This window comes from Williamsia sp. SKLECPSW1 (assembly GCF_054332755.1).
This window is the reverse complement of sequence record NZ_JBTGLI010000002.1, coordinates 459,713-516,329: the sequence shown is the minus strand read 5'-3', so window position 1 is coordinate 516,329 and position 56,617 is coordinate 459,713. Positions and strand designations below refer to the sequence as shown.

The 56,617-nt window shown below is 71.3% G+C and carries 52 protein-coding genes (2 of these 52 cut by a window edge); 25 read left to right on the top strand and 27 right to left on the bottom strand.

What is annotated here, in order from left to right:
* The 3 genes in view from ACXVUM_RS18260 to ACXVUM_RS18250 are tightly spaced (each overlapping or abutting the next) and all read right to left on the bottom strand, a layout consistent with a single transcriptional unit that may run on beyond the window.
* Positions 1-620, bottom strand: the 5' portion of a protein-coding gene (locus ACXVUM_RS18260; RefSeq protein WP_458523328.1) for an amino acid ABC transporter permease. The gene continues 64 nt to the left of window position 1, outside the view; 620 of the gene's 684 nt are visible here — the first part of the coding sequence; the start codon lies at positions 618-620; its stop codon lies off the left edge, out of view.
* The gene (locus ACXVUM_RS18255; protein ID WP_458523327.1) at positions 617-1,645 is read right to left on the bottom strand and encodes a glutamate ABC transporter substrate-binding protein; all 1,029 of its coding nucleotides are present in this window, start codon (positions 1,643-1,645) and stop codon (positions 617-619) included. The genes ACXVUM_RS18260 and ACXVUM_RS18255 overlap by 4 nt, the downstream gene beginning before the upstream one ends.
* Positions 1,645-2,373, bottom strand: a complete 729-nt coding sequence (locus ACXVUM_RS18250; protein WP_458523561.1) for an amino acid ABC transporter ATP-binding protein — start codon at positions 2,371-2,373, stop codon at positions 1,645-1,647. The genes ACXVUM_RS18255 and ACXVUM_RS18250 overlap by 1 nt, the downstream gene beginning before the upstream one ends.
* A 226-nt stretch (positions 2,374-2,599) precedes the next feature.
* On the opposite strand from ACXVUM_RS18250, the gene miaB reads away from it, so the two are divergent.
* On the top strand, positions 2,600-4,153 hold the full coding sequence (miaB, locus tag ACXVUM_RS18245) for a tRNA (N6-isopentenyl adenosine(37)-C2)-methylthiotransferase MiaB (RefSeq protein ID WP_458523326.1): 1,554 nt from the start codon (positions 2,600-2,602) through the stop codon (positions 4,151-4,153).
* Positions 4,150-4,806: an Rv2732c family membrane protein gene (locus ACXVUM_RS18240; RefSeq protein WP_458523325.1), complete on the top strand. Its 657-nt coding sequence runs from the start codon at positions 4,150-4,152 to the stop codon at positions 4,804-4,806. The genes miaB and ACXVUM_RS18240 overlap by 4 nt, the downstream gene beginning before the upstream one ends.
* A gap of 4 nt (positions 4,807-4,810) precedes the next feature.
* Here the strand turns inward: ACXVUM_RS18240 and ACXVUM_RS18235 are convergent, their stop codons facing one another.
* The gene (locus ACXVUM_RS18235; protein WP_458523324.1) at positions 4,811-6,325 is read right to left on the bottom strand and encodes a DUF349 domain-containing protein; all 1,515 of its coding nucleotides are present in this window, start codon (positions 6,323-6,325) and stop codon (positions 4,811-4,813) included.
* Between the two features lie 204 nt (positions 6,326-6,529).
* Between ACXVUM_RS18235 and ACXVUM_RS18230 the strand changes: the two genes are divergently transcribed.
* From ACXVUM_RS18230 to hflX, 4 genes are read left to right on the top strand one after another with little or no spacing between them, the layout of a single operon-like run.
* The gene (locus tag ACXVUM_RS18230) at positions 6,530-7,309 is read left to right on the top strand and encodes a hypothetical protein (protein ID WP_458523323.1); all 780 of its coding nucleotides are present in this window, start codon (positions 6,530-6,532) and stop codon (positions 7,307-7,309) included.
* Positions 7,302-8,210, top strand: a complete 909-nt coding sequence (miaA, locus tag ACXVUM_RS18225) for a tRNA (adenosine(37)-N6)-dimethylallyltransferase MiaA (protein ID WP_458523322.1) — start codon at positions 7,302-7,304, stop codon at positions 8,208-8,210. Before ACXVUM_RS18230 ends, miaA begins: the two co-directional genes overlap by 8 nt.
* Before the next feature lie 26 nt (positions 8,211-8,236).
* Positions 8,237-9,160, top strand: a complete 924-nt coding sequence (gene dapF / locus ACXVUM_RS18220; protein ID WP_458523321.1) for a diaminopimelate epimerase — start codon at positions 8,237-8,239, stop codon at positions 9,158-9,160.
* A gap of 8 nt (positions 9,161-9,168) precedes the next feature.
* On the top strand, positions 9,169-10,758 hold the full coding sequence (hflX, locus tag ACXVUM_RS18215) for a GTPase HflX (RefSeq protein ID WP_458523320.1): 1,590 nt from the start codon (positions 9,169-9,171) through the stop codon (positions 10,756-10,758).
* Positions 10,759-10,846: 88 nt separating this feature from the next.
* On the opposite strand, the gene ACXVUM_RS18210 is transcribed toward hflX, so the two are convergent.
* From ACXVUM_RS18210 to ACXVUM_RS18195, 4 genes are all read right to left on the bottom strand, one after another.
* Positions 10,847-11,107 (bottom strand): HPr family phosphocarrier protein, encoded by a 261-nt coding sequence (locus ACXVUM_RS18210; RefSeq protein ID WP_458523319.1) that lies wholly within the window; start codon positions 11,105-11,107, stop codon positions 10,847-10,849.
* A 76-nt stretch (positions 11,108-11,183) separates the two neighbouring features.
* The gene (locus ACXVUM_RS18205) at positions 11,184-13,304 is read right to left on the bottom strand and encodes a PTS fructose transporter subunit IIABC (RefSeq protein WP_458523318.1); all 2,121 of its coding nucleotides are present in this window, start codon (positions 13,302-13,304) and stop codon (positions 11,184-11,186) included.
* A gap of 92 nt (positions 13,305-13,396) precedes the next feature.
* Positions 13,397-14,368, bottom strand: a complete 972-nt coding sequence (locus tag ACXVUM_RS18200) for a 1-phosphofructokinase family hexose kinase (protein WP_458523317.1) — start codon at positions 14,366-14,368, stop codon at positions 13,397-13,399.
* Positions 14,365-15,132 (bottom strand): DeoR/GlpR family DNA-binding transcription regulator, encoded by a 768-nt coding sequence (locus tag ACXVUM_RS18195; RefSeq protein WP_458523560.1) that lies wholly within the window; start codon positions 15,130-15,132, stop codon positions 14,365-14,367. Before ACXVUM_RS18195 ends, ACXVUM_RS18200 begins: the two co-directional genes overlap by 4 nt.
* Positions 15,133-15,342: 210 nt before the next feature.
* Between ACXVUM_RS18195 and ACXVUM_RS18190 the strand changes: the two genes are divergently transcribed.
* Positions 15,343-17,046, top strand: coding sequence for a putative PEP-binding protein (locus ACXVUM_RS18190; protein WP_458523316.1), 1,704 nt, complete (start codon positions 15,343-15,345; stop codon positions 17,044-17,046).
* Positions 17,047-17,054: 8 nt separating this feature from the next.
* Here ACXVUM_RS18190 and ACXVUM_RS18185 read toward each other — a convergent pair whose 3' ends face one another.
* Together ACXVUM_RS18185 and lexA are read right to left on the bottom strand one after the other, a co-directional pair.
* The gene (locus ACXVUM_RS18185; RefSeq protein WP_458523315.1) at positions 17,055-17,945 is read right to left on the bottom strand and encodes an SDR family NAD(P)-dependent oxidoreductase; all 891 of its coding nucleotides are present in this window, start codon (positions 17,943-17,945) and stop codon (positions 17,055-17,057) included.
* A gap of 71 nt (positions 17,946-18,016) precedes the next feature.
* Positions 18,017-18,721 (bottom strand): transcriptional repressor LexA, encoded by a 705-nt coding sequence (lexA, locus tag ACXVUM_RS18180; protein ID WP_458523559.1) that lies wholly within the window; start codon positions 18,719-18,721, stop codon positions 18,017-18,019.
* Between the two features lie 173 nt (positions 18,722-18,894).
* Here lexA and ACXVUM_RS18175 point away from each other — a divergent pair, with 173 nt between their 5' ends.
* Together ACXVUM_RS18175 and nrdR are read left to right on the top strand one after the other, a co-directional pair.
* Entirely contained in the window at positions 18,895-19,440 is a 546-nt protein-coding gene (locus ACXVUM_RS18175; RefSeq protein WP_458523314.1) for a LysM peptidoglycan-binding domain-containing protein, read from the top strand.
* 204 nt (positions 19,441-19,644) lie between these two features.
* A complete protein-coding gene (gene nrdR / locus ACXVUM_RS18170; RefSeq protein ID WP_458523558.1) occupies positions 19,645-20,139 on the top strand; it encodes a transcriptional regulator NrdR in 495 nt (164 codons plus the stop codon).
* Here nrdR and hrpA read toward each other — a convergent pair.
* On the bottom strand, positions 20,110-24,144 hold the full coding sequence (gene hrpA / locus ACXVUM_RS18165) for an ATP-dependent RNA helicase HrpA (protein WP_458523313.1): 4,035 nt from the start codon (positions 24,142-24,144) through the stop codon (positions 20,110-20,112). The two genes, nrdR and hrpA, sit on opposite strands and share 30 nt — an antisense overlap.
* Before the next feature lie 61 nt (positions 24,145-24,205).
* Here hrpA and ACXVUM_RS18160 point away from each other — a divergent pair, with 61 nt between their 5' ends.
* Positions 24,206-25,444, top strand: a complete 1,239-nt coding sequence (locus ACXVUM_RS18160; protein ID WP_458523312.1) for an aminotransferase family protein — start codon at positions 24,206-24,208, stop codon at positions 25,442-25,444.
* Positions 25,445-25,454: 10 nt separating this feature from the next.
* On the opposite strand, the gene ACXVUM_RS18155 is transcribed toward ACXVUM_RS18160, so the two are convergent.
* The gene (locus ACXVUM_RS18155; protein ID WP_458523311.1) at positions 25,455-27,947 is read right to left on the bottom strand and encodes a DEAD/DEAH box helicase; all 2,493 of its coding nucleotides are present in this window, start codon (positions 27,945-27,947) and stop codon (positions 25,455-25,457) included.
* Positions 27,948-28,946 carry a proteasome assembly chaperone family protein gene (locus ACXVUM_RS18150; RefSeq protein ID WP_458523310.1) on the bottom strand — a complete coding sequence of 333 codons (999 nt, stop codon included), beginning with the start codon at positions 28,944-28,946 and terminating at the stop codon, positions 27,948-27,950.
* Between the two features lie 196 nt (positions 28,947-29,142).
* Here ACXVUM_RS18150 and ACXVUM_RS18145 point away from each other — a divergent pair, with 196 nt between their 5' ends.
* The 4 genes from ACXVUM_RS18145 to ACXVUM_RS18130 all read left to right on the top strand — a co-directional run bounded on the left by ACXVUM_RS18145 (position 29,143) and on the right by ACXVUM_RS18130 (position 32,791).
* On the top strand, positions 29,143-30,231 hold the full coding sequence (locus ACXVUM_RS18145) for an S-(hydroxymethyl)mycothiol dehydrogenase (RefSeq protein WP_458523309.1): 1,089 nt from the start codon (positions 29,143-29,145) through the stop codon (positions 30,229-30,231).
* On the top strand, positions 30,228-30,854 hold the full coding sequence (locus tag ACXVUM_RS18140) for an MBL fold metallo-hydrolase (RefSeq protein ID WP_458523308.1): 627 nt from the start codon (positions 30,228-30,230) through the stop codon (positions 30,852-30,854). The genes ACXVUM_RS18145 and ACXVUM_RS18140 overlap by 4 nt, the downstream gene beginning before the upstream one ends.
* Positions 30,855-30,904: 50 nt before the next feature.
* A complete protein-coding gene (locus tag ACXVUM_RS18135; RefSeq protein ID WP_458523307.1) occupies positions 30,905-31,585 on the top strand; it encodes a hypothetical protein in 681 nt (226 codons plus the stop codon).
* Positions 31,586-31,729: 144 nt separating this feature from the next.
* Positions 31,730-32,791, top strand: coding sequence for a DUF4192 domain-containing protein (locus ACXVUM_RS18130; protein ID WP_458523306.1), 1,062 nt, complete (start codon positions 31,730-31,732; stop codon positions 32,789-32,791).
* A gap of 17 nt (positions 32,792-32,808) precedes the next feature.
* Here ACXVUM_RS18130 and galE read toward each other — a convergent pair whose 3' ends face one another.
* Together galE and ACXVUM_RS18120 are read right to left on the bottom strand one after the other, a co-directional pair.
* Positions 32,809-33,792 carry a UDP-glucose 4-epimerase GalE gene (gene galE, locus ACXVUM_RS18125; RefSeq protein WP_458523305.1) on the bottom strand — a complete coding sequence of 328 codons (984 nt, stop codon included), beginning with the start codon at positions 33,790-33,792 and terminating at the stop codon, positions 32,809-32,811.
* A 5-nt stretch (positions 33,793-33,797) separates the two neighbouring features.
* Positions 33,798-34,481: an iron dependent repressor, metal binding and dimerization domain protein gene (locus tag ACXVUM_RS18120; RefSeq protein ID WP_458523304.1), complete on the bottom strand. Its 684-nt coding sequence runs from the start codon at positions 34,479-34,481 to the stop codon at positions 33,798-33,800.
* A 130-nt stretch (positions 34,482-34,611) separates the two neighbouring features.
* Here ACXVUM_RS18120 and ACXVUM_RS18115 point away from each other — a divergent pair, with 130 nt between their 5' ends.
* On the top strand, positions 34,612-35,919 hold the full coding sequence (locus ACXVUM_RS18115; RefSeq protein WP_458523303.1) for an acetoin utilization protein AcuC: 1,308 nt from the start codon (positions 34,612-34,614) through the stop codon (positions 35,917-35,919).
* On the top strand, positions 35,912-38,653 hold the full coding sequence (locus ACXVUM_RS18110; protein WP_458523302.1) for a bifunctional acetate--CoA ligase family protein/GNAT family N-acetyltransferase: 2,742 nt from the start codon (positions 35,912-35,914) through the stop codon (positions 38,651-38,653). The genes ACXVUM_RS18115 and ACXVUM_RS18110 overlap by 8 nt, the downstream gene beginning before the upstream one ends.
* A 10-nt stretch (positions 38,654-38,663) precedes the next feature.
* Here the strand turns inward: ACXVUM_RS18110 and ACXVUM_RS18105 are convergent, their stop codons facing one another.
* The 3 genes from ACXVUM_RS18105 to ACXVUM_RS18095 form a co-directional block, all read right to left on the bottom strand.
* The gene (locus tag ACXVUM_RS18105; protein WP_458523301.1) at positions 38,664-39,653 is read right to left on the bottom strand and encodes a sigma-70 family RNA polymerase sigma factor; all 990 of its coding nucleotides are present in this window, start codon (positions 39,651-39,653) and stop codon (positions 38,664-38,666) included.
* A 162-nt stretch (positions 39,654-39,815) separates the two neighbouring features.
* Positions 39,816-41,324: a DUF7782 domain-containing protein gene (locus ACXVUM_RS18100; protein WP_458523300.1), complete on the bottom strand. Its 1,509-nt coding sequence runs from the start codon at positions 41,322-41,324 to the stop codon at positions 39,816-39,818.
* Positions 41,321-41,773 (bottom strand): DUF3099 domain-containing protein, encoded by a 453-nt coding sequence (locus ACXVUM_RS18095; RefSeq protein ID WP_458523299.1) that lies wholly within the window; start codon positions 41,771-41,773, stop codon positions 41,321-41,323. The genes ACXVUM_RS18100 and ACXVUM_RS18095 overlap by 4 nt, the downstream gene beginning before the upstream one ends.
* Positions 41,774-41,889: 116 nt before the next feature.
* Here ACXVUM_RS18095 and ACXVUM_RS18090 point away from each other — a divergent pair, with 116 nt between their 5' ends.
* Positions 41,890-42,123: a DUF3039 domain-containing protein gene (locus ACXVUM_RS18090; RefSeq protein ID WP_253652697.1), complete on the top strand. Its 234-nt coding sequence runs from the start codon at positions 41,890-41,892 to the stop codon at positions 42,121-42,123.
* A gap of 27 nt (positions 42,124-42,150) precedes the next feature.
* On the opposite strand, the gene ACXVUM_RS18085 is transcribed toward ACXVUM_RS18090, so the two are convergent.
* Positions 42,151-43,137 (bottom strand): YihY/virulence factor BrkB family protein, encoded by a 987-nt coding sequence (locus tag ACXVUM_RS18085; RefSeq protein WP_458523298.1) that lies wholly within the window; start codon positions 43,135-43,137, stop codon positions 42,151-42,153.
* A gap of 250 nt (positions 43,138-43,387) precedes the next feature.
* Here ACXVUM_RS18085 and ACXVUM_RS18080 point away from each other — a divergent pair, with 250 nt between their 5' ends.
* Positions 43,388-45,103 (top strand): DEAD/DEAH box helicase, encoded by a 1,716-nt coding sequence (locus tag ACXVUM_RS18080; RefSeq protein WP_458523557.1) that lies wholly within the window; start codon positions 43,388-43,390, stop codon positions 45,101-45,103.
* A gap of 48 nt (positions 45,104-45,151) precedes the next feature.
* Here the strand turns inward: ACXVUM_RS18080 and ACXVUM_RS18075 are convergent, their stop codons facing one another.
* Entirely contained in the window at positions 45,152-45,358 is a 207-nt protein-coding gene (locus ACXVUM_RS18075) for a DUF7455 domain-containing protein (protein ID WP_458523297.1), read from the bottom strand.
* Positions 45,359-45,601: 243 nt separating this feature from the next.
* Here ACXVUM_RS18075 and ACXVUM_RS18070 point away from each other — a divergent pair, with 243 nt between their 5' ends.
* Together ACXVUM_RS18070 and ACXVUM_RS18065 are read left to right on the top strand one after the other, a co-directional pair.
* The gene (locus ACXVUM_RS18070; protein ID WP_458523296.1) at positions 45,602-46,498 is read left to right on the top strand and encodes an EamA family transporter; all 897 of its coding nucleotides are present in this window, start codon (positions 45,602-45,604) and stop codon (positions 46,496-46,498) included.
* Positions 46,498-46,872: a DUF952 domain-containing protein gene (locus tag ACXVUM_RS18065; protein ID WP_458523295.1), complete on the top strand. Its 375-nt coding sequence runs from the start codon at positions 46,498-46,500 to the stop codon at positions 46,870-46,872. The genes ACXVUM_RS18070 and ACXVUM_RS18065 overlap by 1 nt, the downstream gene beginning before the upstream one ends.
* On the opposite strand, the gene ACXVUM_RS18060 is transcribed toward ACXVUM_RS18065, so the two are convergent.
* On the bottom strand, positions 46,824-47,531 hold the full coding sequence (locus tag ACXVUM_RS18060; protein ID WP_458523556.1) for a response regulator: 708 nt from the start codon (positions 47,529-47,531) through the stop codon (positions 46,824-46,826). The genes ACXVUM_RS18065 and ACXVUM_RS18060 overlap by 49 nt on opposite strands.
* The gene (locus ACXVUM_RS18055; protein WP_458523294.1) at positions 47,528-48,769 is read right to left on the bottom strand and encodes a sensor histidine kinase; all 1,242 of its coding nucleotides are present in this window, start codon (positions 48,767-48,769) and stop codon (positions 47,528-47,530) included. The genes ACXVUM_RS18060 and ACXVUM_RS18055 overlap by 4 nt, the downstream gene beginning before the upstream one ends.
* Before the next feature lie 138 nt (positions 48,770-48,907).
* Here ACXVUM_RS18055 and ACXVUM_RS18050 point away from each other — a divergent pair, with 138 nt between their 5' ends.
* Complete coding sequence (locus ACXVUM_RS18050; RefSeq protein ID WP_458523293.1) at positions 48,908-49,459, top strand: hypothetical protein; 552 nt, start codon at positions 48,908-48,910, stop codon at positions 49,457-49,459.
* A gap of 69 nt (positions 49,460-49,528) precedes the next feature.
* On the opposite strand, the gene ACXVUM_RS18045 is transcribed toward ACXVUM_RS18050, so the two are convergent.
* Together ACXVUM_RS18045 and ppgK are read right to left on the bottom strand one after the other, a co-directional pair.
* On the bottom strand, positions 49,529-50,899 hold the full coding sequence (locus ACXVUM_RS18045; protein ID WP_458523292.1) for an RNA polymerase sigma factor: 1,371 nt from the start codon (positions 50,897-50,899) through the stop codon (positions 49,529-49,531).
* A gap of 157 nt (positions 50,900-51,056) precedes the next feature.
* Positions 51,057-51,836, bottom strand: coding sequence for a polyphosphate--glucose phosphotransferase (ppgK, locus tag ACXVUM_RS18040; protein WP_458523291.1), 780 nt, complete (start codon positions 51,834-51,836; stop codon positions 51,057-51,059).
* A gap of 171 nt (positions 51,837-52,007) precedes the next feature.
* On the opposite strand from ppgK, the gene ACXVUM_RS18035 reads away from it, so the two are divergent.
* Entirely contained in the window at positions 52,008-52,859 is an 852-nt protein-coding gene (locus tag ACXVUM_RS18035) for an inositol monophosphatase family protein (RefSeq protein ID WP_458523290.1), read from the top strand.
* Positions 52,860-52,867: 8 nt separating this feature from the next.
* On the opposite strand, the gene cei is transcribed toward ACXVUM_RS18035, so the two are convergent.
* A complete protein-coding gene (gene cei, locus ACXVUM_RS18030) occupies positions 52,868-53,581 on the bottom strand; it encodes an envelope integrity protein Cei (RefSeq protein ID WP_458523289.1) in 714 nt (237 codons plus the stop codon).
* 381 nt (positions 53,582-53,962) lie between these two features.
* Between cei and ACXVUM_RS18025 the strand changes: the two genes are divergently transcribed.
* Positions 53,963-54,262 carry a DUF4193 domain-containing protein gene (locus ACXVUM_RS18025; protein ID WP_299574426.1) on the top strand — a complete coding sequence of 100 codons (300 nt, stop codon included), beginning with the start codon at positions 53,963-53,965 and terminating at the stop codon, positions 54,260-54,262.
* 103 nt (positions 54,263-54,365) lie between these two features.
* Here ACXVUM_RS18025 and ACXVUM_RS18020 read toward each other — a convergent pair whose 3' ends face one another.
* On the bottom strand, positions 54,366-54,890 hold the full coding sequence (locus tag ACXVUM_RS18020; protein ID WP_458523288.1) for a DUF3093 domain-containing protein: 525 nt from the start codon (positions 54,888-54,890) through the stop codon (positions 54,366-54,368).
* A gap of 117 nt (positions 54,891-55,007) precedes the next feature.
* On the opposite strand from ACXVUM_RS18020, the gene dut reads away from it, so the two are divergent.
* Together dut and ACXVUM_RS18010 are read left to right on the top strand one after the other, a co-directional pair.
* Positions 55,008-55,487, top strand: a complete 480-nt coding sequence (gene dut, locus ACXVUM_RS18015; protein WP_458523287.1) for a dUTP diphosphatase — start codon at positions 55,008-55,010, stop codon at positions 55,485-55,487.
* Between the two features lie 10 nt (positions 55,488-55,497).
* Entirely contained in the window at positions 55,498-56,358 is an 861-nt protein-coding gene (locus tag ACXVUM_RS18010; protein WP_458523286.1) for a DUF3710 domain-containing protein, read from the top strand.
* A gap of 6 nt (positions 56,359-56,364) precedes the next feature.
* On the opposite strand, the gene ACXVUM_RS18005 is transcribed toward ACXVUM_RS18010, so the two are convergent.
* Positions 56,365-56,617 carry the 3' portion of an alpha/beta hydrolase gene (locus tag ACXVUM_RS18005; protein WP_458523285.1) on the bottom strand. Its footprint extends 485 nt past the window's final position, so only the last 253 of its 738 coding nucleotides appear in the window; its start codon lies beyond the right edge, outside the window; it ends in the stop codon at positions 56,365-56,367.

Below are 56,617 nucleotides of genomic sequence, written 5' to 3'. Positions count from 1 at the left end.
ATCATGAAGCCGATCGCGATGATCGCGAAGATCGCGACGATCTGGTCGGCGTGGTTCTCGATCTGCTCCTTCATGAGCAGCGACGCCTCGGCGACACCGATCGCCGAGGCGATCGTGGTGTTCTTCGTCAGGGCGATGAGCACGCTACCCATCGGCCCGATGACCGATCGGGCGGCCTGGGGGAGCACGACGAGTCCGAAGACGCGACTGAACCCCAGGCCGAGTGACCGCGCGGCCTCGGCCTGCCCGAGGGGGACGGTGTTGAACCCGGAACGCAGCGTCTCGCACACGAAAGTCGAGGTGTAGAGCACGAACCCGAGCACCGCGAGCCAGAAGTTGTTGTTCTCGACGAAGTTCTCGTTCTCCGGCGCGAGGGTGAGTCCCAGGTTCTGGTACAGCCCGATCGAGCAGAAGATGACGATCAACGTCAGCGGCGTGTTGCGGACGATGGTCACGTACCCGGTCCCGAAGGCCCGCATCACCGGAACCGGTGACACCCGGAACGCCGCGAGCACGGTGCCCCACACGAGTGACCCGATCGCCGCGAAGAACGTGAGCTTCAGCGTCGTCCAGTACGCGGGCCACAGCTGCGGACCCATGTCCGACCACAACTCGTTCACGACATACCCGCCGGGCACGGGGTCGACGTGGAGTCGAGGAAGGACAGGTCGCCGGGCTTCGGCATGAAGGTGAACGGCGAGTCCGGGGCCTGCGCCCGGTCCATCAGCTTGTCCACCTCGGTGTCACCGATCGACGATCGCAGCGCCCGTTCCCACGGGGAGCTCCCCGATCCGTCGGGGGTGAGCATCTCCACCAGGGCCTTGTTCACCGCCTCCACCGCCGCGGGGTAGTTCTTCGCCATCCCGATGCCGTAGCGCTCGGTGGAGAACGGTGTGCCCGCCTTGCGGAGGACCTTCTTGCCCGACGACGTCACGCAGGCGTTCTTCGGATAGGTCATGTCGACGACCCGGAAATCTCCCTTGTAGATGTCGAAATCGGCGAAGCCCGCCAGGATGACCTCGTCGGTCGTGAGCGCGTCGACCTTGCCCTGCCGCAACGCCTCGACGCATCCGGAGTAGGAGTCGTACTCCTGCAACTGGACTCGGGGCAGCTGCGCCTTCACGTTCTGGGCCGGCGTCGATCCCGTCACCGAACAGAGCTTCTTGCCCTTGTCGAGGTCGGTGAGCGTCTGGATCCCGGTGTCGTCGCGGCGTACCAGGAGTCCCTGGTAGTTCACGAGATACGGACCGGCGAACGCGACCCGCTTCGAGCGGGAGGCGTTGATCGAGTAGGTCGCGGCGATCATGTCGACCTCACCGTTCTCGATGAGCGTCTCGCGCTGGGCCGACGGTGTCTCGCGCCAGGTGATCTTCGGTCGGTCGACGCCCAGTTGGCGGGAGACGGCGTCGACGACGTAGCGGGACACGAGGGTGTCGAAACCGGTGAAGTCCCTGTCGGGTTCACGCAGACCCAGTCCCGGCTGGTCGTACTTCGTGCCGAGGATCACCGATCCGTCGCGGACCGATGCGAGCAGGTCGCGGGGATTGCTGTTGCCGCAGGCGGCGAGACCTGCAGCAGACAGCGCGCACACGACGAACACCAGCGCGGCCGCGCGTGCCCGGGGGAGTCGGGGGGTCGGCCGCATCAGTGGCCCAGGATCTTGCCGAGGAAGTCCTTCGCCCGGTCCGACGACGGCGCGGAGAAGAAGCTCTCGGGGTCGGTGTCCTCGACGATCGCCCCGTCGGCCATGAACACCACCCGGTCCGCGGCCCGGCGGGCGAAGCCCATCTCGTGGGTCACCACCACCATCGTCATGCCCTCCCGGGCGAGCGACACCATGACGTCGAGCACCTCGTTGACCATCTCCGGGTCGAGGGCGGAGGTCGGCTCGTCGAAGAGCATCACCTTCGGCTCCATCGCCAACGACCGCGCGATCGCGACGCGTTGCTGCTGCCCGCCGGACAGCTGCGCCGGGTACTTGTCCTTCTGCTCCGAGATGCCGACACGCTCGAGCAGCTTCTCGGCGTGCTCGCGTGCCTCGGCCTTGCCCTTCTTGCGCACCTTGGTCGGCGCCAGGGTCACGTTGTCCAGGATCGTCTTGTGCGCGAACAGGTTGAACGACTGGAAGACCATGCCGACGTCCGTGCGCAACCGTGCGAGTTCCTTGCCCTCCGAGGGCAGGAGCGTCCCGTCGACCCGGATCTCGCCGGAGTCGATCGGCTCGAGCCTGTTGATGGTGCGGCACAGCGTCGACTTTCCCGAGCCCGACGGACCGAGCACCACGACGACCTGGCCCCGTGGGATCTCGAGGTCGATCGAGTCGAGGACGTGCAGGTCACCGAAGTACTTCTCGACCCCCCGGAGGGAGATCATCGGTGGTGCCTGCCCGGTCTCCGGTGTCGCCGGGCCGGTCTGCGAAACGGTCATGGATTGCCAACCTCGTGGTTCGACGGTGCTCTCCCGCGGCGGGGTGTGCCGTTGGGTAATGGGGACTTTACTGTCGAGGCGGCCCGTCCGTCGGACTTCGCCGCGGCGGGCGGGGCCGGGTGAGCGGGCGCGACTGGGGTGTCGCGGCGCGGCGGACGTACCCTGGTCGGCGATGAACGCCCCGGTCACACACCCCCCGAGCCCCGCGCCGGCCGGCCCGCGCCGCTACCAGGTGCGGACCTACGGCTGCCAGATGAACGTCCACGATTCCGAGCGCATCCGCGGCGTGTTGGAGGAGGCGGGGTACGAGCGCGCCACCTCCGAGGACGACGCGGACCTCGTCGTGTTCAACACCTGCGCGGTCCGGGAGAACGCGGACAACAAGCTGTACGGGAACCTGTCGCATCTGGCGCCGGTCAAGGCGGACCGGCCCGGGATGCAGATCGCGGTCGGCGGGTGCCTGGCACAGAAGGACCGGTCGACCGTGGTCGACAAGGCGCCATGGGTCGACGTCGTGTTCGGTACCCACAACCTCGGGTCGCTGCCGGCCCTGCTCGACCGCGCGCGACACAACGACGCGGCGCAGGTCGAGATCGAGGAGTCGCTGACGGCGTTCCCGTCGACCCTCCCCGCGCGCCGGGAGTCGGCCTACGCGGGATGGGTGTCGATCTCCGTCGGGTGCAACAACACCTGCACCTTCTGCATCGTGCCGTCGCTGCGCGGCAAGGAGGTCGATCGCCGCCCCGGCGACGTCCTGGCCGAGGTGGAGGCGCTCGTCGAGCAGGGTGTGCTCGAGGTGACGCTGCTCGGGCAGAACGTCAACGCCTACGGCATGTCCTTCGCCGACCCGGAGACCCCGCGAGACCGGTCCGCCTTCGCCGACCTGTTGCGGACGGTCGGGTCGGTCGACGGTCTCGAACGTCTGCGGTTCACCTCGCCGCATCCGGCGGAGTTCTCCTCCGACGTCATCGCCGCGATGGCCGAGACCCCCACGGTCTGCCCGCAACTGCACATGCCCCTGCAGTCGGGTTCGGACCGCGTACTGCGTGCGATGCGCCGCAGCTATCGGCGTGACCGCTTCCTGCGCATCCTCGACGAGGTGCGGGAGGCGATGCCGCACGCGGCGATCACCACCGACATCATCGTCGGCTTCCCCGGGGAGACCGACGAGGACTTCGCGGCCACCCTCGACCTCGTCGCCCGCGCCCGGTTCAGCTCGGCGTTCACCTTCCAGTACTCGCCGCGCCCCGGGACCCCGGCCGCCGATCTTCCCGACCAGGTGCCCGCCGACGTCGTGCGGGAGCGGTACCTGCGTCTGACCACCCTCCAGGACGAGATCTGCCTGCAGGAGAACCGTCGACTGGTGGGGACACCGGTCGAGCTCCTCGTCGTCGCCGAGACCGGCCGGAAGGGGGCGACGACGGGCCGCCGCACCGGCCGCGCCCGCGACGGACGTCTCGTCCACTTCCTCGCCGACGACCGCGGGATCCGCGCCGGCGACGTCGTTCAGACCGTCGTCACCGAGGCCGCACCCCACCACCTCGTCGCCGACGGCGCGGTGACCTCGCACCGACGCACCCGCGCCGGTGACGCCTGGGAGGCGGGTCGCACCCCTGCGACACCGCCGATCGGCGTGGGCCTGGGGATGCCGGTCGTCGGCGCCCCAGTCGTGACGGAGGCCGCGGTCCCCGCGGCGTCTGCGTGTTCGGAAGGATGTTCCTCATGAGCGACGGTCAGCACGGCACCGGATCGGGTGCCCCGGCAGGACTCGAGCAGCTCGAGGGTGATCTGCGTCGAGCGGAACGGCGCATCGCCGGCGAGATCGACCCGGGCATGCGTGCTGTCGTGGTGGCCACGGCGGTACTCGTCGCGATGGTCTCGATGGTCCTGCCGCACACGGGTGCGGCCAACGGCATCGACGTCCTGACGTTCTCGGCGCATGCGCATGACGAACGCGTCACCATCACCTCCCGTGTGTTCGTGTACCTGCTGGTGATCTTCGGCATCGGCTTCTCGATGCTCGCCCTGGTGACCCGTCGGTGGGCGGTCGCGTTCATCGCTCTCTGCGGCAGCGCCGTCGGATGCGTCGCGGGGATGTTGGCGTGGTGGTCGCGGAACACCCCCGGCGTGAGCGGTGCGACACCCCCGCACGGTGTCGGTGCCGGTCTGGTGCTGGGGTGGCTCGCCCTGATCGTGATCGTCTTCCACTGGTCCCGGGTGGTGTGGGCGCGCACGTCCTATCACCTCGCGTTGGAGGCGCAGCGTCGCGAGGAGGCAGCAGCCGCCGAGGAACGTGCACGGTCGTTGCAGAGGTCGGCGGGGTCCACCGATCATCCCGCCGGGTCCGATCGCGACCCGGGCGAGGGTTCGAGCTCCTAGACGCTCAGCGGTCGCCGACGGCGTTGTCCGCCGCTGTGGCCCATTCACGCCACTGCTGGGCCTGCGCCCGCAGGTCGGCGGCGTCCTTGTCTTTGCCTCGGGCCGCGGCCTTCTCGGCCTGCTCCTCGAGTTGCGCGACCCGGGACCGGAACTGCTCGGCGCGCGCCGCGACCTCCGGGTCCGTGCGCTGCCAGTGGGTGTCCTCGGCGTCGCGTACACGCTTCTCGATCGCACGGATGCCGCGCTCGAGGGGTTGCATGCGGTCGCGCGGCACCTTGCCGATCGCGTCCCACCGCTCGCGGATGTCACGGAACGCCTTGCGAGCGGTCTCCAGGTCGGCGGATGGGTCGACGGTCTTCTCGGCCTCGTCGAGCAGGGCCTGCTTGGCGTCGGCGTTCGCGGCGAACTCCTCGTCCCGCTCGGACTGCGCGGCGTTGCGTGCGGCGAAGAAGACGTCCTGGGCCGCCTTGAAGCGCTCCCACAGGGCGTCATCGGAGTCGCGGGGTGCGCGACCGGCGGCCTTCCAGTCCGCGAGCAGGTCGCGGAAGCGGCCGGCGGTCGGACCCCAGTCCGTCGACGACGACAACGACTCCGCCTCGACGATGATCTCCTCCTTGCGCGCACGTGCGCCCGCGCGCTCCCGGTCCAGTTCGGCGAAATGCGCGCCGCGGCGACGGTTGAACGCGTCGCGGGCCTTGGCGTACCGGCGCCACAGGACGTCGTCGGATTTGCGGTCGACGCCTTTGATGGTCTTCCACTCGTCGAGGATCGCGCGGAGACGGTCGCCCGCGTGCTTCCACTGTGTGCTCTCGGCTCCGATGGTCTCGGCCTCGGCGCAGAGTTCCTCTTTACGGGCGATCGCCGCCGCCCGCGCGGACTCCCGTGCACGGGTGCGCTCGACGGCGACCCCGTCCGCGCCGTCGATGACAGTGGTGAGCCGGGTACGGAGGGCGGCGACGTCGCCGATCACCGCGGCGTCGTCGAGGGTGTCCCGCAGCGCGAGCGCCGACGCCTTCGTCTTGCGGGGGTCGCCGGTTCCCGCGGTCAGACGCTCCTCGAGGAGTTCGATCTCGGTGGCCAGGTCGTCGAAGCGACGCCCGTAGTGGGCGAGCCCCTCGGCCGGGGTCCCCGCCTGCCAGGATCCGATGACGCGTTCCGCGCCGCCCTCGATCAACCAGACGGTGCCGTCGTCGTCGACGCGGCCGAAGGCCGACGGATCCGACGCCGGGCGCACATGCGACGGCTCCGGATGCGCCCCGACGGTCGGGCGAGGACCGGTCGACGGTCGAGGACCCGGCCGGGGGCCGGGGCGCGGTCCGGGCTTCGGCGCCGAGGACGGGGTCGAGGCGGGCGCCACGGGCGCGGACGTCTCGGGGGCTGAGGTCTCCGGGGCTGACGTCGCGGGGACGGGGGTCTCCGAGGGTGTGACCACCGACCCTGCGACGGCGACGTGCTCGGTGGTGTCGCTGTCGACTGGTCCGGTCTCCTGGGGGGCCACGCGGGCCGGGTCCTCGCTCATCGTCTGATCCCTCGTCCTGCCGCGCGTCACGGCTGCCGTCCTCGTGCCGCGCGCCGCGCGGCGAGCCCGCGCAGGGGCGCGGTGCAGACCATTCAAACAGGTGCCGTCCGATTTCGTGCGCACTCCTCGCCCCGGGGCCCGACAGCTCGGGGCGGGGGTGTGACCGCCCTCGGGTGGAGTCGGTGATCGGTAGCGTGTGCAGGCGTGCTCGTTGCCGTCGCGATCGTTCCCGGGTCGCCGTCGCTCGTCCCCGCGCTCACCGGTCCGGCCGTACCGGAGCTCACCGACCTCCGCGCCGCAGCGCGGGACGCGGTGATGCGACTGGCCGCGGCGGCGCCCACCCGGTGGATCGCATTGTCTGCCGCCGACGCCCACGACCCCATCGGTGTCGGCGAGACGGGTTTCCGTCGCGGCGATCTGCCGGTCGACGGGACGTACGCCGGTTTCGGCGTGGACGAGCGCGTCCGACTGGTGCCGGGCGAGGCGCCCGCGAATGCCGACGACTCGATGCCGACGACGATGCTCGCGGCGGCGTGGCTGCGTACGCGCCACGCGCCGGCGGCCACCGCGGATCCGGTACTCCTCGACGCCGCGATCACCGGCCCCCGGTTGGCGGCGGCCGCCGACGCGGTCACAGCGATGGTCGACCGGACAGAGCCGGTCGGGCTGCTCGTGGTCGCCGACGGGTCGACCGGCCTGACCTCGAAGGCGCCCGCCGGCCTCGTCGACGGAGCGGAGATCGTTCAGGGCCGTCTCGACGCGGCGATCGCCGCGGCCGACCTCGACGCCGTCGACGCGCTCGACCCCGCCGAGTGCACCCGTGTGCACCTCGACGGTCGAGCCGTCGTCCAGGTCGCCGCCCGAGTCTGGCGGGCCGGCGTCGTCACGGCCCCGGTGGGTGAATCCCTCTGGACCGGTGCGCCGTTCGGCGTCGGTGGGCACGTCGCGTGGTGGCGTCGGGATGCGGACGTCACCGATGGCTGAGCGGCCGGTGGCGATCGTCGGGCCGACGGGCACGGGCAAGTCCGACCTCGCGCTCGACCTCGCCGAGCGGTGGGACGGTGAGATCGTGAACATCGACGCGATGCAGCAGTACCGCGGGATGGACGTCGGCACGGCCAAGGTGCCGCCGCGGGAGCGTCGCGGCATACCGCACCACCAGCTCGACGTCCTCGACGTCACCGAGGTGGCGACCGTCGCCCGGTATCAGTCGGCTGCCGGAGCCGATGTCGAGGACATCCTCGCGCGCGGCCGTCGACCCGTCATCGTGGGCGGGTCGATGATGTACGTCCAGTCCCTGCTGGACGACTGGTCCTTCCCGGCCACCGACGACGCGGTGCGAACGCGGCTGGAATCGGAGCTCTCGCAGGTCGGCGTCGCCGCGATGCACGAGCGGCTGCGCGAGGCCGACCCGGACGCGGCGGGGTCGATCCTGCCGACCGACGCGCGGCGCGTCGTCCGTGCCCTCGAGGTCGTGGAACTCACCGGCCGCCCGTTCGCCGCGTCGGCGCCGACCATCGGCGAACCGCGCTGGTCGACACTCGTCGTCGCCCTCGACCGCGACACCGCCGAGCTCGACGACCGGTTGCGGACCCGCACCGAGACGATGTTCGCCGACGGTCTCCTCGCCGAGGTCACGGGCCTCGTCGAGCACGGTCTGCGAACCGGGAGGACGGCGTCCCGCGCGATCGGGTACGCCCAGGCACTCGCAGTGCTGGACGGCACGACCGATCTCCCCGCGGCGATCGAGTCGACGTTCGTCGGCACCCGCAGGTACGTGCGGCGTCAACGGTCGTGGTTCCGGCGCGACCCGCGGCTGCACTGGTTCGACGCGGGACGCCCGGATCTCCTCGAGGCCGTCGCGGCCCTGCTCGACCAGGGATGACCGCGCCACGCGTCTACCCTGAGGGGATGGCCGACGTCGACACCGCGCTCCCGTTCGTCAAGGGACACGGGACCGAGAACGACTTCGTGCTGCTCCCGGACCACCACGCACGGCTCTCGCTCACCCCGGACCTCGTCGCCGCGCTCTGCGACCGCCGTGCCGGTGTCGGCGGCGACGGCCTGCTGCGGGTCGCCCGCACCGACGCCCTCTGCATCGCCGGTGTCCTCGACGAGATCCCCGCCGATGTCGCGACCACGGACTGGTTCATGGACTACCGCAACGCCGACGGTTCGGTGGCCGAGATGTGTGGCAACGGGGTCCGGGTGTTCGCCCACCACCTCGTCGCCGCCGGGCTCGTCGACGGACCCGAGTTCACCGTCGGCAGCCGCGCCGGCGGGCGGCGTGTCCATGTGCACACCGCCGACGACATCGATGCCGACGTCACCGTCGAGATGGGCCCCGTCCGTCTCGGTCCGGCCGGCAGCGCGACCCTGGGCCGACACCTCGACGGTGTGGCCGTCGACGTCGGCAACCCGCATCTGGCCTGCGTCGTCGACGACCTGACACCGACAGGCCTCGCCGCGCTCGATTTCTCGGCCGGAGCCGTCGTCGACGCCGACGCGTTCCCCCACGGTGTCAACATCGAGGTGCTCACACCCGTCCGCGACGGCGCGGTCCACATGCGTGTGCTCGAACGCGGGGTGGGTGAGACGCGCAGCTGCGGCACGGGGACGGTCGCGGCGGCGGCCGCCGCACTGCTCGCCGCGAACGGGAAGCCTCAGGGCACCCTCGACGTTCACATACCCGGCGGGACCGTCACCGTGACCGTCTCCGACGACGGCGCGACCCTGCGGGGACCGTCACGACTCGTCGCCGTCGGCACCACCACGATGCCCTCGACGCGGTCGTCCGCCCGAGAAAACGGGATGCACACCGCACCGGCGGTGTGAGATCACTGATGGCGGCACCCGAGCACGACCCCGCTCCCGACCACGACCCCGCCCCAGATCACGACCCCGCCCCAGATCACGACCCCGGTCGCCCTTCCGACAAGGAGAGAACCTTCTTCACCGAACACACCTCCGACGTGGCCGTCGCCGACGCCACCGCCGACAGCCGAGATCAGCTCGACACCGCCGACGCCTCGAAAAGTTTCCTGCCGCGGCGTTCGCCGACCACCGGTGAACTGCAGCTCGACGAGCGGTCGTCGCTGCAGCGCGTACCCGGCCTGTCCACCGAGCTCACCGACATCACCGAGGTCGAGTACCGCCAGCTGCGGCTCGAGCGGGTCGTCCTCGTCGGGGTCTGGACCGAGGGCTCGCAGCAGGCCGTCGCGGGCCGGATGGCCGAGCTCGCAGCCCTGGCCGAGACGGCCGGATCCGAGGTCCTCGACGGCGTCGTCCAGCGACGCGACCGCCCCGACCCCGCCACCTACATCGGGTCGGGCAAGGCCCACGAACTCCGCGAGGTGGTTCTCGCCACCGGCGCGGACACCGTCGTCTGTGACGGTGAGCTGACCCCTGCCCAGCTGACCGCCCTCGAGAAGGTGGTCAAGGTGAAGGTCATCGACCGCACCGCCCTGATCCTCGACATCTTCGCCCAGCACGCCACGTCCCGGGAGGGCAAGGCGCAGGTCGCGCTCGCCCAGATGGAGTACATGCTCCCGCGTCTGCGCGGATGGGGTGAGTCGATGTCGCGGCAGGCCGGTGGCCGGGCCGGCAGCAACGGCGGCGTGGGTCTGCGTGGTCCCGGTGAGACGAAGATCGAGACCGACCGCCGTCGCATCCGCGAGCGGATGGCCAAGTTGCGGCGCGAGATCCGCGGTATGAAGACCGCCCGGACGGTCAGCCGCACACGTCGGCGTACGTCGGTGATCCCGACCATCACGATCGCCGGCTACACCAACGCCGGGAAGTCGAGTCTCATCAACGCGATGACCGGGTCCGGCGTCCTGGTCCAGGACGCGCTGTTCGCCACGCTCGACCCGACGACCCGACGGGCCACCCTCGACGACGGGCGCGAGGTGACGTTCACCGACACGGTCGGATTCGTGCGACATCTCCCGACGCAGCTCATCGAGGCGTTCCGATCGACCCTGGAGGAGGTCGTCGACGCCGACCTCGTCCTGCACGTCGTGGACGCGTCGGATCCCATGCCGATGGACCAGATCTCCACCGTGCGTCGGGTCATCGCCGACGTCGTCGCCGAGGAGGATGCCACGGCGCCGCCGGAGATCCTCGTGATCAACAAGATCGACCGCGCCGATCCGCTCGTCCTCGCGGCGTTGCGCGGGGAGTTCCCCGACGCGGTGTTCGTCTCCGCGGTCACCGGAGAGGGTCTCGACGAGCTGTTCACCCGGGTGCGGGACGTGGCCGGGCGCGACGACGTCGACATGACGATCCTCGTGCCGTACTCCCGCGGAGACGTGGTGTCGCGCATCCACGCCCACGGCGACGTCCTCGAGACCGAACATGTCGCCGACGGCACACGGCTGCACGTCCGTGTCCCGTCCGCGATCGCGGGCGAACTGACGGACATGGCTGTCTGATACGCCGACGACACGGCCCCCGATGCGTACGCATCGGGGGCCGTGTCGTCCGTGGGGGTCCTGTCGAGACGCCCCACGGCGGGGTCGGTCACTCGGCGTCGAGGTCCTTCGCGACGAGATCGGCGATCGAGTCGAGCGTGGGCTGATCGTCGGCCGTGACGACGATCTGGGTGCCCTTCTCGGCGCCGAGCGTCATGATCATCAGCGCCGAGCCGGCGTCGACCGGCTCGCCGCCCTCGACGGCGAGGGTCACGGCCGACCCGGCGGAGGCGACGGCCTCGGCGATGATGGTCGCGGGGCGGGCGTGCAGACCGACGGCGGAGCCGACGGCGACGGTGGTGCTGGGCATGGATGGTGTCCCTTCTGGGTCGGTGGTGACGGTGTGATCGGTGCCGGGTTTCGCCGTGACGGCGATCGGGTCGGGCTCAGGCTGCCACGGGCGCGCCCGCGGTGGCGGGAGCCACGACCTCGGTCTTCGAGGTGCGTGCCCGCATCTCCTTGAGCGCGACGACGACCGCTGCGGCCACGACGGTGCCCGCGGCGAGCGCGATGAGGAATCCGAGGACGTTGCTCATCGCGAAGAACACGAAGATGCCGCCGTGCGGGGCCCGGAGGCCGACGTCGAACGCCATCGTGAGCGCGCCGGTGACCGCGCCACCGGCCATCATCGAGGGGATGACCCGCAGGGGATCGGCCGCCGCGAACGGGATGGCGCCCTCGGAGATGAACGACGCACCCAGAAGCCATGCGGCCTTGCCGTTCTCACGCTCGGGCTCGGTGAAGAGCCGCGGACGCACCAGCGTCGCCAGCGCCATCGCCAGCGGCGGGACCATACCCGCCGCCATCACCGTCGCCATGATGCGCAGGTCCGGGGCTGCGCCGACGGCGAGTCCCTGGACCGCGAACGCGTAGGCCGCCTTGTTGACCGGGCCGCCGAGGTCGAAGCACATCATGAGGCCGAGGATGATGCCCAGGATGATCACCGAGCTGCCGGACATGTTCGACAGCGCGTCCTGCAGTTCGCGGGTGACCCACGCCAGCGGACGACCGAGCACCATGAACATCAGTGCGCCGGTGATCAGGGTGGCCAGCAGCGGGATGATCACGACCGGCATGAGGCCACGGGCCCACTGCGGCAGCGGGATCCGGCCGATGTACAGCGCCACGAAGCCGGCGATGAGGCCGCCGACGAGACCGCCGATGAAGCCGGCGCCGACCGTTGCGGCGATGTAGCCCGCGGTGAAACCCGGTGCCAGACCGGGACGATCGGCGATCGCGAAGGCGATGTACCCGGCCAGCGCGGGCACGAGGAAGAAGAACGCCAGAGAGCCGATCTCGAAGAACACACCACCGAGGTACTGGGCGAATCCACCCGAGGGCAGGTTGGTGAGGCTGTTGCTCAGCGCGATCGTCGCACCGAGGGGATCGGTGGCGCCGTTGGGCTTGAGGGCCATCTCGTAGCCGCCGAGCAGGAAGCCCAGGGCGATGAGGAGACCGCCGGCGGCGACGAACGGGATCATGTAGCTCACGCCGGTGAGCAGGATCTGCCGCAGGCGGACACCCCAGCTCAGCTCGCCGGTCGACGCCGCGGCCGCGCCGCCGGCGGCTGCCGCCGTGCCGGCGACGCGCGCGGCGGACGGGTTGCCGGCCGCGGCGACCGCGTCGGCGATCATGCCGTCGGGGTCGTTGATCGCGCGCTTCGTGCCCGACTCGACCACGGGCTTGCCGGCGAAACGCTCCCGACCCTTGACGCCCACGTCGGTGGCGAAGATGACGGCGTCGGCCGCCGCGATCACGGCCGGGTCGGCGGGGGTGGACTTCGACGAGCCCTGGGTCTCGACGACGAAGTCGACACCGGCGCGCTCGGCGGCATAGGTCAGCGAGTCCGCGGCCATGTAGGTGTGCGCGATCCCGGTGGGGCAGGCGGTGATCGCGACGATGGAGGTGCGACGCCCGGCGGCCGCGGTGTCCGTCGGTCCGCTCGCCGTGGGCGCGGTCGCCGTGACGGCGGGCGCCTCGGTGGTGGCGGGAGTCGTGGTCGACGGCCTCGGGGCGACGACGTCGCCGACCAGGTCGACGACGGTCGCCGCGTCGGGCGCCGACCGCAGCGACTCGACGAAGTCGGGCCGGACCAGTGCGCGGGCGAGCGAGCTGAGCAGCTTCATGTGCTCGGACCCGCCGGATGCGGGGGCGGCGATGAGGAACACGATGTCCGCCGGGCCGTCGGAGGCGCCGAAGTCGACCTTCGGGGCGAGACGGGCGAAGGCGAGGCTCGCACGGGTGACACCGTCGGTGCGGCAGTGCGGGATCGCGATCCCGCCGGGGAGTCCGGTCGGGGACTGCGCCTCGCGGGCGAGCGCGGCCTCGACGAGTCCCTCGGCAGCGGTGGCGCGGCCGGTCGCGACCAGCAGTCCGGCGAGGTGGGTGATGACCGCGGTCGTGTCGGTTCCGGCGTCGACGTCGAGGGCGACGGTGGCCGGCTCGATGATCGCGTCCGACCCGGGGTCGGAGCCCGGGGTCACCGGGCCGGGATGGATGGTGGACATGGCGCTCTCTTCTGTTCGCTGGGCTGATGATCGGTGATTCGTGTCGTGCGGTTGCCGTGTGTGCGCCGCCGGTGGTTGGCGGGGTCTGCGTGTCAGACGAATGGTGTGGACACCTCGCTCACCCGCACCGCATGCGGTGCGAGATCCCCGGGGGTCGGCGGCTGGGTACCGGGCAGGGCGGCCGCGGCGGAACCGTGGGCGACCGCCGAGCGGAGCGCGTCCGCCGGACCGGCGCCTGCGAGCGAGGCGAGGAGGTAGCCGGCGAGCGTCGCATCGCCCGCGCCGACGGTGCTGACCGGGACGATCGGCGGGGGAGACGCCTGCCAGGCGCCCTCGGTCGTCACCAGCAGCGCGCCGGCCGCGCCGAGCGTGGCCAGCACCGCACACCCGGCGGACCCGACCACCGACCGCGCCGCCTCCAGGGTGGGACCGAAATCGCCTGCGGCGGCCGCGGAGTCCAGACTGCCCGCGTCGTCGCCGGTGATCTCGCAGAGCTCCTCGGTGTTGGGCTTGATCAGGTCGACGGAGCCGTCGGCGAGCGCGGGCACGAGGGCCGCCAGCGGTGCGCCCGAGGTGTCCACGGCGACGCGGCTGCGGGTTGCGGACAGCGCGCCTGCGATCCGGCGGTACAGATCGGCGGGGACGCCGGGCGGCAGGGAACCGCACAGCGCGACCCACGCCGCGTCGGCGGCAGCGTCGAGGATGAGGGCGGTCAGAGCGTCGACCTGCGCCGCGTCGAGCGCGGAGCCGGGGAGGTTCAGCTTGGTCGTCGTGCCGTCGGGCTCGGTGACGGTGATGTTGGTGCGCACCTCGTCCGCGACGTCGACGGCGCGGTAGGGCAGACCGACGCCGTCGAGTGCGACCAGCAGCGGGTCCCCGACGGGTGCCGGGAGGATCGCGGTGGTCGGGACACCCGCGACCTGGGCGACGCGGGACACGTTGATCCCCTTGCCGCCCGGTTCGCTGCGGCTGCCGAGCGCGCGGGCGACCGCCCCGCGCTCGAGCGGACCGGGCAGCACCACGGTGCGGTCCAGGCTGGGATTGGCCGTGACGGTGACGATCATGCGATCACGACCTCGACACCCAGGGCGGACAGCCGAGCGGAGAACTCGGGGTCGATGCCGTCGTCGGTGATGAGTACGTCGATGGCGTGGATCGGGGCGAAGCTGCGGAGGTCCTCGCGACCGATCTTGGTGGAATCGGCGAGGACGACGACCCGCTGTGCGGCGGCGATCATCGCGGACTTGACCGCGGCCTCCTCGAGATCCGGCGTCGACAGTCCGTGGTCCTCGGTCAGTCCGTTCGTACCGATCATCGCGACGTCCACGCGGAGGCCGGCGAGCGTGGTGAGCGGGGCTGACCCGACCGCCGCCTGGGTGATCCCGCGAACCCGGCCGCCCAGGAAGTACAGGTCGGCCCCGGGGTGCTCGGCGACCGCCGACGCCACCGACAAGGAGTTGGTGAACACGGTGAGGTCGCGGTCGCGGGGGAGGCGGGTCGCGGCCTGGACGGTGGTGGTCCCCGCGTCGATGACGAGACTCCCTCCGTCGGAGGGGATGAAGCGGCACGCCGCCGCCCCGATGCGGAGCTTCTCGTCGGGTCGGGAGTCGGCGCGCTCGGCGACGTCGAGTTCGGTGAGCCGGATGGCGTCGACGGTCACCGCGCCACCGTGGACACGGCGCAGGGCGCCGGCTCGCTCGAGCGCGGCGAGGTCGCGGCGCACCGTCTCGCTGGTGACGGCGAACTCGCGTGCGAGCGCGGTCACCGACGCGCGGCCGTTGCTCGCCACCTGGTCGGCGATGGCCTGCTGTCGCTCCTCGGCGTACACCGTGGCTCCTGTCGTCATTGACACCCGTGTCGAGATCCGATGTGGATTTCTGTGGGTACTGCGTGTTGGTTCGCTTCTGTTTACGCTTGACTGTGTTGACAAGTCAAGCATTTCTTGTAATTTGAATCACAGCAACCGGCCGCTCAGGCCGGGGACACTGTCGACAACAGGCGTCCGCCCCAGCACGCCCGCCAGCCAGAGGTGAATCCCATGACCGCGTACAGCACCGCCACCACGTCCCCGGACGCCGACACCACGCTCGTGGGCACCCCCGTCGTCGCGGGCGTCGCGTACGCGCCGGTGATGTGGCCCGGTGCGCGACCGGAGTTGCCCGGACCGGGGACGCCGCCGGCCGACGTCGACGCCGAGTGCGCGCGTTTCGTCGCGGCCGCGGCCACTGTCGCCGACCGCCTGCGTGCCCGCGCGTCCGCGGCGACGGGGGTCGCCTCCGAGGTGCTGTCGGCGACTGCGGCGCTCGCCGAGGACCGGGGGTGGCTGGGTGCCGCGCAGCAGGCGATCCGTGCGGGTGAGCCCGCCCCGAACGCAGCGGTGGCGGCGACCGAGCAGTTCGCGGCCGTCTTCACCAAGCTCGGTGGGCTGATGGCCGAGCGGGTCACCGACCTGCACGACGTCCGGGACCGGGTGCTCGCGGAACTGGCGGGCGAGCCGGAGCCGGGTATCGCCCGCCCCGACCACCCCGTCGTCCTGTGTGCCGACGATCTCGCTCCCGCCGACACCTCCGGCCTCGATCCCGCGGTGGTGACGGCACTGGTCACACGGCTCGGCGGTCCCACCAGCCACACGGCGATCATCGCCCGGCAACTCGGGATCCCCTGCGTCGTGGCCGTGTCCGGCCTCGAGGGTGTCGCGGCGGGATCGACGGTCCTCGTCGACGGTGCGACCGGACGCATCACGGTCTCGCCCGACGACGCCACGGCGGCAGCGGCCGTCGAGGACTCCCGTCGTGTCGCCGCCGAGATCGCGCGGTGGAGCGGCCCCGGTCGAACCGCGGACGGCACCGAGGTCGCGATCCTCGCCAATGTCCAGGACGGCGCATCCGCGCGTTCGGCCACCGACCACCCGGTCACCGGCGTCGGCCTGTTCCGTACCGAACTCGCCTTCCTCGACCGCGCGTCGGAGCCCACCGTCGAGGAACAGACCGCGCTCTACGGCGAGGTCATCGATGCGTTCGCGACCGCGGCGGAGCCGGCGAAGATCGTCATCCGAACGCTGGACGCCGGGTCCGACAAGCCACTGGCGTTCGTCGACTCCGGCACGGAGGCCAACCCGGCGCTCGGGGTGCGGGGCCTACGGGTCGGTCGGCTGCACCCGGCCCTGCTCGACAACCAGCTCGACGCGATCGCCGAGGCCGCGCGTCGATCGGGCACGACACCCTGGGTGATGGCCCCCATGGTCGCCACCGCCGCCGAGGCACGCGCGTTCGCCGCGCAGGTCCGCGAGCGCGGTCTCGTCGCGGGCGTGATGATCGAGGTCCCGTCGGCGGCCCTGCTCGCCCCGGCGATCCTCGCCGAGGTCGACTTCGTGTCGATCGGTACGAACGACCTGACGCAGTACACGATGGCCGCGGACCGCATGTCCGCCGATCTGGCGACGCTGACCGACCCGTGGCAGCCCGCCGTGCTGACCCTCATCGACCGGGTGGCCGCCGCCGGCGCAGCGGTCGGCAAGCCGGTCGGGGTGTGCGGCGAGGCGGCCGCGGATCCGCTGCTCGCCTGCGTCCTCGTCGGGATGGGCGTCACGTCGCTGTCGAGTGCCCCGACGGCCGCGGCCGCGGTCGGTGCGGCTCTCGGGCGGGTGACACTGGAGACCTGCCGAGCAGCGGCCCGGGCCGTGCTGGCCACCGCCGATCCGGCCGACGCGCGCGCCGCGGCGACAACTGCGCTCGAGGGCTGACCCGCGACTCAGCGGTGAGACCGTACGCGCCCCGACCGGTTCTCGACCTGGGCCACCAGTGCGGACAACGTCGTGTCGCGCGCGAGCAGTGCGTCGGACACCGGGTTGACGACACCCCGCAGCGCCGAGACGCCGATCCACCGGCGCGGCACCTGGATCCGTGGCGCCCTGCTCTCGATGCCCGCGGCGACGGCGGTCGCCACGCGATCGGGATCGATCGGGCGCCGTAGCGGACCCGGGAACGCGCGGGCGACGAGATCTGTTGCCAGCGAGTCCTTCCCGAACGCCACATCGGCGATCGGCGTCCGAACCCACCCCGGATACAACACCCCGGCAGTGGCCCCGTGATGCCTCAGTTCGACGCGCAGGGCGCGTCCGATCTGCTCGACGGCTGCCTTCGTCGCGGCGTAGGGCGCGTTCACCATGCCGTTCAGGTAGGCGTAGGTCGAGGAGGTGACGAGCACGTGTCCACGCGCCTCGATCACCGCGGGGAGCGCCGCACGCACCGTGTTCCACACCCCGGTGAGGTTCACGGCGATCACCCGCTCGAACGTGCCGTCGGCGACGCTCGCCACGGTGTCGGCGGTGTCCCCGCTCGAGATGCCGGCGTTGGCGAATGCGACGTCGAGCCGACCCCATCGTGCGATCGCCGCGGCGACCGCCTCGTCCAGGTCGGACCGGACCGTGACGTCGCCGGAGCGGGAGACGACCCTGGAGTCGTCCATGCCTCGCGCGGCGTCCTGCACGGCCGTGAGCTCCAGGTCCACGAGGACCAGTCGGGCGCCGCGGTCGTACAGGGCCCGGGCGGTGGCGCGTCCGATGCCTCCCGCCGCACCGGTGACGAGCACGACTGCGCCGTCGAGGCTCAGCGGAGGTGTGCGGGCGGGGAGGGGCGCCATGTCGGTGTCCGATCTGCTGTGTGTCGACGGACCGGTCTCGGGCCCGCGCAGCATTCTGACATGCGGTCGGGTCAGATCCTCCGCATGACGGTCACGACCTTGCCCAGGATCACCGCGTCGTCACCGGGGATGGGGTCGAACTGCGGGTTGTGCGGCATCAGCCAGACGTGGCCGTCGGCGCGCTTGAAGGTCTTCACCGTCGCCTCGCCGTCGATCATGGCCGCGACGATCTCACCGTTGTCGGCGACGTTCTGCTGACGGACGACGACCCAGTCGCCGTCGCAGATGGCGGCCTCGATCATGGACTCACCGACCACGCGCAGCAGGAACAACGCTCCGTCGCCGACGAGTTCGCGGGGGAGGGGGAAGACGTCCTCGACGGCCTCCTCGGCCAGGATCGGCCCGCCGGCCGCGATCCGACCCAGGACGGGGACGAAGGTCGGCGTCGGCAACGGGGTGGCCCCGCTGTCGCCGCCGTCGCCGGGATCGTTCTCCTGGACGTTCACCGCCCGTGGGCGGTTGTGGTCCCGCTTGAGGAACCCCTTGCGTTCCAGGGTGCGCAGCTGGTGGGCGACCGACGAGGTCGAGGTCAGTCCGACGGCGTCGCCGATCTCACGGATGCTCGGCGGATACCCCCGCTCACGGACCGACTCACGGATGACGCGCAGCACCTCGAGCTGTCGCTCGGTCAGTGCGCTCTCGGCGGGGGCGGTCGTCTCGCCGGGGGTGATGGTCGTGTCGGACACGGTGTCCTCTCCTTCGCAGTGGCGGCGCATCACGGCGGTGTGCTCGTGTCGCGTCCGTGCATCTGTCCTGCTCGTAGCCCGACCGTAGTGCACCGGGTCACGACTTTCAAACATTTGTTCGACGGTGTGTCGACCCTGTCGGAGTGCCGTGGTAGAACTCGAACACACGTTCTTTCGAACGCCTGATCGAGAAGGAGATCGCGATGAGCCCGACCCTCATGGCCCCCGATGTCACCTCTGCCCGCGGGTCCGCCCGCGTCGCACCCGCCGGCCCCCGCACCGCCCGTCGGCACCCGGCGGATCCCCGGTCCCACCGCGGTGGTCGCGTCGCCGCCGTGGCACCGGCCGCACCGGCGGTCCGCCCGTCCACGGCGCGTCCGCACCGCCGGACCCCGGTCTCCGCGCGTCCGGTCGGCACCCCGTGCCGCGACGGGTCGGGCCGTGGCGGCACCGTCCGTCCCGCCCACGTCGGGTGGGGTGCCGCGCTCCTCGCCGGTCTCGCCCTCGCCGTGGCGGTGTGGGCCGTCGTGGTCGGCGGGTCGATGATCACCGCGGAGCACACGCCCGACGTGGTCGGCAGCAGCGTGGTCCACGTCCGCGGCGGCGAGTCGCTCAGCGCGCTGGCCGCACGCACCGTGCCGGATGCCCCGGTCTCGCAGGTCGTCGCCGACATCCGTGAGCTGAACCACCTGGGGGGATCGGCGCTCACGCCGGGACAACCGCTGCTCGCACCCCGCTACGCCCACTGACACCTCCGTCCCCCTCGGTCGGTGACGATGTACGCACTGCTCGGGTCGACGGTCGAGTGGCCTCTCCTGCTGCCCGACGCGGCCCCGACCACGTCGGCGTCCGCCCGGCCCCCGGTATCCTCGGCCGGTACGGATCATCCCGGTCCGCCCGGCACCGTGGCACCTGCTCACGCCGCCGGCCCGCCGACTTCCGAGGACGTCGCGATGCACTGCCCGTTCTGTCGCCACGAGGACACGCGTGTCGTGGACTCCCGTGTGGCCGACGAGGGTCAGGCCATCCGTCGGCGCCGCTCATGCTCCCAGTGCGGCCGCCGCTTCACCACCGTCGAGAGCGCCGTGCTCGCCGTGGTCAAGCGCAACGGGGTCACCGAGCCGTTCTCCCGGGAGAAGGTCATGCGCGGCGTGCGCCGCGCCTGCCAGGGACGCGCCGTCGACGAGGACCGTCTCGCACTCCTCGCACAACAGGTCGAGGACGCCGTGCGGGCGTCGGGCTCGGCCGAGATCCCCAGCAACGAGGTGGGACTGGCGATCCTCACACCTCTCCGCGAACTCGACGAGGTCGCCTACCTGCGCTTCGCCTCGGTCTACCGCTCCTTCGAGTCCGTCGAGGACTTCCAGCGCGAGATCGACGATCTGCGCGCGGCCGGCCACGTCGGTGCGAGCAGCGGCTCAGGCGGCCAGGGCGTCGATCGCCCGTAGGACCCGTTTCTCCGACACCGGGAACGCCGTCCCGATCCGCTCTGCGAACACACCCACGCGCAACTCCTCGACGAGCCAGTGCGCCTGCTCGTTCACCGCGTCCCGCCGTGTCGGTGAACACCGCGCGACTGTCACCGCCCAGTGGTCGACGACCCTCTCGACGATGTCGATGCCGCGATCGTCCTTCGCCGCCGACGCGGGGAGCCGTTGGAGGCGGACGACGACCGCGTCGAGGTATGCGCTCAGCCGCGGGCGGTGGTCGGCCGGCGTGTCGACGACGAACCCCGGGTGGACGAGCTCGGCAAGCTGCTCGCGGACGTCACGGGTCGCGCGGGTGTCGCCCAGGCGGGCGAGTTCGGCATGGATCGTCGGCAGACGCGTCATCGCATCCGCGGTGGAGGCGAGGATGGTGCGCGCGTCCCGGCCCGCGACGCCGGCGACCCGTGCGCGCAGGGCGGCGTAGGCATCCGGATCCCGGATGTCGTCGACGGATCCCGCCGCGTCGACGATGGCCGCGAGGGTGCAGTCGGCGAGCAGCGCGTCCAGCGTGGCGTAGGGACTCTGCGACAGGGCGAGGCGATGCGCCACCGGCAGATCCGTTGTCGCGGACTGCTTGAGCGGCGGGATGGACAGCTGGAGGAGGCGGAGTATCGCCCGACGGGTCGACGCGCGGGCCGCAGCGCGTGTCGTCTCGAGGACTGTCGTGACGCCACCGTCGACGACCCGCAGCGCCGGGTGACTGGTGACGGTCTGTCCCGCGACGACCTCGGTCACCTCGGGCGCGAGGACCCCGATCGTCTGCGCCGTCCAGGTGGATACGGTCGGCGCGGCCGGTGTGCGGGCGGTGGCGCCGGGCGTGCCGCCCGGGCGTCGTGGCGGGGTCGTCGTCTCGCGGAGCGCGGCGAGTGATGCGGCCTCGGTCAGGATGGCGCCGTCGTCGTCGACGGTGGCGAACCGCACCGCGAGGTGCGGTGGCAGCGCAGACGGGTCGAAGTCGTCCGCGGCGACGGGAACTCCGGTCAGGCGCGTGATCTCGCGCGCCAGTCCGGACGCGACCGGCTCGCTCCGCGGCGTCAGCGCCGCCATCGCCCTCGGGCCGACGTCTGCAGCGGGTCCGAGGCGCCGACGCACCGACTTCGGCAGGGTGCGGACCAGGGCGACCGCGAGGTCGTCGCGCAGTCCCGGTACCAGCCAGTCGAATCCGGCGGGGCGGATCCGGGGGAGCAGCTCTCGGGGGATCAGCACGGTGATGCCGTCGTGGGTGCTGCCGGGGGAGAACCGGTAGACCAGCCGCAACCGCGCCTCGCCCTGTTGCCAGACGTCGGGGAACTCCCCGGCCGACACCGCTGATGTGTCCGTGACGTCGTCACGGGTGAGGTCGAGCTGCGTCGGGTCGTCCCGGCGGGCGCGCTTCCACCAGGTGTCGAAGTGGGCCGCCGAGACGACCTCGGCCGGGATGCGTGCGTCGTAGAAGTCGTAGAGCTGGTCGTCACCGATCACGAGATCACCGCGCCGTGCGCGATCCTCGAGCTCGCGCGCCTCGTCGAGCAGATCGCGGTTGTGGGCGAAGAACTCGTGGCGGGTCCGCCAGTCGCCCTCGACGAGCGCCCGGCGGATGAACAGGTCACGAGAGGTCTCGGGATCGATCCGGCCGTAGGGGACCGCGCGGCGCGTCACGAGCGGTACCCCGTAGAGGGTGACACGCTCCCAGGCCATCGCCGATCCCCGTTTGGCAGACCAGTGCGGCTCGCTGTACTGCCGCTTCACGAGGTCCCCGGCCAGCCGCTCGGCCCATTCCGGTTCGATCCCCGCGACGGTGCGGGCGAACAACCGTGACGTCTCGACCACCTCACCGGCCATGACGAACCGGGGTGGCTTCTTCGCCAGTCCCGAGCCGGGGAAGACGACGAACTTCGTCCCCCGCGCGCCCAGGAACTCGCGGGTGTCACCCTCCCGTACCCCGATCTGCCCGAGCAGACCCGCCAACACCGACTGGTGCACGGCTGCCGGCGAGGGCTCGGCGTCGTGGTCACCGGACGGATGCGTCACCGTCCAGCCCTTCTCGGTGACGATGCGCTCGAGTTGCCCGACGAGGTCCCGCCACTCCCGGATCCGCAGCCAGTGCAGGAACTCCCTGGCGCACTGCCGTCGGAACTGATTGCCCGACAACTCCCGTCGTTGCTCCTCGAGGTGGCGCCACAGCGCGAGGATCGACAGGAAGTCCGATCCGGCCACGGTGAACCGCGCGTGCATCTCGTCGGCGGCCTGCCGGTGCTCCGCGGGGCGCTCACGCACGTCCGGCAACGACAGCGCCGCGACGATGACCAGCACCTCGTAGAGGACACCCTGCTCGTGTGCGGCGACGACCATCCGCGCCCATCGGGGTTCGATGGGCAGGCTCGCGATGTCGCGACCGACGGGGGTGAGGGTGCGGTCGTCGCCGCGCCCGCGCAGCGCGCCGAGCTCCTCGAGCAGCCCGACACCATCGCGGATGGCGCGGGTGTCAGGAGGATCGATGAAGGGGAACCGCGCCACGTCCCCCAGGTCGAGGTCGGCCATGGTGAGGATGACCGAGGCCAGGTTGGTACGCAGGATCTCCGGGTCGGTGAACGCCGGGCGCGCCTCGAAGTCGTCCTCGGAGTACAGCCGGATGCAGATGCCGTCGGCGACGCGGCCGCATCGACCGGAACGCTGTCGCGCCGACGCCTGCGAGACGGGTTCGACCGGGAGGCGTTGGACCTTGGTGCGGGTCGAGTACCGCGAGATGCGGGCGGTGCCGACGTCGACGACGTAGCGGATGCCGGGGACGGTCAACGATGTCTCGGCGACGTTGGTGGACAACACGATCCGCCGTCCCGAGCTACGCGAGAACACGCGGTTCTGTTCACCGGTCGACAGACGCGAGTAGAGGGGGAGCACCTCCTCGTCGGGATGGGATCGGCGCAGTGCGTCCGCGGTGTCACGGATCTCGCGCTCGGTGGCGAGGAAGACGAGGACGTCACCGGGGCCCTCGCGGCGCAGCTCACTCACCGCGGCCGTGATGCCCTGGATCTGGTCGAGATCGAGATGGTCGGGTCCGTCGCCGTTCGACCCGTCCCCGTCGGACTCGACCACGAGCGGGCGGTAGCGCACCTCGACGGGGAAGGTGCGCCCGGACACCGAGATCACCGGAACCGGGGCGTCGTCGGTGGCGAAGTGCTCGGCGAAACGGCCGGGATCGATCGTCGCGGAGGTGATGATGACCTTCAGGTCGGGTCGACGCGGCAGCAGTTGCTTGAGGTAGCCGAGGATGAAGTCGATGGTGAGGCTGCGTTCGTGCGCCTCGTCGACGATGATCGTGTCGTAGGCGCGGAGCAGCCGGTCCCGGGACAGTTCGGCGAGCAGGATGCCGTCGGTCATCACCTTCACGAGCGTGTCCGCAGTCGCGCGGTCGTCGAAACGTACCGCGTAGCCCACGGCCGCACCGAGTTCGGTACCGGTCTCCTCGGCGATGCGCGCAGCGACCGACCGTGCTGCGATGCGGCGTGGTTGGGTGTGGCCGATCGAGCCCCGCACACCCCGCCCGAGTTCGAGGCAGATCTTCGGCAACTGGGTCGTCTTCCCGGATCCGGTCTCGCCGGCGACGACCACCACCTGGTGCGCCGCGATGGCGTCCCGCAGTTCGTCGCGCGCCGCGGACACGGGCAGTTCCGGGGGGTACGTGATCGCCGGGACCAGGGAACGTCGTCGGGTCAGTCGCTCGACGGCGCGGTCGGCGTCACGCTGCAACCGGGCGCGGTCGTCGTCGGTGCGGGCGCGCCGGGCGCGGTGTCGGAGCCGATGGGCGTCGACGATCGTCACGTCGTCGTCGGCGACGGGGACGGGGACGATCGTCACGTCGTCGTCGGCGACGGGGAGGGGTACGGCGTCGGGGTCGGGTCGGCCCGGGGCCGCATCGCGGTCACCCCGGGGTCGACCACGGCCGCGTCGCGAACGGCGCGCCGGACGTGCGGACTGCTCGGGCATGGTCTCCTCAGGATATTCGCCCCCGGTCGATGGCCTCCGCCCCGGCGGGCATGATGAGTCCATGACGTCGACTCTGTGGCACGGTTTCGCCGACATGGGCGCGGTCGGCGAGAGCGGGCCCTTCGCCATCGCGAGCGGTTCGGGCACCCGCATCACCGACACCCACGGGCGTGAGTACATCGACGCCACCGCCGGTCTGTGGTTCACCAATGTCGGTCACGGGCGTGCCGCGATCGCGGATGCGGTCGCCGCGCAGTTGCGGACGGTGGCGCACGTGTCGGGATTCGGTGACGTGATGCCCGCGGTCACCATCGATCTCGCCGACCGACTCGGCGGCCTCGCGCCGATCCCGGGCAGCAAGGTCTTCTTCACCTCCGGCGGCAGCGATTCGGTCGACTCGGCCGCGAAGCTGGCGCGGCGGTACTGGCACGAGATGGGTCGGGCCGAGAAGACGATCATCGTCGGCCGGACGAAGGCGTACCACGGCATGCACGTCGCAGGGACCGCGCTGTCGGGCCTGCCGCCGAACCGCGAGGGTTACGGCACGTTGATGAGCGACGCCGCCACGGTCGACTTCGACGACGCCAAGAGCCTGCTGGGACTGATCGAGCGCGTCGGTGCCGAGTCGATCGCGGCCTTCTTCTGCGAGCCGGTCATCGGAGCGGGTGGGATCTACCCGCCGCCCCCCGGGTACCTGCAGGAGGTCCGGGACATCTGTCGCGAGCACGACGTCCTCTTCGTGGCCGACGAGGTGGTCACCGGGTTCGGGAGGATCGGTGGCTCGTGGTTCGCCTCGGCGAGGTTCGAGCTCGAGCCCGACATGATGACGACCGCGAAGGGCCTGACGTCGGGCTATGTGCCGATGGGGGCACTGTTCGTCGCGCCGCACGTCGCCGAGCCGTTCTTCTCCGGCGGCGTGTGGTGGCGCCACGGCTACACCTACGGCGGGCACGCGGGTGCGGCAGCGGCCGCCATGGCGAACCTGGACATCGTCGAGTCGGAGGGTCTCCTCGACGAGGCGCTGCGGCTCCAGGACGACCTCCACGCGGCGTTCGGCCACCTTGCGGACCTGCCCGCGGTGTCGGAGGTGCGCAGCGGCGTGGGGGCCGTGGCGGGTGTCCAGCTCGCCGACCCGTCCGCAGGACCGCGGGCCGTCGCCGCCCTGCGGCGGCACGGGGTCTCCACCCGCGTGGCCGGGGCAGGTGCCCTCCAGGTGTCGCCCGCGTTGATCATGACGACCGAGCAGGTCGGGGAGATGGCGTCGCGGTTCCACGCCGCGCTCTCCGAGATCGGCGACTGAACATCGGGCGTCAGCCGGCGACGATCTCGACGTCCACCACCCGGGGCAATGCATCGGGGTCGTCGGCCGGTGGTTGCTCGACACGGCCGGTGACGGCCCACCCGTGGTCGGCGCGCGGGTCGTCGAGGGTCTGCCGGACGGTCCACGGGTCGACGGTGTCGTCGACGGTGAACAGGTGCGGGCTCCGGGCCTGCGGACCGGTCCCGATGTCGTCGTACTCGTCGAAGTAGTCGTCGAGCGCCGTCGGCCAGTCGACCTCGGGGTGCATCCGCGCCAGCGTCGCCTCGTCCTCGCGCGCGAAGGCGGTGACGATCGCGAACATGTGGTTGCGCAGGTGGACCCGCCACGCGCGACGATCGGGTCCGGGTGGGGCCGGCGGTGGCGTGGTGGGGGACAACGGATCCCCCGAGGTGAGCTGCTCCCACTCGTCGATGAGGCTCGAGTCGGTGGAACGCACCACGTGGCCGAGCCAGGTCACGACGTCGTCGAACTCGTCGGTGTGACGGTCCGGCGGCACCCCGTGACGCGCGATCCGATAGACGTCGGTGAGGTACCGCAGCAGCACACCTTCGCTGCGTGCGAGCGACAGACGGGCGACGACATCGCCGAAACCGTCGGCGTGGTCGAGCATCTCGCGCACCACCGACTTCGGTGACGGTCGGGTGTCGGCCACCCAGGGGTGCCCCCGCAGGTAGATCTCGTAGGCGCCCTCGAGGAGCTCGTCGAGGGGTCTCGGGTGAGTGATCTCCTCGACCCGCGCCACCCGTTCCTCGTAGTCGAGGCCGTCGGCCTTCATCTCCGCGACGGCTGCCGCGCGGGCGACGTTCTGCTGGGCCCGCAGCACCGGGCGCGGGTCCTCGACGATCGACTCGATCACCGACAGCGCGTCGCGCGTGTAGTCGGGGTTGTCGACGTCGAGCAGTTCGAGCGCGGCGATCGCGAACGACGACAACGGGTTCGACAGTGCGAAGTCGGCCGGCAGCTCGGCCGTCAGACGGACGGTGGCGCCGCTGGGGTCGGGATCGGTGGTCTCCACGAGGCCGGCCGTCCGCAACCCCCGGTAGATGTCGATCGCCCGCAGGATGTGCCTGCGCTGCCGGACGCGCGGTTCGTGGTTGTCCTCCAGCAGGTGACGCATGGCCGGGAAGCACGGCCCGGGCCGGGCGATGACGTCGACGAGCATCGCGGTGCTCACCCGGAAGTGGGACCGCAGCGGCTCGGGTGCCGCGCCGACGAGCCGGTCGAACGTCGGCTGCCCCCAGGAGACGAACCCGTCCGGTGGCTTCTTGCGCTGGATCTTCTTCAGCTTCTTGGGATCGTCGCCGGCCTTCGCGAGCAGGCGCGCGTTCTCGACCTCGTGATCGGGCGCCTGGACCACGACGTAGCCGCGGTCGTCGTATCCGGCGCGTCCGGCTCGTCCGGCGATCTGGTGGAACTCGCGAGCCTGCAGATGACGGGTGCGCGTGCCGTCGTATTTCGTGAGCCCGGTGAACAGGACCGTGCGGATGGGGACGTTGATCCCGACGCCCAGGGTGTCCGTGCCGGCGACGACCCGCAGCACACCCTGCTGTGCCAGTCGCTCCACGAGACGTCGGTAGCGGGGGAGCATCCCCGCGTGGTGCACCCCGATGCCCGCGCGCAGCAGCTTCGACAGCGTCGACCCGAAGCCGGACGCGAATCGGAAGTCACCGAGCGCCTCTGCGACCGCATCCTTGCCCGCGCGGTCGAGGAGTGTCGCCGACAGCAGTGCCTGCGCCCGCTCCACCGCCGACGCCTGGGTGAAGTGCACGACGTAGACCGGTGCGCGGCCTCGTTCGATGAGCGCCTCGATCGTGTCGTGCACCGGCGTCACGACGTAGGAGAACTCCAGCGGCACCGGGCGTTGGGTCCCGGTGACCGACGCGGTGGGGCGGCCGGTGCGGCGGGTGAGGTCGTCGACGAAGAAGTCGATCTCACCGAGTGTGGCCGACATGAGGAGGAACTGGGTCCGCGGCAACTCGATGAGCGGGACCTGCCACGCCCACCCGCGGTCGGGGTCGCCGTAGTAGTGGAACTCGTCCATCACGACGAGACCGATGTCGGCGTCGGCGCCGTGTCGGAGTGCGAGGTTCGCGACGATCTCGGCCGTCGCGCACACGATCGGGGCACCGGCGTTGACGGTGGCGTCGCCGGTCATCATGCCGACGTTCTCCGCGCCGAACACCGCGCACAGGTCGAAGAACTTCTCGCTGACGAGGGCCTTGATCGGCGCGGTGTAGAAGGTGCGCTCGCCGCGGGTGCGGGCGAACTGGGCGGCGCCGGTCGCCACCAACGACTTCCCCGACCCCGTCGGCGTCGAGAGGATGACGTGGGCGCCACCGACGAGCTCCAGCAACGCCTCCTCCTGCGCGGGGTACAACGAGAGACCCCGCGACACCACCCACTCCGTGACGGAGTCGAACGCGTCGTCGGGGCCGTCGGGCAGGCGCGACAGGGGCGCCGTCGAGGCGGCGGTGGTGGTCACCTAGGGCCGGTCGTCACCCGCCGAGGGGTCCTCGTCCGACCCGTCGTCGGGTGTGTCGTCCTGGGACGCGGCGCTCGCGTCGCCACCGGCGGCCGCCTGGGCGAGGAACTCCTCCAGCTCGGCCCCGAGTTCGTCTCCGCTGGGCAGCGACTCGTCGGACGCGAGCAGCGACGGCGCCTGTTCGGCGCGACCGGTGACCGCGTCGTACTGGGTCTCCAACGCCGACACGACGGCCTCCACCTCGGCGTTCCCCGAGACCTCAGCGTCGATCTGCGTGCGGACGGTCGACGCCGCGTTCTCCAGGGCGCCGACGGGGAGGTCGAGCCCTGTGACCGTGGCCAGCGACTCGATGAGCGTCGCCGATGCGGCGGGGTACTTCGCCTGCGACAGGTAGTGCGGCACGTGCACCGACAGGCCGGCCGTCGCGTACCCGTGCTGGGCCATCCGCAGCTCGATGAGCATCGACGCGCTGCCCGGGATCTTCAGCGGACTGCCCCACCGTGGCAGGTCACCGAGCATCTCCGGGGCGGAACCGTGTGCGGTCACCGTCGGCGGTCGGGTGTGCGGGATCGCCATCGGGATCGCGTTCAGTCCCACCACCGACGAGACCTGGAAGTGGTCCGACAGGCGGCGGACCGCCTCGACGAAGTGGTCCCAGCGCAGATCGGGTTCGGCCCCCGCCAGGAGCAGGAACGGACGCCCGGCGTTGTCGCGGACGGCATGGATGGTCAGCGCCGGCATCTCGACGTCGGTGAACTCCTGTCCGGAGAACACCATCGTCGGCCGACGCGACCGGTAGTCGATCAGCTCGTCGGAGGAGAACGTCGCCACCAGTTCCGAGTCGAGGCTGTCGCGGAGATGCTCGGCCGCCAGGGCCACCGCGTGCCCGGCGTCGGCGAAGCCCTCCAGGGCGTGCACCAGCACCGGCCCGTCACCCTCGTCGCCGTTGACGTGGGGTACGGGGAACTCCAACTCGTAGAGCGTGGATTCCTCGTCCATCACCACTCCTCATTCGTCGTCTCGGGAGTTACAACGATCCCACCCTCCCCAGGTGTTCCGGGCGGCGAGGGGGCAACCCGGCCCACATGCAGTGACACGGCTCACCCGCTGTGGCGATCCCCGCGGTGACGCATGGAAGGATCGACATGTGCGCATACGCGCGCCGTAGACCCGAACCGAGAGGACGCCGGAGAGCATGCCGCAGCAGGTACGAGGTGTCGTGTCCCTGTCGACGAAAGAGCCGACGCAGGTGGTGACCGTGGTCATCCCCGACCCCGGACCCCGCGACGTCGTGGTGCGGATCCAGGCCTGCGGTGTGTGCCACACCGACCTCGCCTACCGCGACGGCGGGATCAACGACGAGTACCCGTTCCTCCTGGGCCACGAGGCCGCCGGTGTCGTCGAGCAGATCGGCGAGGAGGTCACCCACGTCGCCGAGGGTGACTTCGTCGTCCTCAACTGGCGCGCCGTCTGCGGACAGTGCAGGGCATGCAAGCGCGGCCGTCCCTGGTACTGCTTCGACACCCACAACGCGAGCGTCCCCATGACGCTCGAGGACGGCACCGAGCTGACCCCGGCGCTCGGGATCGGCGCCTTCGCGGAGAAGACCCTGGTCCACGAGGGCCAGTGCACCAAGGTCGCACCCGACGCCGATCCGGCCGTCGCGGGCCTGCTCGGCTGCGGTGTGATGGCCGGCCTCGGTGCCGCCATGAACACCGGCGCGGTCGGACGCGGCGACAGTGTCGCCGTCATCGGGTGCGGTGGTGTCGGCGACGCGGCGATCGCCGGTGCACGTCTGGCGGGTGCGTCGACGATCATCGCCGTCGATCGCGACCCCCGGAAGCTGGCGTGGGCGACCGATCTCGGCGCGACCCACACCATCGACGGGTCCCAGGTCGACGACGTCGTCGCCGCCGTCCAGGAGCTCACCGACGGCAACGGCGCCGATGTCGTCATCGACGCGGTCGGCCGGCCGGAGACCTACGAGACCGCGTTCTACGCTCGGGATCTCGCCGGCACCGTGGTCCTCGTCGGCGTCCCCACCCCTGAGATGCGTCTCGAGATGCCTCTGGTCGACTTCTTCTCCCGCGGTGGGGCGCTGAAGTCGTCCTGGTACGGCGACTGCCTGCCCGAGCGGGACTTCCCGATGCTCGTCGACCTGCACCAGCAGGGGCGGCTGCCGCTGGACAAGTTCGTCTCCGAGCGGATCTCGCTCGACGACGTCGAGTCCGCCTTCCACAAGATGGAGGCCGGCGAGGTGCTCCGGTCGGTGGTGATCCTGTGAGCATCCGGGTCGATCACGTCGTCACCTCCGGGACGTTCGAACTCGACGGCGGCAGTTGGGACGTCGACAACAACATCTGGATCGTCGGCGACGACGACGAGGTGATCGTGATCGACGCCGCGCACGCGGCCGACCCGATCGTCGAGAAGGTCGACGGCCGCAGGGTGCGGGCGATCGTGGCCACGCACGGACACAACGACCACGTCACGGTCGCGCCGGAGCTGTCGCAGCGTCTCGACGCCCCGGTGCTGCTGCATCCCGGTGACGACATGCTCTGGCGCGACACCCACCCCGACGCCGACCACGTCGACCTCTCCGACGGACAGCGCATCGCCGTCGCGGGCACCGAACTCGTCGTCATCAACACCCCGGGACACTCGCCGGGGTCGTGCTGCCTGTACCTGCCGGAGGCGGGGATCCTGTTCAGCGGCGACACGTTGTTCTCCGGTGGACCGGGCGCGACGGGACGCTCCTTCTCGAGCTTCCCCACGATCATCGAGTCGATCCGCGACAAGATCTTCACCCTCGACCCGGCCACCGAGGTGCGCACCGGTCACGGCGACTCGACGTCGGTGGGCGAGGAGGCCCCCCACCTCGAGGAGTGGATCGCCCGGGGCAGCTGAGCGGGTGTCGGTCGAGCGACCGGGGGGCCGGCGGTGGCAGAGTGGCCCGTGTGATCGTGCCTCGTCCTGCTCGTGCGTTGCTCGCCACCGTCGCCGTCGCGCTGGTGGCCGCAGGGTGCGCGCAGAGCATCGACGGTGACCCCGTGGCCGCGCCGTCGTCCTCGTCGTCGGTGGACATCGACCGCCTCGCCATCCGGCCGGAGCAGTTCCCGGCCGGATACCCCGCGACGCGACTGACGTCGGAGCAGGCCGCCACCGCACTCGCCGACCTGTCCGGTCGCCCGAACGGCGGAACCGTCACACCGGCGTCCTGCATGCCGCCGCAACTGGTCACCGACCTCGCGTCGACGGTCGTGGTCACAGGGCAGTCGTCCGACGGCGGCAACCTCACCGTGGTGGTCACCCGCGCGCAGAGTCCGCTCGCCGACATCGCCGACGCCGTGTCCCGCTGCGGGAGCTACACGGTCGACATGGGTGCGGTGCGGTCGACGGTGCGGGCCGAGATCCTCCCGGCGTCCCCGATCGACTCCCAGCAGTCGACGGCCTTCCGTCGTACCTCGACGTCGGGGCGTGCCCCGGTGACCCTGTCGCAGACCACGACGATCCTCGCCGCCCAGAACGACGGCGTCCGCGTCTACGCGGCCTATGTGTCGTTCAGCGGTGCCCGTGTCGACGGGACCGCGCTCGACCAGGTGTTCACGACCGCGGTCCAGCGGTCACGCGGTCGCTGACGGACGACGACCCCACCGACACCGGGGCCGACGCGCGGGCCGTCGCGGCCGACTCCTATTGACCCGAGTCGTCCTGTGCACAGCCGGTGCCTCGGGGGGTCGGTGCGACCCGTCGGGTCGGCGCGGTGCCGGAGTCTTCGGGGCATGGACATCGACCACCACACCCTCACACTCCGCGATCCGGGTGATCTCATCGCCGCGATCCCACCCATGCTCGGTTTCGTCCCCGCCCGCTCGCTCGTCCTCGTCTGCTTCAGCGGCCCCGGTTCGCGTCTCGGCATCACCATGCGCCATGACCTCGTCCTCGACGGCGACGGAGGCCCCGCCGCGGTGATGTGCGACGTCGTCGACCACCTCGTGACCGTCGCGGCCCGTGAACGCGCGTCGAGCGTCGCCGTCATCGTCGTGGACGACCGGGTCCCCGCCGACGACCCCCGGTGGGAGGCGCTCGTCGCCGACATCGACACACGCCTGGGCCACATCGACCTGGGCGTGGCGCTCGCCGTCGACGAGATCCGATGCGGCGCACGGTGGTATGTGATCGGTGCTGCCGGCCGCGGCGCCTGGACCGGGGTGCTGCCGGACCCGGCGTCGACACCGACAGCAGTCGCGCGGGCCGTCACGGCCGGCACCACCGTCCACGCCCGACGGGAGGACATGGCCGCGGCGCTGGATCCCGCACCGCCGTGCACCGACGTGGGCTGCCGTCACCACCGCACGTCCGACGTCGCGGGCCGCAACGGGTCACGACGTGCCGACGCCACCCGTCTGCGATCGGTGCTCGCGATGCTGGGTGCGCGCGAGATCACCTGTGCCCACGTCGAGTTCCTCGCCTCCGCGATCGCGGTCCCGCGTGTCCGCGACGCGTTGCTGGCGCTCTCGGTCTCCGTGCACGCCGAGGAGGCCGGGGCGTTGTGGACCGAACTGACCCGACGATGCCGAGGACGGTCGCGTGCCGACGCCGCGACACTGCTGGCGCACTGGTACTACGCGCGCGGGGAGGGCGCGTTCGCCGGCATCGCGCTCGACGCGGCGCTCGCGGCGTTCCCGAGCCACTCCATGGCCGGTCTGCTCGACCAGTCGCTGCAGGCGGGGCTGCCGCCGTCGATGCTGACCGGGCTGCTGCAGACGTCGCTCGGGGTCGCCGACGATCTCGGGGTGGTGATGCCGCCCTCGCTGCCGGACCTGCTGGAACCCGGTGCCTGACCGATCCGGGCGAGCGGTCAGCCCGCCGCGGAGTGGGCGCGGTCGCCGAGCGTACGGGTGAACTCCCAGGCGTCGGTGACGATGGTGGGCAGCGCGGTGTCGACCGGCTGCCAGCCCAACTCGTCGATCGCCTTGTCGCTCGAGGCGATCAGCACCGCGGGATCGCCGGCGCGGCGCGGCGCCTCCTCGACGGGGATGTCGATGCCCGTGATCTCGCGGCACGTCTCGATGACCTGACGCACGGAGAACCCGGCGCCGCTGCCGAGGTTGTAGACGGCGTGGCGGCCCGCCACCGCGGCCTCGAGCGCGAGCGCATGTGCCTGCGCGAGGTCGTGGACGTGGATGTAGTCGCGGACCGCGGTGCCGTCGTCGGTGTGGTAGTCGGTGCCGAAGATCTTCACCGCGCCGCGGTGGCCGAGCGCGGCCTGCAGCACTATCGGGATGAGGTGGGTCTCGACGCGTCGGTTCTCCCCGGCGCCGCCGTAGGCCCCGGCGACGTTGAAGTAGCGCAGGCTGATCGCCGCGAGACCGTGGGCGACGGTGTACGAGCTGATCGCGTGGTCGATCGCCAACTTGGTGGCGCCGTACGGATTGGTCGGACGCGTCGGCGCCGACTCGACGATCGGCACGGCGTCCGGCTCCCCGTAGGTGGCCGCCGTCGAGGAGAAGACCAGGCGCGGGGTCCCGGTGCGGCGCATCGCCTCGAGGAGGGCGAGCGACTCGACGACGTTGCCGTACCAGTACTTCTCGGGCGCCTCGACGGACTCGCCGACGAGCGACTGCGCCGCGAAGTGCAGGACCCCGTCGACATCGCCGTCGGCCAGGACGCCCTCGGCGACCGCGCTCACGTCACCCTCGACGAACCGTGCGCCGTCCGGGACGGCGTCGCGGTTGCCGGTCGTCAGGTTGTCCACGACGGTGACGTCGTGCCCTGCCTCGACCAGCACGCGGGCGCAGACACTCCCGACGTAGCCGGCACCGCCGGTGACGAGCAGTCTCACCCGGCTCAGACCTTCTCGACCTGGACCGAGTGCGCCATCTCCGCCGACAGGCGCAGTCCTTCGTGGCCGGGGGTGTTGATGGTGACCGCCCCGTGTTCGTTGGTCACCGTCACCCGCGCGTCGGGCACGACGCCGGCCTCGCGCAACCGTGCGATGAGTTCCGGATCCTCCTGGGCGTGCTCGGAGAGTCGCTGGACGATGACCGCGACCGGCTCGCCCTCGGGGAGGTCGGACAGGCGCGTCGCGACAGCGGCGTGTCCCGTCGTCTCGACGCCCAGCAGTTCGAGGCCGGGGATGGGGTTGCCGTACGGCGAGGTGGTGGGGTGGTCGAGCACCTCGAGCAGGCGCCGCTCGACGTTCTCGCTCATCACGTGCTCCCAGCGGCAGGCCTCGGCGTGCACGTCCTCCCACGGCATCCCGATGACGTCGACGAGCAACCGTTCGGCGAGACGGTGCTTGCGCATCACCGAGATCGCCAGGGTGCGGCCGCGGTCGGTCAACTCCAGCTGCCGGTCGCCGGCGACGCGCAACAGGCCGTCCCGTTCCATTCGGGCGACGGTCTGCGAGACCGTTGGGCCGCTCTGCTCGAGTCGCTCGGCGATCCGGGCGCGCAGCGGGACGATGCCCTCTTCCTCGAGGTCGTAGATCGTGCGCAGGTACATCTCGGTGGTGTCCACCAGGTCGTTCACGATGCTTGTTCCTCCGTCGCAGTCCCTGCGCCGCGGTTGTCGGGTGCGGCGGGTTCTCGCACGACAGGCTACCGTCTCGACCTCCGCGGAGGAGGGCCGCCGAGCCCGGGCACGCCGTTAGGCTGGGACCATGACGACCGGAGCCGGCGCGCGCCGCGGTACGGCCGGGCGCGTCGAGGACACCCTCGTCGTGTGGGGTGACGATCTCCTGGCCTACCGGTGGACCCCCACGCACCCGATGAACCCCATCCGGCTGGCGTTGACGATGGGTCTCGCACGGGGTCTCGGACTGCTCGACGACGTCACGACCCACGCGCCGAGCATCGCCGACGACTCGCTGCTGCGGACCGTGCACCGGGCCGAGTACATCACCGCGGTCCGCGAGGCCGGACTGGTCGCTGCCGGGCAGGCCGTCCCCGGCTGGTCGCCGCAGGTGGCGGAGCGGATCTTCGGTCTCGGCTCCACCGACAACCCGGTCTTCGGCTCGATGCACGACGCGGCCGCGCTCATCGTGGGTGGGACCGTCGCGGCGGCCGACGCGATCGCGCGGGGCGACGTACGGCGTGCGGTGAACATCGGCGGCGGGATGCACCATGCCCTCCCGGCACGTGCGTCGGGGTTCTGCATCTACAACGACTGCGCCGTCGCCATCGGCAGACTGCTCGACGCCGGGTTCGACCGCATCGCCTACATCGACGTCGACGCCCACCACGGCGACGGGGTACAGCGACGGTTCGCCGCCGATCCACGCGTGTTGACGGTGTCGGTGCATCAGCACCCGGCCACGCTGTTCCCCGGCACGGGCTACCCCGAGGAGGTCGGTGACGGCGACGCGAGCGGGACGTCGGTCAACCTGGCCCTGCCGCCAGCGACACCGGACCGGTTGTGGCTCAGAGCCTTCCATGCCGTCGTCCCGTCGATGGTCGCCGACTTCGCGCCGCAGGTGATCGTCTCCCAGTGCGGCGTCGACAGTCACCGTGCGGACCCGCTGACCGACCTGCACCTGACGGTCGACGGTCAGCGCGCCGCGATGCAGGCGATGCGGGACCTCGCCGACGAACACTGCGACGGTCGGTGGCTGGCGGTCGGCGGCGGGGGGTACGGCGTCGTCGACGTGGTTCCCCGTAGCTGGACCCATCTCCTGGCGGTCGCCCTCGATCGCGACATCGACCCGGCCACCGCGACGCCCGACGCCTGGCGGGAGTCCGCGGCGCAGGCGGCGGCGACCGTCGCTGCCGACTTCGCCACCGACGTACCCGTCGACACCATGGGCGACGGTGGCTCGACCGCATACGACCGCTGGGAGGGCAACTGGGGTCAGAAGGCACCCGAGGGTGTGTCCGCACACCTGCAGCAGGCGACCGACGCGGCGATCATGGCCACCCGTTCGGCGGTGTTCCCGCTGCGGGGACTCGACGCGGGGGACCCCCGTGACTGAGTCGCCGGACGACGACGACGGCGGCAGCGGCAGCGGCGGCGGGGGCGACGGGCGCGCACCCTCGCGTCGTTCCGACAGCGGTGCTCCCTTCCCGCGGCACTGGAGCGCCGACGTGCTGGCCTCCGACGGGGGGACGGTGCACCTGCGGCCCATCTCGCCGTCCGACGGCGACCGCGTCGTCGCGTTCCACGCCGGGTTGTCCGAGCGCACCCGGTACATGCGGTGGTTCGGGCCGTATCCGCAGATGTCGGCGCGCGACGTCGCCCACATGACCGGCGTCGACCACCACGATCGGGTGGCGCTCGTGGCGGTGCTCGGCGGACGCATCATCGCCGTCGGCATCTACGAGGGTCTCGCCGCGGCGGGTCGTCCCCGTGCCGCCGAGGTCGCGTTCGTCGTGGCCGACGACCACCAGGGTCGCGGCCTGGGGACGGTGCTGCTCGAGCACCTCGCGGGGGCCGCCGCGGAGAACGGGTTCACGTTGTTCGAGGCCGAGGTGCTCGCCGAGAACCGGGCGATGCTGTCGGTCTTCCGGGACGCGGGCTACCAGCTCAGCCGCAGCTTCGACGGGTCGACGGTCCACGTCGAGTTCGCCATCGACCCGACCGACGCGTTGCTCGCGGTCCGCAACGCCCGCGAACTCGGTTCCGAGGCGCGCAGTGTCGCCAACCTGCTGCGCCCGGGGTCGGTCGCGATCATCGGGGCCTCGACCGATCCGAGCAAGGTCGGCAACGCCCTGTTGGCCAATGTCCTCGCCGGCGGCTTCGTCGGGCCGGTGTTCCCGGTCAACGCCGAGGCCCGGGCCGTGCGCGGCATCCGCAGCTACCCATCGGTACGCGACATCCCCGATCCCGTCGACCTGGCGATCGTCGCGGTGCCCGCCGAGACGGTCGCCGACGTCCTCCAGGACTGTCTGGCGAAGAACGTCAAGACGATGGTGGTGGTGTCGGCCGGATTCGCCGAGTCCGGTGCGGCCGGTGCGGTCGCGCAACGCACCCTCGTCCACGAGATCCGTGCGCACGGTATGCGACTCGTCGGGCCCAACGCCCTCGGCGTCATCAACACCGACCCCGACGTGGCGTTGAACGCCACCCTCGCGCCGCGCGTGCCGGGCCGGGGTCGGGTCGGGTTCTTCTGCCAGTCCGGGGCACTGGGCATCGCCATACTCGACACCGCCGCCCGCCGCCAACTGGGGTTGTCGACCTTCGTCTCCGCGGGCAACCGCGCCGACCTGTCCGGCAACGACCTGTTGCAGTACTGGGACGCCGACGACGCGACCGACGTGATCCTGCTGTACCTGGAGAGCTTCGGTAACCCGCGCAAGTTCTCCCGACTGGCGCGACGGGTGTCGCGCAACAAGCCGATCGTCGCCGTGAAGGCCGGTCGCACCGCGGTCGCCCCCTCCCAGATCCGCAGCGACTCCGGCATCGACGACGAGAGCGCGCGTGCCGTCCTCGAGCAGTCCGGTGTGATCCAGGTCGACACGATCGCCGACCTCTTCGACTGCGCGACGGTGCTCGCCCACCAGCCGCTGCCCGCCGGACCGCGCGTCGCGGTGGTCGGGAACTCCACGGTCCTGGGTGTGCTCGCAGCGAGCGCGGGGGAGCCGTTCGGGCTCACCGTGGTCGCGCAGACCGACCTCGGGCCCGGTGCCGGCGTCGACGAGTTCGGCGCGGCCGTCCGTGCGGCCACCGGCGACGACGGCGTCGACGCGGTGATCGCGGTGTTCGTCCCGCCTGTCGCGGTCGGTGCCGAGAGCTACGCCCGTGCGCTGGTCGGCGCCGCCCGCGACTGCGGGAAGACCGTCGTGTCGACGTTCCTCGGCGTCGAGGGGATCCCCGACGCGCTCACCGTCTTCGACGACGGCGTCGCGGGACGGGGGTCGGTGCCGTCCTACCCGGGCCCGGAGCGGGCCGCGGCCGCGGTCGGACGTGCCTGGCGGTACTCGCGATGGCGCGCCCGGCCCGAGACCGAGGTGGCGCGACCGGACGACCTCGACATCGACCGTGCGCGCGCTGTCGTCGCGGCCGAATGGGGGGACTCGGTGGGACACGGCGACGACGACCGCGTCCTCGACGACGCGACCGCCGCGGATCTGTTGGGGTGCTACGGGGTGGTCGTGGCCCCGTTCCGTCCGGTCGACAGTGCCGAGGAGGCGGTCCGCGCGGCGGACGAGATCGGGTACCCGGTGGTCGTCAAAGCCGTCTCGGAGACGTGGCGGGGCCGTCTCGACGGTGAGGGCGCCCGCCTGGACCTCCCCGGCCCGGACGCCGTTCGCGCCGCGTTCGCGGATCTGTGCGCCCTCACCGGCGAACGGGTGCTCCACGTGCAGCAGATGGCCCCGCGCGGAGTCCCGGTGGTGGTGCGGGTCCGCGACGACCCGTCACTGGGCTCGCTCATCTCGTTCGGTCTCGCCGGACCGACGTTCGAACTGCTCGGCGACCACGCCCACCGCGCGGTACCGCTGACCACCGTCGACGCCGACGAGTTGTTGTCAGCTCCGCGGGCGGCGCCGCTGCTGACGGGATACCGGGGTCAGGTCGCGGCTGATCGCACTGCGCTGCGCGATCTGCTGGTCCGGGTGTCGGCGCTCGCCGACGACCTGCCGGAGGTGCGGGAACTCGTCCTCGACCCGGTCCTCGCCGCGCACGACGGTGCAACGGTCGTCTGGGGCCGGATACGACTCGGCCCGGTGCCGTCGAGGACGGACACCGGGCCGAGACGTCTGAGTTGATCGGAGTGGGTCAGCTGGCGTAGGCGCGCAGACGGTCGGCGCGGTCGCCCTGGCGGAGCTTCACCATGACCTCACGCTCGATCTGACGGACGCGCTCGCGTGACAGGCCGAACAGCCGGCCGATCTGGTCGAGTGTGCGCGGCTGGCCGTCGTCGAGACCGAACCGCAGGCGGATCACCTGCTGCTCGCGCTCGTCGAGCGTCGACAGCACCGACCGGACGTCGGTGTGCAGCAGACCGGCGATCACGGCGCTCTCGGCCGACGTGGCCTCGGCGTCCTCGATGAAGTCGCCCAGCGGCGCCTCCTCGTCGGATCCGACCGGCATGTCCAGGCTCACCGGGTCGCGGCTGTGGTCGAGCAGATCGGCGATCTTCTCGGCCGGGATGCCGGACTCTGCGGCGAGCTCGTCATCGGTGGCCTCACGTCCGAGCTGCTGGTGCAGCTCGCGCTTGATCCGGGCCAGCTTGTTCACCTGTTCCACGAGGTGGACGGGCAGGCGGATGGTGCGGCTCTGATCGGCCATGCCGCGGGTGATCGCCTGCCGGATCCACCAGGTCGCGTAGGTCGAGAACTTGAAGCCCTTGGCGTAGTCGAACTTCTCCATCGCGCGGATCAAGCCGAGGTTGCCCTCCTGGATGAGGTCCAGCAGCGGCATGCCGCGCCCGGTGTAGCGCTTCGCCAGCGACACGACGAGACGCAGGTTGGCCTCGAGCAGGTGCGCGCGGGCGGACTCGCCCTCGCGGACGAGCTGGGCCAGGTCACGCTTCTTGGTCGCCGACAGCCGCTTCTTGGTCGCCAACACGTGCTTGGCGTACAGGCCCACCTCGATGGCCTTGGCCAGTTCCACCTCCTGCTCGGCGTTGAGCAGGGCCGTGCGGCCGATCCCGTTCAGGTAGACACGGACCAGGTCGGCGGCGGGGCTCTGCGCGTCGAGGTCGGCGTCGGTCATCTGCGGGCGCGGCGTGTCCGACGGGCGGATCGGAGCGGTGGTGCTGGGCATTGCGGCCTCCTCGCGAGCGTGGCGTCTACACCCGGTACAACGGCGACCGCCCCGGTATTAGTTCCCGGAGAGTTTGTTCACTTACTCGGCGAGAGGTGCGCTGACCTGCGCAGATCCCACGGTCGATCTGAGAAGTTGATAAGAGAGCTCGCCGCGCGGCACTCAGGCCGGGACGAGGAGCCCGTGACGGACGAGGCCGGCGACGACATCGGCGACCGAGGCGGGGTCGATCTCCTCGCCCCGTGCGGCGCCGAGGAGATCGACGACATCGGCGACGGGGAGCCCGTCGCGGCGCAGTCCGGCGACCAGGGCGGCCACCCGGTCGTCGACGTCGTGGGACCACCGCGGGCCGCCGGTGCGGACGAGTCGGGTCGCGACCTCGATCCACGGGTCACCGTCGGTCGAGGCCGGCGGGGTCCAGACACGGTCGAGAGCGACGTCGGGCGCGGCGGTCAGGCGCGCGGCGAGCACATCGTGGTCGCGGAGCCACGCGACGCGGTGCAGGTATGCCAGCGCCTCGTCGCCCAGGGGGTCGTCGAGCGCGTGCGACAGTTCCTCGGCCAGGAGGTCGGTGGCCTCGCCGGTGGCCCGCATGAAGACGAAGCCGAACCCGATGCCCCGGACCCCCGACCGTTCGAGGTGGTCGAGCCAGTCGGAGGCCATCGCCGCGCCGCGGCCGGTCCTCGGGTCGTGCCCGGCGTCGCGCAGCCAGGTGCCCACGTAGAGGGCGGGATCGGCGACGTCGCGTTGGACGACCCAGGCGTCGACCCCGTGATCGGGGACCCAGGACGCGACGCGGTCGCGCCAGTCGTCGCCGGTCACGACCCAGGAGGCGAGCATGCAGGCGATGCCGTCGTCGGCGAGGTGCTCGGCGACACCGGAGACCATGATCTCGCTCGCGCCGTCCAGGTCGAGTCCGGAGTCGCGGTAGCTGTGGGTGACCGTCGGCGGTCCGACGACGAACGGCGGGTTGGCGACGACACGGTCGAACCGTCGGCCCGCCACGGGCGTGAACCAGGAGCCCCGCAGCAGATCCACCCGGTCGTCGCCGAACTCGTTGAGCGCCATGGTCGCGCGCGCCATCGCGAGGGAACGGTCGGTGATGTCGGTGGCGGTGACGTGGTCGGCACCTGCGAGGGCGTGCACCGCCTGCACCCCGCATCCCGTGCCGACGTCGAGCACGGTCCCGTGGGCGGGGACGGTGGCGCGCAGCAGCGACAGGGAGGCGTGTCCGACGCCGAGGACGTGGTCGGTGGCGATGTCGACCGGGCGCATGGAGCCGTCGATGTCGGAGGCCATCCACCGGGTCCCGTGCCCGGCGTCCAGTGGTCGGATGTCGACGGCGGCGCGCACGTCGTCGCCGTCGACGTCGAGGAGTCCTGCGGCGACGGCCTCGTCCGGGTCGACGCCGAGCGCGGAACGGGCCTCGCCTCGCCCGATCGCGTCGTGGACGAGGAACAGTCGGACCAGGGTCCCCAGTTCGCCGGCGTCCGAGCAGGCACGACGCACGGGAACGGGTTCACCGCGACCCAGCGCCGCGTGGACGTCGGCGCCGAGCAGGTCGAGAACGCCGTCGGCGTCGAACCGATGTGCCAGGAACGACGTGCGCAGCCTCGGGGCGAGCGCGGTCAGACCGTCGATCGGCGTGACGGCCGGGCCGGTGGGGGTCACCGGGCGTCGTCGGTGTGCCCGCGGGTGGTCCGCGTCCTCCGGGTGTCGAAGTCGGCGTCGTCGACGTGTGCGGTGCCGAAGTCGGGGGAGTCGAACTCGCTCGTCTCGTGGGTCCGCAGTTCACGGTGGTGCGAGGCGGAGAGCGCGGGATCGTCCCGATCGCCGGACCACTTGTACCGCCGCACCTCTCCCTTCTCGCGCGGGGGCCGGTCGTTGGCGATGAGGACCGCGACCCATGGGAGCGGGATCGACAGCGCGATGACGGCCAGTGCCAGCAGCCCGTTCGACGTGGCGCCGTAGACGATGCCTGCGATGACGAGCGCCGGTACGCGGAAGGCCATCAGGCTCAGGTAGCGACGTACCCGCGCCCGTTGCTGGTCCTCCTGGGACGGCTGCGCCTGGGTGATCAGGATCGCTTCGCGTGCCTCGTCATGTGCCACGTACTCCACTGTTGCACTTTCCGTTCACCAGCGCATCGTCGCTGATGGCACGCCCCGCGCAGCGAATCCGATCCGGTCGCCACGACAGTGCTGCCGTGGCGTCGCGATCAGGCACAATGTCCTTCATGGGAACCCAGACGATCGAACGCCCGGACGTCGACACCGAGGAGACCACCGACGACGACGCGCCGAAGTTCTTCCACTACGTCAAGAAGAACAAGATCGCCGAGAGCGCCGTCATGGGGACCCACGTCGTCGCGCTGTGCGGTGAGACGTTCCCGGTGACCAAGTCGCCGAAGCCCGGGTCCCCGGTGTGCCCGAAGTGCAAGAAGATCTACGAGAAGATGAAGAAGGACTGACCTCGGGGTCGGTCCCACGCTGCTGCGTCAGTCGGGATCGTCGGGACGCGACGACCGTCGTATGGGCCCGGTCGCGAACTTCTTCGGCACCGCCCGCAGCTGATCGGTGATGTCGGTCGTCTGCTGGGTGACCCACTCCCGCATCTGCTCGATGTGCGTGGGCCCGTCCACGGGCCAGATCGACTGGATCGCCGCGTTGAACTGTGCGCCGATGACGATCGCGAAACCGAGGAAGAACGTGAAGAGCAGGAACGCGATCGGGGTCGCGAGCGCACCGTAGGAGTACCCGGTCTTGGTGATCGACCCGAGGTAGATCCGCAGACCTGCCGATGCGAGCCAGAACACGACCGCAGCCAACACCGCCCCGGCGACCAGACGGTGCCAGGGCAGGGGTTTCGGCAGCGACACCCGGTACAGCGTGGTCAGCCCGAGGATGAGCAGCACGCCGACCGCGGGGTAGTAGCCGATGTGGATGATCTGCCCGCTGAACGGTTGCCACGAGTCCGGTGCGATCTCGGAGGCGTAGGTGGGTCCGAGGGCCACCAGCGGCAGGATGAACGTCGACAACACGAGGAACCCGATGTAGAGGTTGAGCGCGAAGATCCGCTGCCACACCGCGTGCCGGACGTTGTGCTGGTCGTGGGCCTTGTTGATGGAGTCGACGAAGCTCGACATCGCCGACGACCCCGACCACAGGGACAGCACGAAGCCCAGGGAGATGAGTTCACCGCGCCCCCGGGCGAGGACGTCGTTGACCGTCGGCGTGATGATCTCGCTGACCACGTTGTCGCTGAACGTGCGCCCCGCGAAGCTGATGATCCGGCTCCGGATCATGTCGGTGGTACCCGGACCGAACCAGTCGCCGACGTATCCGATGCTGCCGAGGACCCCGAGCAGCAACGGCGGGAGCGACAACGTCTGCCAGAACGCGGCCTGGGCGGACATCCCGAAGATCGAGTCGTCCCACGCCTTGACGATGGTCCGCCACACCAGTCGCGGGATGGTGCGCACCACCGGGGGACCGCCGGACCCACGACCGACCTCCCGCGACACGGGAGGTGCCGGGGTCGGGGTGTGGGTGCGGTCGGTGGCGGCGATGTTTCCAGCATCCCCGATGTCGGCGCATCCGCCGCGGATGCCCCCTCTGCCGTGTCGTGCCCGATCGGCCGCGGCCGGTACGATCGACCGCGGCCGCCACCGGGTGGGAGTGGCAGGCGGGCCCGAGCCGCCGTCATCGTCGTCGCGAGCACGCAGGAGTCTTGAGATTTCGCAGAGCAAGGTCTTCGACACCGCTGGGTCGCTGCGAACGTGGCAGCGGCGGGCGCTGACGAAATACCTGGCCACCAAGCCACGCGACTTCCTCGCCGTCGCGACCCCCGGGGCCGGCAAGACCACGTTCGGTCTCCGGGTCGCCTGCGAGCTGTTGGCCGATCGGACCGTCGAGACGGTCACCATCGTCGCCCCCACCGAGCACCTGAAATATCAGTGGGCGCAGGCGGCGTCGCGGATCGGACTGGCCCTCGACCCGCGCTTCAGCAACACGACCGGCGTCACCAGTTCCGACTTCGACGGCGTGGTCGTCACCTACGCCCAGGTCGCGGCGCATCCCAGCCGCCATCGTGTGCGCACGGAGAACCGCCGCACGTTGGTCATCCTCGACGAGATCCACCACGGCGGCGACGCGAAGACGTGGGGTGACGCGATCCGTGAGGCGTTCTCCGACGCGACCCGCCGGCTCGCGCTGACCGGGACACCGTTCCGGTCCGACGACTCGCAGATCCCGTTCGTCACCTATGAGCCCGACGGCGCCGGTGCGCTGCGCTCCAAGGCCGACCACAGCTACGGCTACTCCGACGCACTCGCCGACGGTGTGGTGCGGCCGGTGGTGTTCCTGGCCTACTCGGGCGAGGCCAGTTGGCGGACCAACGCGGGGGAGGAGTTCACGGCGCGTCTCGGCGAACCGCTCTCGGCCGAACACACGGCACGGGCGTGGCGAACCGCCTTGGACCCGCACGGCGACTGGATCGCCGCGGTCCTGCGCGCCGCGGACACCCGGCTCGGTCAGCTCCGGGCGTCGGGTGTCCCGGACGCCGGCGGTCTGGTGATCGCGGGGGACCAGAAGACCGCCCGGGACTATGCCGAGCTCGTGGAGGCGATCTCGGGTACCGCTCCCGCCGTGGTGCTCTCCGACGACCCGTCGTCGTCGTCCCGGATCGAGGAGTTCGCCACCTCGGACGCGCGATGGATGGTGGCGGTCCGGATGGTGTCGGAGGGTGTCGACGTCCCCCGACTGGCCGTCGGCGTCTACGCGACCAGCGCGTCGACACCGCTGTACTTCGCGCAGGCGATCGGACGGTTCGTGCGGTCGCGGCGCCCCGGCGAGACGGCGAGTGTGTTCCTGCCCTCGGTCCCGGTGCTGCTGCGCCTCGCGAGCGAACTCGAGGCACAGCGAGACCACGTGCTCGGCAAGCCCCATCGGGAGTCGACGGGTCTCGACGACGACCTGATCGTGGCGGCGAACAAGCAGGAGGACGAGCCCGGCGACGACGATCCCGCGTTCGTCTCGCTGCACGCCGACGCCGAACTCGACCAGGTGATCTTCGACGGCTCGTCCTTCGGGACGGCGACGTTCGCGGGCAGCGACGAGGAGTCGGACTATCTGGGTCTGCCCGGGCTGCTCAACGCCGACCAGGTCCGCGACCTGCTACGGACACGTCAGAGCGAGCAGGTGGCCGCCCGGTCGGCGGCGACCACGAACGAGCCGACGCCCGAGGCTCGACCCGCCGCGACGACCGGCGCCCAGCTGACCGCCCTGCGCAAGGAGTTGAACAGCCTGGTCGCGATGCACCATCACCGCACGGGCAAGCCCCACGGGGTCGTGCACAACGAGTTGCGCTCGAAGCTCGGAGGCCCACCGACCGCGATGGCCACCGCCGAGCAGCTGCAGGAACGGATCAGCACCCTACGACAGTGGCGGTGACCGTGCTGAGCACGATCACCGCCACCGTCGGGAGCTGGGGGACTGGGGTCAGACCAGTTCCTCCGAGTCGGAGGACACCGTGGCGCCGAGATCGGCGAGACGGGCCTCGTGCTCGTTGTAGTGGTGACGGCAGAACAGGAGCTCTCCGCCGGCGGGCAGTACGGCGCGGACGCGAGCCGCTGCACTGCAGCGGTCGCACCGATCGGCAGCGGTGAGGGGCATCGAGATCGTGGGCGTGGTGATGACGTCTGACATGATTCCTCCGTCCCGGGCCAGCGCGAGCGCTCCCCTTCGCGAACTCCTCCACCTGGAGTGGTGGGGTGTTTCCACTCTGTCAGACGTTTCGGCGCCTCGTATTGTTCCCGCGCCCGACACGGCCACACGTCATCCACACGTAACACGGGTCGAGCGATCGTTCGGGTCGGCCGGCGGGCCGCGGTGACGTGGTCGACGGGTCTCGCGCGGCGGGTCCGGCGGCCACCTGTGTGGCCCGCGTTCGTGGCCGGCGCCGTGACCCAGTACCTCGGTGCCGCGGTCGCCGTCGGGCTGTTCGCCACGACGCCACCGGCAGTCGTCGGGTGGCTGCGCACGCTCGCGGGAGGGCTCGTGGTCGTCGTCCTGACGCGACCCGCCTGGCTCCTCGGCGAGCCCCGACGGGTTGCCCGTGCCGGCGCGCTGGGTGCGGTCACCCTGGCGATGAATGTCGTCTTCTACGAAGCGATCTCGCGTGTCGACCTGGGTGTGGCGGTCGCGGTCGAGTTCGTCGGACCGGTCGCCGTCGCGGCGCTGGGCGCCCGGGGTCTGCGCGGCGCGGCGTCGCTGGTCGCGGTGGCGGCGGGAGTCGTCCTGGTCTCCGGAGCGCTCGACGGCACAGTCACGGCCGGGGCTCTGTGGGCGCTCGGCGCGGGTGCCGCGTGGGGTGGGTACATCGTGCTCGGCGCCCGGGTGTCCGCGTCGCATGCGCGCCTCGACGGGCGGGGCCGACGGGGCATCGAGGACCTCGGAGTCGGGCTCACCGCGGCGGCGATCGTCGCGGCCCCGATCGTGATCGGTGTGAGTGCGATCACGGGCGTGTCGGCGCCCGACCCGGGCGTCGTCGGACTGTGCGTCGTGGTCGGCGTGCTGTCGAGCGCGATCCCGTATGTGCTCGACCAGATGGTGCTGACGCGGATCGGCCGTGCCCGCTTCGCCATGCTGCTGGCGTTGCTGCCCGTCACCGCGGCGCTCGTGGGGGCGGCCACGTTGCGGCAGGCGCCGACGCCGACCGAGATCGCGGGCATCGCGGCGGTCGTGGTCGCGATCCTCACGGCACCGCCCGAGACGGTCGCGCACAGCGCCCGACAGGCCGCCGAACCGGCCGGGCGTCCGCGGCGCATGTGGCACCGTGGACGGTGATGTCGACGCCGCCGAGTTCACCGTCCGGACCGTTGGTCCATCTCTGCCCCCGTCAGGAGTGGCTCGCCGCCCACACCCTGGGTCGACTCGAGCCGGACTCGCTCCACGACGTCGGCTTCGTCCACCTGTCGGCGCTGTCACAGGTGCACGTGCCCGCCGCTGCGGTGTACGCCGGGCGTGACGACCTCGTCCTGCTGGAGATCGACCCGCAGCGTGTGCCGGCCGAGATCCGGTGGGAGGACGGCGACCCGCCACATCCCGACGGTTGGCAGTTCCCGCATCTCTACGGCCCGTTGCCGGTGACCGCGGTCGTCGCGGTGCACGACTACCGACCCGATGCCGACGGGGGCTTCGCGCCGCGCACGTCCCTCTGAGTCGTCTCGACGGTCCCGGCCTGCCGAGCGACGATCGCGGCCTGTACCCGTGACCGCACATCGAGTTTCGTGAGGATGTGCGACACGTGGGTCTTCACGGTCGTCGGGCTGACGACGAGGTGTGCGGCGATCTCTGCGTTCGACAGGCCGTCGCCGACGCAGGTGAGCACCTCGCGCTCGCGACGGGTCAGCACACTCAGGTCCGCCGACGCCGTCGCGTCCGGTGTCGGGCGGGGTGGCGCGGCGGCGACGGCGTCGACCACCCGCCGCGTCACCTGCTGAGCGAGCACGGCGTCGCCCCGGGCGACGGCATCGATCGCCTCGACGATCGTGTCGGCGTCCGCGGTCTTCAGCAGGAACCCGTCGGCCCCGGCGCGCAGCGCGTCGAGGACGACGTCGTCGACGTCGAACGACGTGAGCACCAGGACCGCTGCATGTCCGGCGCGCGTGATCGCGGATGTGGCGGCGATGCCGTCGGTGCCCGGCATCCGGATGTCCATGAGGACGACCTCGGGCCGCAACCGGTCGGCGGCGGCGATCGCCTCGTCCCCGTCCCGGGCCTGACCCACCACCTCGACACCGTCGGCGTGCTCGAGCAGCATCGCCAGGCCGACCCGGATGGCGGCGTGGTCGTCGGCGATCACGACGCGCACCGTCATCGCGGGCCCGCCGGCGTTCCGATCGGGCACGCGGGCGCGTCCAGACGCACGGGGAGGGTCGCGGTCACCACCCAGTCGTCACCGTCGCGGCCGGCAGAACAGAGTCCGCCGGCCGACTCGGCGCGCGTCGTCATGTTGACCAGTCCGTGGCCCCGCGACGGCCGGTCGGGCCCGGGGGCCCCACCGGGGACGCGGTTGCGCATCGTCACCGTCAGTCGGGTGTCGTCGGTGTCGACATGGAGCGAGATCGGTTGTGCCGGTGCATGTCTCGTCGCGTTGGCGAGCCCCTCGGACACGATGCGATGAGCGCAGACATCGACCGCAGGTGGTAGGTCGGGCACCGGGTCGCCTGTCACGGTCACCGGGGAGCCGGTGGCACGGGCCGCCGTCACGAGGTGATCCAGACGTCGCAGCGAGGCGGTGGTGCGAGGTCCCGGAGCGTCCCCCGACCGCGTGTCCGGCGAGGAGTCCCCGCCACCGAGGGCGTCGATCATGACGCGCATCTCACCGAGCGCCTCCACGCTGGCTGCGCGCACCGAGGCCAGCACCTCCGCGGACACCGGCGAGGCGGGTCCCGCGCGTAGCGCCGCCGCGGACTGCAACGCGATGCCCGACAGATGTCCCGCGATGACGTCGTGCAGATCGCGGGCCAGGGCGCGCCGTTCGGCGGCGACCGCGTCCGCACGATCCCGCGCGGCGAGTTCGGCCACGGCGAGCGCCCTCTCCCGTTCGCTCTGCGCGGCCGATCGGTGTTCGGCGATCGCCCGGCCGTACCCGATCGGCGACACCACCAGGGCGAGCAGCCAGAGGGTGATCAGGACCACCACGCGCCAGTCGTCGGACACCGCGAGGGTGCCGACGACCACCACCGCACCGATCCCGCCCATCGTCGCGTACATCACGTGGACCGTCCGTCGACCTGCGTACAGAGCCACCGCGTAGAGCACGTCGGACAGCACGAGCCACACCGAGATCGACTGTGCAACCAGGGCATCGATCCCCACGACGGCCAGGCAGAGCGTCAGGCACAGGCCGGGGCGGGTCGATCGGAGTGTCTGCGCGGCGCATGCTGCCGCGAGCGTGAGGAGGGCGACCCACCCGGGGAGGGCGAACGGTCCACCCTCGGACCCGCCGACGGCCGTCAGACCCGAGACGTGGAGGACGACGCCGAGCACGCCGAACGCGGCGGCCACGCCGAGGTCACGCAGACGTGGATGCGCGGACAACGAACCCCACATGGCGCACCTCCTCGCACGGCAGATCCATCCCATCACGGTCCGGTCGAGTGCGGATCGTCCGAAATGATGATCGACCGACACCCGATCTCGTGCCGGCGGCCGACGCGCGAGAGGGGTGACGCGCATCAGGCTGGGCACATGGACTCACCGGTGCTGTACGTCATCGTCGGCTGCGAGATCGGCTTCTGGGCCCTCGTCGCCGTGGGACTCGCGGTGCGGTACGGACTGCGTGCCCGACGAGCGTCGACGGTCGTGCTCCGCGCGGTACCCGTCCTCGACGTCGTGCTCCTGGTGGCAGTGGCGATCGACCTGCACGACGGTGCGCACGTCGGACAGGTCCACCGCATCGCGGGCATCTATCTCGGGGTGACCGTCGCCTTCGGTCATTCGATGATCCGGTGGGCCGACGTCCGCTGCGCGCACTGGTTCGCCGATGGTCCGCCGCCGCCCGCGCGGGTCCAGAAGGGTCCGATGGCCGTCCGTCGCGAGGTCACCGAGTTCGGGCGCTGGTTGGTCGCGGCGGCCGTCGCCGCCCTCTGCATCCTCGTGCTGGCGGTCACCGTCGCCGACGGCGATCAGACACGGGCGCTGTTCGGGATCTTCCCGCTGCTGGGCATCATCACGGTCATCTGGCTGGTGACCGGCCCGGTGTGGGCCGTCCTCGACCAGGGCCGGCGCGCCCGCTCCTGAGACCCGACAGACGAATCGGCCGCCTGCGGAGATCTCCGCAGGCGGCCGATTCGTCTGGGACGGGGGCGACTAGTCGAGGTAGTCGCGCAGGACCTGCGACCGCGAGGGGTGGCGCAGCTTCGACATCGTCTTCGACTCGATCTGGCGGATGCGCTCACGCGTCACGCCGTAGACCTGGCCGATCTCGTCGAGGGTACGGGGCTGACCGTCGGTGAGTCCGAAGCGCAGCCGGACCACGCCCGCCTCACGTTCGGACAGCGTCTCCAGCACCGACTGCAGCTGATCCTGCAGGAGCGTGAACGACACGGCGTCGACGGCGACGACGGCCTCGGAGTCCTCGATGAAGTCACCGAGCTGGCTGTCGCCCTCGTCGCCGATGGTCTGGTCGAGCGAGATCGGCTCCCGGGCGTACTGCTGGATCTCCAGCACCTTCTCCGGGGTGATGTCCATCTCCTTGGCGAGCTCCTCGGGGGTGGGCTCGCGGCCCAGGTCCTGCAGGAGTTCGCGCTGGATGCGGCCGAGCTTGTTGATGACCTCGACCATGTGCACCGGGATGCGGATCGTGCGGGCCTGGTCGGCCATCGCGCGGGTGATGGCCTGACGGATCCACCAGGTGGCGTAGGTCGAGAACTTGTAGCCCTTGGTGTAGTCGAACTTCTCGACCGCGCGGATCAGGCCGAGGTTGCCCTCCTGGATGAGATCCAGGAACGCCATGCCGCGGCCGGTGTAGCGCTTGGCCAGCGAGACGACGAGACGCAGGTTGGCCTCGAGCAGGTGGTTCTTGGCCCGGTTGCCGTCGCGGGAGACCCAGCTCAGGTCCCGTCGCTGTGCGACCGTCAACTTCTCGCCGGCGTCGGCCATGCGCTTCATGCGTTCGGTGGCGAACAGGCCGGCCTCGATGCGCTTGGCCAGCTCGACCTCCTCTTCGGCGTTGAGGAGGGCGACCTTGCCGATCTGCTTGAGGTAGGCGCGGACCGAGTCGGCGGAGGCGGTGAGCTCGGCGTCCTTGCGCGCCTGCCGCAACGCCTCGGACTCGTCCTCGTCCCAGACGAAGTCGCCGGACTTCTTGTCCTCCTCGGAGGGCTCCTCGATCTCGTCCTCGCCGGCCTTGGCGGGGCGGGTCACCTTGGCCGCGGGTTCGCCCTCGGAGTCGTCGGCGTCGACGTCGTCGACCACGATCACGTCGGTGGCGTCGTCGTCACCGACAGCGTCCGGACCGTCGATGTCGTCGATCGACGCCGGAGAGTCGTCGACGACGTCCTCCGCGGATCCGGCGACGGCCTTGCCGGCAGCCTTGCGGGGAGCCTTCTTGGCCGCGGCCTTCTTCGCGGGGGCCTTCTTCGCCGCCGTCTTGCGTGCCGTCTTCTTCGCGGCGCGCGGAGCGGTCACCTCGGCGTCGTCTGCCGCGGTGTCCTGCTGACGGGTTTTGGTGGCTGCCACGTACGACCTTTCGAGACGTCGTCCTAGAAGCGCAACACCGAGGTCGTCCTCGGCGGCGCGGGGTCTGTGTGCGGCCGGCGCAGAGGCCGACCCGAGTCATTGTAGGCGATGGCGAGGCACCCACCCGCCGACCTGCGCCGACGCGTGCACCGGGACGTCAGGGTCGCAGACCCGCCGTCACCGCCATCGCGGCGCCGACGATACCCGCGGTGTTCTGCAGTGTCGCGGGGACGACCCGGGTGCGCGTCGTCAGATGCGGGATCCACTTGTCGGCCTTGCGGCTGATCCCACCACCGACGACGAACAGGTCCGGCCAGAACAGGTCCTCGTAGGCGTTGAGCACGGTCGACACGTGCTTGGCCCACTTCTCGTAGGACATCTCCTTGTCGTCCTTGACCTTCGACGACGCCTGGTGCTCGGCCTCCTTGCCGCCGACCTCCATGTGACCGAGCTCGGTGTTCGGGACCAGCTTCCCGTGGAAGAGGATCGCCGATCCGATGCCGGTGCCGAACGTGAGAAGCATGACCAGGCCCGACTGGTCGCGTCCCGCGCCGTAGCTGTCCTCCGCCATCCCGGCCGCGTCGGCGTCGTTGAGGACGCAGTAGGTGCGGTCGCCCAGGGCCGAGGTGAGCAGTGCATACGGGTCGGTGCCGATCCATGCCTTGTCGATGTTCGCCGCGGTCCGCACCACCCCGCCGGACACGACGCTGGGCAGGGTGACCCCGACGGGCCCCGTCCATCCGAAGTGATCGACCACCTCGGCGATCCCGCCCGCCACGGCCCGCGGCGTCGACGGTTGCGGCGTCAGCACCTTGAACCGCTCACCGACCAACTCGCCGGTGGCGAGGTCGACCACACCACCCTTGATCCCGGATCCACCCACGTCGATCCCGAACGCGTGATCGGGGGTGGCCCCGTCGGTGGTGTCGGTCGCCATGGGCGTCTCCTGGTTCTCTGCGCTGGGGGCGGGAGGGTCGGCAGGACGTCGACGCCGACGGCGCCAGGTCACTCCGGTTCGCGCTCAAGGCTAGTCACGACGGGGTCGGGGTGTCCTGCGGTCGGCGCCACGACGCGCGCCCACCGGTGCCCGGTGTGCTGACATAGGGGGGTGACGACTGCCCAGGAGCTCGCCGAGATCGCCGTCCGCGTCGCCCGAACCGCCGCCGACCATGTGCGCACCCGCCGCTCGGAGCTCATCGAGGGCGCGGCGTCACCGTTGCGTTCGGATGCGGTGACGACCAAGAGCACCCCGACCGACCCGGTCACGGTGGTCGACACCGAGGCCGAGGACCTGCTGCGGCGGGAGCTGGCACGCCTCCGCCCCGACGACGCCGTGCTCGGCGAGGAGGACGGGGGATCGCTCGACGTCCCCGAGGGTGTGCGGTGGGTCGTCGACCCCATCGACGGGACCGTCAACTTCCTCTACGGCCTTCCCGCGTACGCGATCTCGGTCGGCGCGCAGGTGGCGGGGGAGTCGGTGGCGGGTGCCGTGGTCGACGTCGCGCGCGGGCGGGTCTACTCCGCCGCACGGGGTGCGGGCGCCTGGCTCGACAGCGGTGACGGCTCCGATCCCGTGCGTCTCCGGTCGACCGGCGTCGACGACGTCTCGCTCGCCCTGGTGGCCACCGGGTTCGGCTACGACCCCCGTCGTCGCGCGGCGCAGGGTGCCGTGATCGCTCGCCTGTTGCCCCGGGTGCGCGACATCCGCCGCGTGGGGTCGGCGGCGCTGGATCTCTGCATGGTGGCGGCGGGCATGGTCGACGCCCACGTCGAACACGGTCTCAACCCGTGGGACTGGGCGGCCGGTGCGGTGATCGCGAGCGAGGCCGGGGCGGTGGTCCACACGCCCGGGTCCACGTCCCGGGGGGCCGACGGGTTCCCGACGATCGCGGTCGCCCCGGGCATCGCCGACGAGTTCATGGCCCTTCTGGAGGAGATCGGCGGACTCGAGCAGCTCTGACGCGTCGGTCAGCAGGCGCCGGTGTGCACGGCGCGCACCAGCGACTGGTCGGCGCCGGTGGTCGCACCGCCGGTGCGACCCGAGGTGTCGGTCGTCCGCAGCGCCTCGAGCACGGCCTGCTGGTCCTGGCTCTGCTCCCGACTCGTGAAGTCCTGACCCAGGGCCAGGTCGACGACGGTGCCGGAACGCCCGTCGTCGACGAGTTCCGCGCACGGCACCGCCACCCACACGGCGGCCGCCGCCGCCCGCCCGGCGGGGCCGAACCGGATCTGGCCCACACAGGCCAGGTTCTGGTCGGGGTAGAGGGAGTCGTCGGCGTACGGGGTGTCGGTGGCGGGTGTGAAGCCCTGCCCGGTGAGGTCGTCGAGGACACTGCGGGCCTCGCCGCGGCGCGCCGAGGCGTTGAGCACGCGTACCTGGAACGACGACAGCGCCGCGGGTGCGACATCGACGAACTGGTTCGCCGCGACGGTCGTCGGCGGTGCCGCCGAGGCGGGCGCGCCCGGACCGGAGGCAGAGGCAGAGGAGGCCGGGGTCGTGGTCGGCGGGTTGCAGGTGGTGGCCAACGGGTCCGACGACCCCTTGCTCAGCGCGCTCACCCAGACGACCGTCGCGAGCAGCAACAGCACGACCACGGCGATGAGGAACGGGATCCAACGACGCCGTTTGAACGGGCGCCCCCGGTCGTCCGTGGGGTAGCCCACGGTGATCTGTGACACCACGCTGCGCCGTCTCCTTCTGCGCTGTTACCTGCGGGACACGTCGCCGGACTCCGCGGGCGGCGCGCGTCACACAGTAGACGGCCGAACCCGTCGGCACGCCGCCACGCGCCGGGTGTTGACCCGGGCGGCTCGGCGAGCTAACCTCTGGCCGCCTTCGCGATGTGGAGATGTTGGACTGTTCGTCCGACAGTGGTGGCGAACATCACACTCGTGGACACCCGCGACGGCAAACGAATTCGGCAGAGATGTCGTTGCGACATGAGCACTCCGCAGTGGCGGAGTCCGACCGGAGCAGCAAGGTCGGCGACACCTCGGCACCCCATCCACCGCGAGCCCCGCGTGGGAGAGGTGTCAGTCGAACGGATGGAGTGAAGGCGACACATGGCTACTGATTACGACGCTCCTCGCCGTACGGAGACCGAGGACCTGGGCGAGGACTCGCTCGAGGAACTGAAGGCTCGACGTAGCGAGGCGCAGGCCGCGTCGGTCGACGTGGACGACAGCGACACCGCGGAATCGTTCGAGCTCCCCGGGGCCGACCTCTCCGGTGAGGAACTGTCCGTGCGCGTCGTGCCGAAGCAGGCCGACGAGTTCACCTGTACGAGTTGCTTCCTCGTGTACCACCGCAGCCGTCTGGCCCGTGAGAACGGCGCCTCGCGGATCTGCGTCGACTGCGCGTAGGACGCATCCGTCCGGTCCCACCGTGCGTGGGGTCGGGCCACGACGACCGACGGCGCCGCACCCGATCACGGGTGCGGCGCCGTCGTCGTGTCCGGGGCGAGGGTCAGTCGGTCGGAGGCGTCGCGGAGGCGTCCGACAGTCCCAGGGCGGTGATCAGGTCGGCCGGGCGGCGCGTGCTCACCAACCAGTAGGGCGTGGGGTCGTCGGGGTCGTCCAACACGACGAGCACCATCGTCTTCACCCACGCGCGGTGCATGAGGTAGGCGGCCGGGTCGAGCTGTCGACCCAGGGCCGCGCTCTTGGCGGTGGCCGGGATGGTCGCGGCCCGCGCGATCACCGAGTAGGGCAGGTGGGCCTTGTCGGCCCACAGCTCTCCGTCGGCGACGACGCGGACCCGGGTGCGCCCCATCGACCACAGGATCCACGCCCCGAGGAGGGCCAACAACGGGTACGCGATCGCCGACACCGCGGCGTGTCGCGCGGCCAGCTGGATCTCGTAGCCGAGGACACCGACGACGACGGCCGCGGCCGCCCACCACCACAGCGGCACGGTGAGGCGTTCGTCGAACCTGTCCTGCGCCGCGGACGGGGTCGACGTCGGCCGAGGTGTCGGGTGTGGGTCACTCATGGGTCCTGCCGGGGGTTCATCGGGTCTCGCGGATCGTCTCGGGGGCTGCCTGCTGTGAGCGCGCCGGTGCCCCAGGGTGTCCCGGGTCGGCCGTCGGCGCCAGCGTAGTCTTCTCCCGTGGCAGTCGACGCGCAGGTCAGCACGGTTGCGTTCCGGCGACTCGATCCCGACCTCCCCCCGCCCCGTCGCGCGCACCCCGACGACGCAGGGGTCGACCTGTGCAGTGCGATCTCCACCACCATCGGACCCGGGAAGCGGGAACTGGTGCCCACGGGCATCGCGATCGCCCTCCCGGCGGGCACGGTCGGGCTGATCCATCCGCGATCGGGTCTCGCCGCGCGCGCCGGTCTGTCGATCGTCAACACGCCGGGCACGATCGATGCGGGGTACCGCGGGGAGATCAAGGTGTGCCTGATCAACCACGACCCCCGGGAGTCGATCACGGTCGATCGCGGGGACCGGATCGCGCAGCTGCTGGTGCAGCGGGTGGAGCTGCCGGATTTCGTGGAGGTCGAGTCGCTGGACGAGACCAGCCGCGGTACAGGTGGACACGGGTCGAGCGGAGGCCACGGCCTGCTCGACGGCGGTACGAGCTGAGAGGGCGACGATGACCGACGCGACACACGGGGGACCGCAGATCGGCAGCGGTGCCGGCCCGTACGACATCGAGGAGCTCGATGCCGAACTCGGCCTGGACAACTCGCACCTCGATCTCGGCTCCGTGCTCGTGCCCGTCGTCGAGGGGGGTCAGGTGACGGTCGAGATGACCGCCGACCACCAGCCGCAGGCCGTCTACCTCGTCACCCCGCACGGCCGCATCAGCGTCGCCGCGTTCGCCGCCCCACGGTCGCCGGGTCTGTGGGCGGAGGTGGTCGGTGAACTCGTCGAGTCGTTGCGCGCCGACGGGGCGACCGCGACCACGGAGGCCGGCTACTGGGGCCGCGAGGTCGTCGGCACGGTCGAGGGTGCCGTCCACCGGTTCATCGGTGTCGACGGTCCCCGCTGGATGGTCCGCTGCGTCGCCAGCGCCGCACCCGAGACGGCCGACGACCTGACGCTCGTGGCGCGGGCCGTGCTCAGCGAGACCGTCGTGCGCCGCGGCGGCGATCCCTTCCCGCCGCGGGAACCGCTGCCCGTCCTCCTGCCGCCGGTCCTGGCCGAGCAGGTCGCCGCGGCGCAACAGCAGATGGCCGACCAGGGTGCGTTCGCCGAGAACGGGATGATCGCCCCGCAGGACCCCGACGCCGACGTCTCCGCGCCCGACCCGTCGGATCCGCAGTCCGGGACGGTGGAGGGTGCGCCGGCGCAGATCGCCCGGGCGCAGGTGGTGTCCGAGGACGGCCTGCCCGTCGCGGAGGTCGACGGCGACTCCGATCCGGCAGCCGAGGGCGACGCGCCGACACCGCAGGGGAAGAAGCGGTCGTCGGGATCGGCGCTGCAGCGTCTGCGTCGCCGCCAGGGTCGCTGACCCGGTTCAGGCCTCGGCCACGCCGAACAGTCGCGCGGCCGCACGGCCGATCGTCCCGGGATCGGCGGCCCACACGTCGAACGGGACGACCGCGGGTGCCGCCACCGACATCTCCCTCGCCCAGTCGGCGCCGACCTGTGCCGGGTGGATCGGGTCGTCGGCGACGGTGACCACCGCGACGGGAACGGTCGGGGACCGTAGATCGTCGACCGACGGCAGCGTCGTGGTGGCCGCCTCGCGTAGATGTGCCGCCAGGTGC

Coding starts and splice junctions, on each gene's coding strand:
- ACXVUM_RS18200 (WP_458523317.1), bottom strand. CDS start 14,368: ATGATCGTCACCGTCACGGCCAATCCCAGCCTGGACCGCACCGTGGTG.
- ACXVUM_RS18115 (WP_458523303.1), top strand. CDS start 34,612: ATGACGACCGGAGCCGGCGCGCGCCGCGGTACGGCCGGGCGCGTCGAG.
- ACXVUM_RS18065 (WP_458523295.1), top strand. CDS start 46,498: ATGTCGACGCCGCCGAGTTCACCGTCCGGACCGTTGGTCCATCTCTGC.
- ACXVUM_RS18210 (WP_458523319.1), bottom strand. CDS start 11,107: ATGCCCAGCACCACCGTCGCCGTCGGCTCCGCCGTCGGTCTGCACGCC.
- hflX (WP_458523320.1), top strand. CDS start 9,169: ATGGCGGCACCCGAGCACGACCCCGCTCCCGACCACGACCCCGCCCCA.
- miaB (WP_458523326.1), top strand. CDS start 2,600: ATGAACGCCCCGGTCACACACCCCCCGAGCCCCGCGCCGGCCGGCCCG.
- ACXVUM_RS18235 (WP_458523324.1), bottom strand. CDS start 6,325: ATGAGCGAGGACCCGGCCCGCGTGGCCCCCCAGGAGACCGGACCAGTC.
- ACXVUM_RS18205 (WP_458523318.1), bottom strand. CDS start 13,304: ATGTCCACCATCCATCCCGGCCCGGTGACCCCGGGCTCCGACCCCGGG.
- ppgK (WP_458523291.1), bottom strand. CDS start 51,836: ATGGCGACCGACACCACCGACGGGGCCACCCCCGATCACGCGTTCGGG.
- ACXVUM_RS18020 (WP_458523288.1), bottom strand. CDS start 54,890: ATGAGTGACCCACACCCGACACCTCGGCCGACGTCGACCCCGTCCGCG.
- lexA (WP_458523559.1), bottom strand. CDS start 18,721: ATGCGCCGCCACTGCGAAGGAGAGGACACCGTGTCCGACACGACCATC.
- ACXVUM_RS18175 (WP_458523314.1), top strand. CDS start 18,895: ATGAGCCCGACCCTCATGGCCCCCGATGTCACCTCTGCCCGCGGGTCC.
- ACXVUM_RS18145 (WP_458523309.1), top strand. CDS start 29,143: ATGCCGCAGCAGGTACGAGGTGTCGTGTCCCTGTCGACGAAAGAGCCG.
- miaA (WP_458523322.1), top strand. CDS start 7,302: ATGGCTGAGCGGCCGGTGGCGATCGTCGGGCCGACGGGCACGGGCAAG.
- ACXVUM_RS18130 (WP_458523306.1), top strand. CDS start 31,730: ATGGACATCGACCACCACACCCTCACACTCCGCGATCCGGGTGATCTC.
- ACXVUM_RS18060 (WP_458523556.1), bottom strand. CDS start 47,531: ATGACGGTGCGCGTCGTGATCGCCGACGACCACGCCGCCATCCGGGTC.
- ACXVUM_RS18185 (WP_458523315.1), bottom strand. CDS start 17,945: ATGGCGCCCCTCCCCGCCCGCACACCTCCGCTGAGCCTCGACGGCGCA.
- ACXVUM_RS18190 (WP_458523316.1), top strand. CDS start 15,343: ATGACCGCGTACAGCACCGCCACCACGTCCCCGGACGCCGACACCACG.
- ACXVUM_RS18250 (WP_458523561.1), bottom strand. CDS start 2,373: ATGATCTCCCTCCGGGGGGTCGAGAAGTACTTCGGTGACCTGCACGTC.
- ACXVUM_RS18025 (WP_299574426.1), top strand. CDS start 53,963: ATGGCTACTGATTACGACGCTCCTCGCCGTACGGAGACCGAGGACCTG.
- ACXVUM_RS18240 (WP_458523325.1), top strand. CDS start 4,150: ATGAGCGACGGTCAGCACGGCACCGGATCGGGTGCCCCGGCAGGACTC.
- ACXVUM_RS18050 (WP_458523293.1), top strand. CDS start 48,908: ATGGACTCACCGGTGCTGTACGTCATCGTCGGCTGCGAGATCGGCTTC.
- ACXVUM_RS18075 (WP_458523297.1), bottom strand. CDS start 45,358: ATGTCAGACGTCATCACCACGCCCACGATCTCGATGCCCCTCACCGCT.
- ACXVUM_RS18150 (WP_458523310.1), bottom strand. CDS start 28,946: ATGGACGAGGAATCCACGCTCTACGAGTTGGAGTTCCCCGTACCCCAC.
- dapF (WP_458523321.1), top strand. CDS start 8,237: ATGGCCGACGTCGACACCGCGCTCCCGTTCGTCAAGGGACACGGGACC.
- ACXVUM_RS18090 (WP_253652697.1), top strand. CDS start 41,890: ATGGGAACCCAGACGATCGAACGCCCGGACGTCGACACCGAGGAGACC.
- ACXVUM_RS18105 (WP_458523301.1), bottom strand. CDS start 39,653: ATGCCCAGCACCACCGCTCCGATCCGCCCGTCGGACACGCCGCGCCCG.
- ACXVUM_RS18160 (WP_458523312.1), top strand. CDS start 24,206: ATGACGTCGACTCTGTGGCACGGTTTCGCCGACATGGGCGCGGTCGGC.
- nrdR (WP_458523558.1), top strand. CDS start 19,645: ATGCACTGCCCGTTCTGTCGCCACGAGGACACGCGTGTCGTGGACTCC.
- ACXVUM_RS18010 (WP_458523286.1), top strand. CDS start 55,498: ATGACCGACGCGACACACGGGGGACCGCAGATCGGCAGCGGTGCCGGC.
- hrpA (WP_458523313.1), bottom strand. CDS start 24,144: ATGCCCGAGCAGTCCGCACGTCCGGCGCGCCGTTCGCGACGCGGCCGT.
- ACXVUM_RS18255 (WP_458523327.1), bottom strand. CDS start 1,645: ATGCGGCCGACCCCCCGACTCCCCCGGGCACGCGCGGCCGCGCTGGTG.
- ACXVUM_RS18055 (WP_458523294.1), bottom strand. CDS start 48,769: ATGTGGGGTTCGTTGTCCGCGCATCCACGTCTGCGTGACCTCGGCGTG.